The sequence below is a fragment of the Microbacterium sp. lyk4-40-TSB-66 genome, assembly GCF_030209475.1.
Lineage (GTDB): Bacteria > Actinomycetota > Actinomycetes > Actinomycetales > Microbacteriaceae > Microbacterium.
The window spans coordinates 113600-169806 of sequence record NZ_JARVRW010000002.1 but is presented as its reverse complement, the minus strand read 5'-3'; the positions used below and the strand labels follow the sequence as shown (position 1 = coordinate 169806).

Sequence of the window (56207 nt, the reverse complement as noted above, 5' to 3'; positions counted from 1 at the left end):
CAGCGTGTCGTCGGAGCGGGGGATCGTGATCGTCACGGTCGTCCCCTCTCCCGGCACGCTGGTGATGCGCAGGATGCCGCCGTGCTCGCCGACGGTGCGCTGCGCGGTCGCCAGGCCGCTTCCCCGACCGCCGTCCTCCTCGGCGCCGGATCGACCGCGACGGCCGTCCAGCAGGATCGCGGCCAGATCGTCGGAGGGGATGCCGCGGCCCCGATCGTGCACGCGGACGGCGGCGCCCTCGTCGGTCTCGTAGGCGTCGACGTCGATGACGTCGTCGGAGTACTTGGCGGCGTTCTCGAGCACGTGCGCGACCGCGTTTCGAAGTCCCCGTACGTCGGCGCAGACGGGCACGGCATCCATCCGTCCGAACACGACGCGGCCGTGGGTGTCGCCGGGGAGCACGACCGAGACCGCGTCGCGCACGACCACGGCGAAGGTCTCGCTCCGCCGGCCCTGCCGAGCGCGGGTGTCGGCGACGCCCCCGATCGTCTCGGCCACCGTGAGGATGCGATCGCCGGCCTCCGCCGCGAGCCGCAGGATTCGGTGGTCGGGCCCGAGCTCTTCGGCGAGTTGCGCGAGGTGTTCGCGCAGCTCCGTCGCGGGGGAGAGCAGATCGCCCGCGAGGGAACGCCGTGCGGCGGCGCGGTCGTCGGACGCCCGCTTCTCGCTCGTCAGGTCGCGCACGATCTTCACGAACCCCAGCACCTGGCCCTGGTCGTTGCGGATCGCCGAGATGGTCACACGCGCCCAGAACTCGCTGCCGTCGTTGCGGACCCGCCAGCCCGTGTCCTCGACGTGTCCGTCGCGCTGAGCCGCGGCGAGCAGCTGATCCGGGATGCCGCGGCGACGGGCGTCCTCGCGATAGAACTGCGAGAAATGGCATCCGATGATCTGTTCTTCGGTGTAGCCCTTGATGCGTTCGGCGCCCAGGTTCCACCCCCGCACGAAACCGCCGCTGTCGAGTTTGACGATGGCGAACAGGTCGACCTGTTCATCCCAGTCGCGCGGGATCGAGCGACGGATGCTCGTCAGGGTGTGCGGGCCGCGGTCGTCGGGTCCTGCCGGCGGCTCGCCGCCGGGGATGACGCTCATGCGCGCGCGCCGGGGACGGGGAGCGCACGGGCGTAAGGCATGAGGAGATCATGCCCGAGAGGGCACCGCGTGCGACAGCGATTGACACCGTGGCACCGGTGCGCGTGCGCCCCGTTACGACGAGACGGTCACCAGCGTGCGCTGCCAGCCGCTCGATCCGTCGGGCGCGATGGGAGCCTGATCCTGGATCTGCAGGTTGCCCTGCTTGTCGGTGGCGCGCACCGCGATGTAGTGCGATCCGGGGTCGGCGTTCCAGTCCAGCTTCCACTGCACCCACGACTGGTCGTTGATCGGGGTGGACAGCTGCGTCTCCTGCCAGTCGCCGTCGTCGATGCTGACCTCGACCTTCGCGACACCCACGGGCTGCGCCCATGCCATGCCGGCGATGACGATCGCACCGGAAGCGACCGGCGCACCGATCTTGGGGGTGTCGACGCGCGAGGACATCTTGATGGGGGCCTCGGCCGAGTAGCCGCGCGGGGTCCAGTACGCCTCGTCGCGATCGAAGCGCGTCACGGTGAGCTTGGTGACCCACTTCGTCGCCGACACGTAGCCGTAAAGGCCCGGGACGACCATGCGCACGGGGAACCCGTGGTCGAACGGCAGGGGGTCGCCGTTCATGGCGACCGCGAAGATGGCGTCCAGGTTGTCGTCGGTCAGCGCCGACAGGGGAGTGGATGCCGTGTAGCCGTCGACACTCTCCGACAGCACCATGTCGGCGTCGGCCTGAACGCCCGCCATGCGCAGTACGTCGCGGATCGGGACACCGGTCCAGATGGCGTTGCCGACCAGGCCGCCGCCGACCTCGTTCGAGACGCAGGTGAGGGTCACGCCGTACTCGTCGAGGCCCATCCCCACCAGCTGGTCGAAGCTCAGCTCGATCGGGTTGTCGACCATCCCGTCGATCGACAGGCTCCACGTGGTCGGGTCGACGTTGGGAACGCTCAGAGCGGTGTCGACGCGGTAGAAGTCGTCGTTGGGCGTGATGATCGGCGTGAGGCCGTCGATCTGCCAGCTCGCCCCGTCGGGCACCGTGACGGTCGTGCGCGCCGCGGGGAGTCGCAACGCGTCGCGCGCCGCAGCGACCGAGGAGGTGGTGGCGTTGAGGATGCGGGAACCGACGCCGACGATGACGGCGCCGGCGGTCGTGATGCCCGTGAAGAGGAGGAACTGACGGCGGTTCGTGCCGGCGACCCGCGCGTCGTCCTCGCGGACCGCGGCGACCCACCGCTTCAGGCGCGCGACGGCGAAGACGAGGACGAAGATCCCGGCGATCGTGCCGAGGACCGGGGGCAGCCACGCGAGGGCTCCGGCCCCCGTGCGGGTGATGATGGCGGCGGTGGCGAGGACTCCGCCGATGCCGATGAGCACCGCGCCGACCGGACGGAACCGGTACTGTGCGATGCCGGCGACGGCCGCGGCGACGGCCGCACCCACGCCGACGCCCGCCAGGAGTGCGATCTTGTCGGTCTCCCCGAACAGCGTGATCGCGAGCTCCTTCAACGGACGCGGCACGATGTCGACGATGAACGAGCCGACCGCCAGCACCGGGCTGGCCGAGCGTGCGACGAGCGCGGCGAACAGCTCCGCGACGGCGAGGAGGACGGCGGCCGACGCGATGCCGGCGAAAGCCGCCCAGATCCAGGCGTGGGGGCGGCGCACTCGAGCCGTTCGGTCGGTGCGCGCCGCGGTGTCGGTGGTCATTTCATCCTCGTTCCCGGGTGCCACGCATGCGCGACCCCGCCTCATCTCTTGTTCGGAGCGGAGGGGTGATCGGATGCCGCGGTCGCACGGTGCCCGGCGCCCGGTGCCGGCCGCCGGACGCCCGACCCCGGCCCCCGCGCCCGCCCCACGCCACTGCCGCGCGCCGACGCCCCACCCGCGCGCCCCGGCGCCGCACCTCGCCGTCGGCGCGCGGGCCTCAGCGCGGTGGGCCGGTGTGCGGGGTCCGCGCCGCGCGGGCGGGGGCGAGGGCGAAGGCCACGACCCCCGACACGATGAGCACGAGCGCGACTCCGAGTCCGGCCGTGAGCGGTTCGCCGAGGAGGGGGATGGCGACGACGGCGGTGAGGACGGGGCTGAGGGCGCCGGCCGCCGCCGTGATGCTGCTCCCGAGGTTCTTCACCGCAACGACGTAGCACGCGGTCGACAGCAGCCCGGTGCCCACGCCCTGCACGAGGGCGTACGCGCCCCACGCGGGCACGTCGACGGTGCCGCTGAACAGCTGCGAGGGCAGCGCCCCCGCCGCGGCCAGCACGAGTGCCAAGAGGAGTGAGGTGAAGGAGACGAGGGCGATGACCCCGAGCGGGTCGAGGCGCGTACGCGAAAGACCGATCGTGTACGCCGCCCAGACGAACCCCGCCGCCATCAGTACGGCGATCCCGCCCGGACCCGCGGGCCCGCCGGTGAGGGTGGCGCTGGCGGCGACGCCCGCGACGATGGCTCCGAGGGCGACCAGACGGCGGCGGGAGATCGGCGCGCGGAAGGCGAGCAAGAGCAGCACCGTGACGAAGAGGGGCACGGTACCGGGTACCAGCAACCCGGTCAGCGCCGCGGAGGTCAGGTGCGCCCCCCAGGCGAAGAGCAGGAAGTGGGGGAGTCCCGCGAGCAGCACGAGCGCGATCACGCCCGCACGCTCGCCGCGCAGACGCCGGAGCGTCCGGGGGATCCAGGGAGCGAGGGCGATCGCGGGCACACCGAAGCGCACGATCGCGGCATCCCCCATGCTCATCCCCGCCGTCTCGAGCGCGCGCGTCGACAGCGCGAAGGACGACCACAGGCAGACGACGGCGGCGAGGGCGAGGACGCCGATGATCGAACGTCGCGACACCGCAGTGGGGCGCGGAAGGGCGAACGTCGTCACCCTGCGAGCGTAGAAAGATCGGCGCGGCACACGATTGCGGATATTGCGGCGAGACCTGCTCGATTGGCAGAATCTGCTACATGAACGCTCTCGACGCTATCGACCGACTCATCCTCGCCGAGCTGCAGAGCGACGGTCGGCTCACGAATCAGGAGCTGGCCGATCGCGTCGGGCTCTCGCCCTCGCCGTGTCTGCGCCGCGTCCGACGCCTCGAGGACGCGGGTGTGATCTCGGGCTACCGCGCGGTGGTGTCGCCGAAGGCGGTAGACCTCGAGATCACCGCCTTCGTGCGGCTGCGCCTGGCCTCGCACGAGGGCTCGACCGTCGACGCGGTGGAGGAGCGGTTGCGCGCCATCCCCTGGATTGTCGAGGCGCATCTGCTCGCCGGCGATTGGGACTACCTGGTCCGCGTCGTGACCCCCGGCTTCGACGAGTACGAGCGTCTGCTGCGCGAGCACCTCCGAGCGATTCCCTCGCTGTCGTCGATCGACACCACGTTCGCCTTCGGGGTGACCAAACCCCTGTCGCCGCTGCCGATCCACCGCGACGTGGCGGTCCGCGCGCCCTGACATCGCCCCGCCGCCGGACGGGGCTCCCGGCGCGCGGTTCCTCTCCGGACCGCCCCGAAGCCCGTGGCCGGGTCGACCCTTACTCCGGGAGGAAGGCGACCGGCAGGTCGGAGAGGGGGAGGGACGACCGGGCGATCGCCGCTTCGACCGCCGCGTGGTGCTGCTCGGGCGCGGCCACCTGCACCTTGTCGACGCCGTCCATCTGCGTGTCACCCGAGGCAGCGCCGAAGTACGAGACCTCGTAATCCGCGATCAGGAGGGTGAGGAGTTCTTCGTAGGCCGGTCCTTCACCGGGGCCGACGGTCACGCCGAGTCGACTCCCCGCCACCTCCACCTGTCCCCGTGGGGCGAGACCCGCCGCGTCTCGCACGGCCTCGGCGTGCGCGACGAGCGGGACGAGGCCCTCGAAGACGTCCTCCATCGTGTTCAACGTGAACATCCCGCTGTCCATCAGCGCCGCCTGCACCGGGAGTCCCGGGGCGACGCGGTCGATCTCCGCGACGACGGGAACCGGATCGAAGCCGATCTCGAGGCACCCGGGCGCGGGGTCGGAGAAGAGCGAAACGCGTGTCTCGGATGCGGTGTCGACCTCGATCGCCCACGACACGGCACCCGGGTACGTGCTCTCGCACGCACGATCCAGCAGGTCGGGGAGCGCGTCGGCACGGACCGTCACCGAGATGTATGACGCCGGGTCCGAGAACGTGGGTGCCTCCACCCACCTCTCGCTGTACACGATCTCGACGCCCTCGACCGATGCGATCTCGGATCGCGCGGCGTCGAACTCGGCGCTCGGGCGACCGAATCGCGTCTCGTCGACCATCAGGCCGTAGAAGAGCACTCCCGCCCCGACCAGAACGACGACACCGACCACCGCCGCCCCGATGCCGATCCGTGCCCCCGACGACTTCGGCATCCGCGGTCCCCCTCGCGCTCCGGTGGCCTCAGGCTAGGAGACCGCGGTGAACGCGAGGGGAACACCCGTCGGTCAGCGCCGCGCGCGACGCTGCTTGGCGATCTTGGCCACCACCCGGCGACGCACCTTCTGCACCTTCGGGTCGTTCCACACCCGGTAGGCGACGGTGCCCGCGGCGACCGCGCGTCCGATCGCCGTGCGTGCCAGCACCGCCCCGGCGAGTCCCACTGCTCCGGTTCCGATCCAACGTCCGACACCCATGGCGCCTCCTTCTGTCGCGTCTGGAGACTCCAGCAGACAGGATCGGACGACGGATGCCGGCACGCTTGCGCCTCACCGCCGGGTGTGCTGCGACGCCGGCTCAGGCGATGCGCTCGCCCACCCCGGCCGCGAACGGCTCGAGGGCTGCCACGACGTCGTCGGACAGGGGCGTCGAGCTCGCCGAGACCGCGTCGTCGATCTGGCTCGTGCGCGAGGCGCCGATGATCGCGGTGGTGACGACCGGGTCGCGCAGCACCCAGGCGACGGCGAGCTGGGGGATCGAGAGCCCCGCCTCACGGGCGACGCCGTCGATGCCGCGGATGCGTTCGAGGTAGTCGTCGGTGAGCGCCGAGGCGTCGAGGAACCGGCTGTCGGCGGCGCGGGAGTCGGCGGGCACGGTCCCGTCGAGGTACTTCGCGGTGAGCAGACCCTGCGCGAGCGGAGAGAACACGGCGCTGCCCACGGCGAGCTCGCGCAGCGTCGGGAACAGGTCCGCTTCCGGTGTGCGGTCGAACAGCGAGTAGCGCGGTTGGTGGATGAACAGGCGCACGCCCTCGGCGGCCAGCAGCTCGTGCGCACGACGGGTGAGGTCGGCGGGGTAGTTGGAGATGCCGGCGTAGAGGGCCTTGCCGCTGCGCACGATGTCGGCGAGGGCGTGCACGGTCTCTTCGATCGGCGTGTCGGGATCGACGCGGTGCGAGTAGAACACGTCGACATGATCGGTGCGCATGCGCGTCAGGCTCTGCTCGAGCGAGCGCACGAGGTACTTGCGCGACCCGCCGTCGCCGTAGGGGCCGGGCCACATGTCGTACCCGGCCTTGGTCGAGAGGAACAGCTCGTCGCGATAGCGGCGCAGGTCGCTGTCGAGGACGGTTCCGAAGGTCGACTCCGCCGCCCCGTAGGGCGGACCGTAGTTGTTGGCGAGGTCGATGTGCACGACGCCCCGGTCGAACGCGTGGCGCAGGATCTCGCGCTGCGTGTCGAGCGCACGCGCGCTGCCGAAGTTCTGCCACAGACCGAGGGAGATGCGGGGGAGCGGGATACCGCTGGAGCCTGCGCGCAGGAACGGCACGTCGTCGTATCGGGTGGCGGCGGCATCGAACGGCGAGGTCAGGCGGGGGTCATCGGCGTCGATGGGCATGGTGCTCCTCGAAGGGCGTAGGCGGGATGCCTCGACTCTGCCATGCCCGCCCTGTTCCGCGCGCGCCCGAGCGTGCCGTGGACCAGGACGCCGCGGCATCCCGTCGACCGCGGACGCGGAGCGGGACGGCATCCTGGTCCGTGGACGCGGAGCGCGAACCCGGCCCGGATGCCGTGGCATCCCGCACCCGCTCCGATCGAGGCGGGGGTCAGGACGCGCCGGCCAGCTCCTCGCGCAGCAGCTGCGCCCCCGCGGAGAGCGCGCTGATCTTGTCGAACGCGACCTGTCGGGGCAACGGCGCCATGCCGCAGTTGGAGCTGGGGATGAGGTTCTCGGCGTCGACGAATCGCAGCGCGCGGCGCAGGGTCTCGGCGACCTCTTCGGGCGTCTCGATGCGCTCGCTGGCGACATCGAGGGCGCCGAGCATGATCTTCTTGCCGCGGATGAGCTCGATCAGGTCGATCGGAACGTTCGAGCGGTGGCTCTCGAGCGAGACGATGTCGAGGGTGGAGCGCTGCAGCAGCGGGAACGACTCCTCGTACTGGCGCCACTCCGACCCGAGCGTGGCCTTCCAGTCGGTGTTCGCCTTGATCCCGTAGCCGTAGCAGATGTGCACGGCCGTCTGGGCGTTCAGGCCCTCCGCCGCGCGCTCGAGGGCGGCGACCCCCCAGTCCTTCATCTCGTCGAAGAAGACGTTGAAGGCGGGCTCGTCGAACTGGATGATGTCGACCCCGGCGGCCTCGAGCTCTCGCGCCTCCTGGTTGAGAATCGTGGCGAACTCCCACGCGAGCTTCTCGCGGCTGCGGTAGTGGCGGTCGGCGAGCGTGTCGATCATCGTCATCGGGCCGGGCAGCGCCCACTTGATGGGCCGATCGGTCTGCGCGCGCAGGAACGCGGCGTCCTCCACGAAGACGGGACCCCGACGACTGACGGCACCGACGACGGTCGGCACGCTCGCGTCGTAGCGGTCGCGGATGCGGACCGTCTCGCGGTGTTCGAAATCGACGCCCTCGAGGTGCTCGATGAAGGTCGTGACGAAGTGCTGACGGGTCTGCTCGCCGTCGCTGATGATGTCGAGGCCGCGGCGCTCCTGCTCCTGGACCGCGGAACGCAGGGCGTCGTGCTTGCCCTCGACGAGGACGTCGCCCTCGAGCTCCCAGGGCGACCACAGCACCTCGGGCTTCGCGAGCCACGCGGGCTTGGGGAGGCTTCCGACGGTCGAGGTGGGCAGGAGCGTCGACACGGCGGTCGATCCCTCGCGGGTCATCGGGCGGCCAGCGCGTAGTCGGCGGCCCACTGGTCGAGGATCGCGCGGTGCGGCTCCACGAAGTGCTCCTCGGCGTAACGGCCCTGGATGACGGCGAGCTGGCTGCGCTCGACGCGGTCGTACGTGACCTCGGTCGGCTCGAAGTCCGCCGCCTCCAGGCTGGGGCGGTAGACCTCGCCCGCGGGGACGCGGGCGTTGTAGATCTCGGGACGGTAGATCTTCTGGAACGTCTCCATGGTGCTGACCGTGCCGATCAGCTGCAGGTCGGTGTAGTCGGCCAGCAGGTCGCCCCGGAAGTAGAACGCCAGCGGCGCGACGCTGCCGCGCGGCATGAAGTAGCGCACCTGGAGCCCCATCTTGCCGAAGTACTCGTCGGTGAGCGACGAGGTGGCATCCTGCGCGTACTCCACCCCCAGCACGGGGTGGACGACGCCGGTGCGGTGGTAGGTGCGGCTCGTCGAGACGCTGATGCAGATGACGGGCGGGAGCGGGAAGCGCTCGCGGTAGGCCGGGGAGTCGAGGAAGTGCGAGAACAGCTTGCCGTGCAGGTCGCCGAAGTCGTCGGGCACCGAGAATCCGCCCGCGGCGGCCTGAGCGGCGGGCAGCACGATGCTGAAGTCGTAGTCGCGCAGGTAGGACGAGAAGTTGTTGCCGACGATGCCCTGGTGGCGCTCGCCGGTGCGCGTGTCGAGGATGTGCACGTCGAGCACCTCGATGACGGGGAACTCCTCGTCGGCGCCGTCGGCGAACTGCAGCTGCACCGACACGATGTCGAGCTCGACGCGGTACCGATCGGCGTCCGCACCGTCGTCGGACGCGAGGTCGTTGCAGCGACGGTCGATCATCGACAGCGCGGTGCGCAGGTTCTGCCGACGCCCCTCCCCGCGGGCGAGGTTGGCGAAGTTCGTCGTGACGCGCGATCCCTCGGCGGGGGCGTAGTCCTCGTCGAAACGGGTGGTGGTGATGCGGAACGTGATGTCGTTCGACATGGGGATGCCAATCCGGGGAGCGGGGAGACCCGGGGGTCTCGGAGAAGTCGGTTCCCTCATCGTGCAGCCGAAGAGGGGGCATCGGGTAATTCTGCGACGCTATGCCCTGCTATAGCCTCGACCTATGCCCAAGCGGACGAGCGGCATCACGCTGCAACAGCTCCAGTACTTCATCGAGGTGGCCGCGGAGGGATCGATCAGCGCTGCGGCCGATCTGCTGTTCGTCGCCCAGCCGACGATGTCGGCGGCGATGCGCGACCTCGAGACGCGCGTGGGCCGCGATCTGCTGACCCGCTCCGCCCGCGGGGTGACGCTCACCGTCGACGGCGTCGAGTTCCTCGGCTACGCCCGGCAGGTGGTGGAGCAGGCGGAACTGCTCGAACAGCGGTACCTCGGCCGCCCTCCGTCGCGGCGCCTCCTCGGAGTGTCGGCGCAGCACTACTCCTTCGTCGTCGACGCGTTCGTCCGCATGGTGAGGGCGACGGATGCCGCGGAGTACGAATTCTCGCTCCGGGAGACCCGGACCTTCGACATCATCGAAGACGTCCGGACGCTGCGCAGCGAGCTCGGCATCCTTTTCCGCAACGACTTCAACCGCAACGTGCTCGACAAGCTGCTGCGCGATTCGGGGCTCGTCTTCCACCCGCTCTTCGTCGCCGCACCTCACATCTTCGTCTCGCGGCGTAACCCCCTGGCGTCACGTTCGCGGGCGACGCTCGCCGACCTCGCGGGTCTGCCCCGTCTCACGTTCGACCAGGGGGCGAACAACTCCTTCTACTTCGCCGAGGAGATCCTCTCGACCCTGTCCAGTCCTCAGGAGATCCGGGTGTCCGACCGCGCGACGATCTTCAACCTCATGATCGGCCTCGACGGATACACCATCTCGACGGGCATCATCAGCGACGACCTCGATCCCGAGATCGTGGCGGTGCCTCTCGAGGTCGACGAACGCATCGAGATCGGCTGGATCGGTCGTAGCGCCATTCCGCTCACCGACCAGGCGCGGCGCTATCTCGCGGAAGTGCGTGCGGTCGTGGCGGGATTCGGGGTGGAGCTGCTCGATTAGAGGCGGGTCATCGACGCTCGGACATACTGGAATGCGTGACTCCGACAGACCGTGCCACTCGCCGTCCCCACGTGGGCGTCACCGTTCTCGCCCTCATCCTGGGTGTGGTGAGCCTCGCTGCCGGCTGCGCCGTCGTGTCGCCGTCGGCGCAGACCCCCGCCCCCGAACAAGAGTGGGAAGCGCTCTCAGACGAGGCTGTCATCGCTGAAGACCTTGTGCTCGTCGTCTTCGCCCTGAAAGAAGAATTCGGCCCCGAGAACCTCCTCGATACGATGCTGCCCGTCGAGGAGCACGCCTCGACGGCCCTCGATGTCGCGGGGCTCGGCTACCTGGACGGCAACGACGTCGGTGGTCAGGAGTACTCCTTGTACTTCTACGGAGTCGATCGCGAGGCGATGTGGAAGCGGTTGGAACCGATCATGGCGACCGCGCCCTACCCTCTCGCTCGCGTCGAACTCTGGCCGCCCGGCGAAGATGCCACCCCGCGGGTGCTCTCGTTCGACGAAGAGTAGGCGAACCGACCCGGCGAACCGGAAGACTACCGCCGAGGCGCGCTCAGCGCTCACGAGGTTTCCTTGGGACCCGCTGTCTTCGCTGCAGCACCATTCGAGGCGGTCGAGGCCGGCCGCGATGGAAACACAACGGCCGCCGGCGCCGAAGCGCCGACGGCCCTCACGTCGTTCGTGTCGTCGCTCAGGACTCGCGCGTGCGGCGGGGCACGATGCGCATGATCGCGGTACCGGCCGCGATCAGGGCGAATGCCGCGAGGCCGAGCCACACCGAGTTGAACCCGGTCATGGCCAGCGCTCCCGCGCCGACGCCGGCGCCGGTGGACGATGCGATGTTGTTGTACATGGTGTTTCTCCGTTTCACCAGTCGCGTCGACGTCGTGTCAACGCGTCCAGGTATGCCTTGGTGTGGACGATTTGCAGGAAGAGATCGATGACGAGCTCGTACATCAGGCCGGCGAGGACCATGTGCCGCCATCCGCGGTCGCGGACGGTGACGATGCGCTCGACGATGAAGATCACGGTGACGCCCAGCCAGAACGGCTGGACCGCGAATGTGCCCCACCCGATCGCGTAGACGATGGTGGCGAGGTAGATGTAGGTGATGACGCAGCCGATCATCGTGAGCAGCTGACGCCCCCAGTAGGGCGCGGTCACCCGCGTGAGGCCGTACTGCACGCAGTTCTCGACCGCGCCGCGCTTCCACCGCAGACGCTGGTTCCACAGCTCGCGCCACGTCGGCATGACTTCCGTGACGAGGGTGCACCCCGCGGGGCTGAGCACGTCGTATCCGAGGTGGCGGATCGCGAAGGTCAGCTCGTTGTCCTCGGTGAGCACCGTGGTGTCGTAGACGCCGCCCCGACCGTCGCCCGCGGGAAGCTCGCCCGCGAGGCGCGCCTCTCCGATCCGGCGTAGCAGCCCGACCTGCAGCACGGCGGCGGTGCCGGTGACCACGAGGCACTTACCGCGCAGGCGCCGCACATCGCGGGCGTAGCGCGCGTACTCGTTGCGCTGGAGGTGTCCGACGAAGCCGCCGCCCTCGCTGCCGCGGAAGACCCCACCGACGGCGCCGATGCGCCCGCGCAGGTTCTTACGGGCGATCTCGAGGAAGTCGGGGTCCAACGCGGAGTCGGCGTCCTGCACGAGGACCACGTCGTCTTCCCTCAGGTGGGGGAGCGTTTCGGCCAGGAACTGATTGAGCGCCCCGGCCTTCTTGTGGGTGTTGCCGGTGGTGATGAAGACCTCGGCGCCGTGCGCCCGGGCGATCTCGACGGTGCGGTCGGTGCAGTTGTCGGCGATCACGACGATGTGATCGGGCGGCGACGTCTGGTTCTGCAGGCCCTGGATCGCGGCGGCGATACCGGCTTCCTCGTTGTGCGCGGGAAGGGCGGCGACGAGGCTCCCGGTGCGGGCCCCCGCCCGACGACGGCGCGTGGGGGTGACGGCCGGTGCCTCAACCTCGGTCGCCGACGGCATTCCCAGCGGGGTGGCGGCGAAGACCGAGACCTCGGCGGACCGCTCGCTCGTCGGGGTGGCGGCGAAGACCGAGGCCGCGGCGGGCAGCTCCCTCATCGCGGAGACGGAGCGGCGCAGGGTCGGCGTCGTCCCACTCTGAAGGTCGCTGAGCGAGGGGGAGATGTGGTGGCGAGGACTACGTGCACGCCGAGTCGGGAGGTTCTCGGGCGGAGCCTCCCATGATGCCCGGCGCGGCAGGGATGAAGCGTGCCTGCGGGCGCGCCGTGTGGTGGTCGTCATCGGGATCCTCTCCGTCGCCGACGCACGCACGGGTGCGCCGGGAGTGGGCTCGCCGATGTAAAACTCGCAGCCCCCGCTGCCGCTCACGCGGACTGCCCGGGCCATGGGAGCCCCGGACAGCGATGAATCTATGCGCACGAATACGAGGTGGCGTCAGCCCGGGCGCAAGGGGACCTCAAGATCGGCTCAAGAAGAGGAAAGGGCAATATTGAGCATTTCTTGCGTCTTTTGTCAGCTTCTGCTCAGATTCATTCCAGGTCGATTCATTTGACGGCCGAGCTGACGGTTGTCTCCGTCATCGTCAGGTGTTCGAGAGGCAGGACCCGTCATGCTCGGTCGTTTCCTTCCGGCGCCGCGTCACGCGGCCGCCGTCCTCGCCCTTCTCGCCCTCGTCGCTCTCGCCGGCTCGCCGGGCATCGCCGTCGCGGCGGATGAGGCTCCGGACGCCGCGCCGTCGGCGGTCGTCGCATCCGCCCCCGCCGATGCTCCGGGGTGGTCGACGCTGTTCCGCGACGACTTCGACGGGCCCGCCGGTACAGCCGTGGGTCCCCAGTGGGAGCACGAGGTCGGGACGTGGGGGACCGGCGCCATCGATCGCACCACCGCGTCCACCGCGAATGTCTTCCTCGACGGGACCGGCGCCCTCGGCATCCGTGCCCTCCGCGATGCGTCAGGCGCATGGACCTCGGGGCGGATCATCACCGCCGACAAGTCGTTCTCGGCACCCGCGGGCGGACGACTGCTCCTGACGGCATCCGTTCGTCTGCCCGCCGTCGCCGATCCCACCGGGTACTGGGCGGCCTTCTGGGCTCTCGGTCGCGATGCGAACGCGCAGATCGACTGGCCGCGCACAGGGGAGCTCGACATGCTCGAGGCGGTGAACGGCACACCGCAGCTTCTGCAGACCCTGCACTGCGACCTTCCCGACGGGGGCGCCTGCGACGAGCCCTTCGGTATCACCAGCGGCCCTCTGGAGTGCGCCTCCTGTCTGGCCGGGTTCCATACGTACTCGACACTGATCGATCGCACGGAGCCCGGCGCCGAACGACTGGAGTTCTTCGTCGACGGCCTGAGCACGCATGTCGTGGAGGAGGCGGAGATCGGCGAGAGCGCGTGGGATGCCGCCATCCCGAACGACTACTTCCTCATCCTCAATCTCGCCATCGGCGGGGGGTTGCCGAACGGCGTCTGCGGATGCGACAGCGCGTCGGCGCCGAAGACCTCGGGGGGCACGATGTCGGTCGAACACGTTGCGGTGTACCGGTCGGGCCCTCCGGCGCCGTCGATCCCGACGATCGCGGGCGTCGCCGCGGCGGGTTCGACCCTGGTCGCCGACTCCGGGCGTGAAGTCCCGGTGACGTATCAGTGGAGGGCCGATGGCGTCGCGGTCGCCGGCGCCACGGGCGCCTCGTTCACCGTTCCGGGAACGGCGGTCGGCAAGCGCATCTCGGTCACTGTCTCGGCTCTCGACGGATCGGATGCCGCGACCTCGCTGCCGACGGCCCCCGTCACCGCGGGCACGCTCGGTGCGGTCACCCCCACCATCAGCGGCACCGCGAGGATCGGGTCGACGCTGACCGCGTCGCCGGGTACGTGGACGCCCAGCCCGGTCACGCTCACCTACCGATGGAAGGCGAATGGCGTCGACATCGCGGGGGCGACGGGTAAGACGATGAAGGTCGCGACGGCGCAGCTCGGAAAACGGATCACCGTGACCGTCACCGGGAACAAGGTCGGCTTCTTCTCGTCGCAGCGCACGTCTGCGGCGACGGCGATCGTGGTTCGTTGAGGATCGCGCCGCGACCGAGGACCACCGTCGCACCGGCCGTGCATTGTTCGCACGAATTTCTTCTCGGGCGCGAGTCGTTCTATGCCACTATGACGCTAGGTGCCCGATTGGCCTGCCGAAGGTAATGGCGCATCCGGCGCGGACATTCACCAGCCCTCTGTGAAAGGCACTATCATCGCCACTTCTGGAATTCGCGGCACATTCTTCGATTTCATCGATGACCCGTGGAAGCACGTGGGCAGAGAGGAGGAATCGGCTCGATTCCTCCAGGACGGACTCCTCGTCGTCGAAGACGGGCTGATCGTCGCTTTCGGGCCTTTCGACGAGGTGTCCCCCCTGCACCCCGATCTCGACGTCACCGAGATCCGCGGACGCATCATCACCCCTGGTTTCATCGACGGTCACGTGCACGTCCCGCAGACGCGGGCACTGGGGGCCTTCGGAGAGCAGCTGCTGCCGTGGCTCATCGACACCGTCTTCCCCGAGGAGGCCCGCTACAGCGACCGCGAGTACGCGCGCGCCGGGTCGGACCGCTTCCTCGAGAACATGCTCGCGGGCGGCACCACGACGGTGCAGGCGTTCACCACGACCTCCACCGTCGCCGTCGAGGAGTTCTTCGAAGCCGCCGCGCGCCGCGACATGCTGGTGATCAGCGGTGTCACGGGCATCGATCAATTCGCGCCGGAAGGGTCGACCAGCACGCCCGAGGAGTTCTACGACGACAGCAAGGCGATGATCGCGAAGTACCACGGCAAGGGTCGTAATCGCTACGCCATCACCCCGCGCTTCGCGCTCGGAGCGAGCGATGAACTGCTCAAAGCCTGTCAGCGGTTGAAGAAAGAACACCCCGACCTCTGGGTGAACACGCACATTTCTGAGAATCCGCTCGAGATCTCCAATCTTCTCCTCGCGCACCCGGACTGCACCGACTATCTCGGCGTCTACGAGAAGTACGAGCTCGTCGGCCCGAAGTTCTCCGGCGGGCATGCGGTCTGGCTGTCCGACAATGAATTCGGGCGTCTGTCCGACAGTGGCGGTGCGGTGGTCTTCTGCCCGTGCTCGAACCTCTTCCTGGGCAGCGGGATCTTCCGCCTCGCCAAGGCGACCGATCCCGACAAGCGCGTCAAGATGTCGTTCGGCACCGACATGGGCGGTGGCAACCGGTTCAGCATGATCCACGTCCTCGATGAGGCGTACAAGGTCGGCATGCTCGGCAACACGCTGCTCGACGGCACCACGAACCGCATCACCCAGGATCTTGCGGCGGCCGAGCGCAGCAAGCTCTCGCCCTACCGCGCCTTCTGGTCGGTCACCCTGGGCGGCGCGGAGGGCCTGTACATCGACGACCAGGTGGGCAACTTCGAGGTCGGGAAGTCCGCGGACTTCGTCGCACTCGATTGGAACGCGGGTCCCTCGGCGATGCCGTGGCACCAGTCCCTCTTCTTCGGCGAGGCGGGTCCGACCACGATGGCGGAGGCCGCGCACGCGCTGTTCTCGGTGATGATGGTCGGCGACGACCGCAACGTCGACGAGACCTGGGTGTCCGGCGTGCGTCTGTACAAGAAGGCCTGACGGTGCAACGCCTCGTCGTCGCGGACGAACGGCCGACCCCGGGGGAGAAGTCGAGCGCCGACGACACGGCGGTCACGCTCGTCACCCACCGGAAGGTCGCGGCCCGCGACGTCGAGGCGTTCGAGGGGTGGCTGGAGCGATCGGGTCGAGCCCTCACGGGCACGCCGGGGTATCTGGGCAGCACCGTCATCTCGCCGAGCGAGTCGAGGGACGACTGGACGCTCGTGCAGCGTTTCACCGATGCCGCCGCGGCGCGCGCGTGGCTCGACGGGTCCGCACGCCGGGAGCTGTACGCGCAGATCGCCGACGTCGAGGTCATCGACGAGGAGGTCACGCTGTTCCGCGAGAACCCGTCGCCCGGTGACGAGGTCTCGGTGCTCATCGCGTCCACGGTTCCTCCCGCGCTGGAGGCGGATTATCTGGCGTGGCAGAAGCGCATCTCCGACGTCGAGGCGCAGTTCCGGGGCTTTCGGGGCCACCGGATCCAGCGTCCCGTTCCCGGTGTTCAGGACGAGTGGGTCGTCATCCTCACCTTCGACACGGCCGAGAACCTCGCCGCCTGGATCGACTCGCCGGAGCGCGAGCGCCTCCTGAAAGAGGGGGAGCGGTTCAACGCGGATCTGTCCGTCGCCTCGTCGAGCTTCGGCTTCGACTTCTGGACCCCCCAGGGTGAGACGGCACGCGAGTCGGTGATGAAGAACAACCTGCTCGTTCTCGCGGCGCTGTACCCGATCGTCTTCGGGTGGAGCTATTTCGTCAGCACGCCGCTCTTCGACGGCCCGCACGCGATCCCGTTCTGGCTGTCGCTGTTCGTCGGCAACTTCGTCAGTACCCAGCTGCTCGGATGGTTCGTGATGCCCCGCGTGTTCAAGATGTTCGCGTGGTGGCTGAAGCCGAAGCCGGGTTGGCGCGCGCAGGCGCTCGGTTTCGGCATCCTGATCGTCGTCTACGGGGCGTCGATGGCCCTTTATGCGTGGCTGTTGTCGCTGGCCGGCTAGCGGCGGGTCTCGCGCGGATCCCGAAGACGCCTGGCCGAGAGGAAGAAGTGGGTGGGCCCGGAGGGGCTCGAACCCTCGACCCGCGGATTGAGAGACGGCCGGCAACCGCACCCGGGCTGCGCCGAACGGGTCCGCGCTGGTGGACTATGACCGCGTCTGAGACGTCGCCACATTCCGCCGCAACTACTTAGCCCGCCCTCGTCCGCGCGCAGCTGCCCGCGATCCGCGTCCACGACCTGCACCACACGGCCGCCAGCTTGTGGCTGGCCGCAGGGTTCCCGCCGTACTAGGTGAGCCGCTGTCTCGGTCATGCCTCGGTTGTCACCACGGATTCGATTTACTCGCATCTGTACCCGACGGAGTACGCGCGGCGCACCCCAGGTTCGAGACCTTCGCTGGGACTGCGCAAGCGTAGCTCCCCGCTAAAGTGGCACGAACAAGGGTGTGCCGGGGGAGGCTCAATGCTGGACATGTCGACATGGGAGGTCGAAAAGCTGGATGTCACCAAGGACCTTCGGCTTGATCCGAAAAACGTCCGGTTGGGTCTGACTCTGCACACGGATCCGCCGCAAGCCGACATCATCCAGGATCTATTTCAGCACGAAGGTGCGCTGGACATCGCGAAGTCGATCATGACTGTGGGGTATCTGACCCACGAGAGGCCAGTTGTGCTCCGGGAGAACGATCAGTGGGTCGTCGTGGAGGGGAATCGGAGAACTGCCGCTCTGAAGGCTCTGTTGAATCCGTATCTCGTTCCTGCCGCTCAGCCGCGCCTCGCTGAGCTTGTGGAAGCGACTGAGTTACCCACTAGCTACAAGACAATCGAGTGCCTTGTCGCCCCAGACCGGGACTCGGCGAATCAGCTGATCGCAACGCTCCATACATCGAACCCGCGCAAGCCGTGGGGTCCGCTCCGCCAGGCCGAGTTCTTCGCCGCGCAGGTAGCAGCGGGTAAGTCGGTGGAACTGCTCATCCAGGAGTACCCGGGAATTCCGGTGGCGGACTTCATCAAGACCGCCGACATGCATCGTCTTCTTCAGAACGCGAACTATCAGGACGAAGAGCTCGCACGGTACGCACGTCGAAGAAATTTCCCGATCTCCACCTTCGAGAGGCTCTATGAGAACCCGGAGTTCTTGAAGTTTGCGCGCATCTCTGTCGACGACAAGACTGGGCGTGTCTCGCTTAACGCGAAGCAAGACGATTTCGACCGCGTCGCAGAGAAGATTGTCCGAGACATCAAGCGCAAGCGCATTAACACGCGAGTGTTGAACGCTCCGGCCGACGATACCTATAAGCAGTACCTTACCGAGCTCTCCAGCATCAAGGTTACGGCTGGCAAGGCCACAGAAGTCGCTGAAATGCCCGAGGTTGCTTTGCCCGAGCCAAAGCCTCGCAAGCCGACCACGCTCGACGTGTCGGGCCTACACGCTCCAGCGAAGTTCCCGGCAATCGGGTCCATCTTGGACGAGCTATCGAGTCTACGTTACCGAGAATTTCCCAACGCAACTTTCGACCTAATCCGGACGTTCCTGGAGAAATCCGTCAAGGCCTACGCGGATGGTAAGGGTGAGAGCATCCCGAAGAAGGGGCAATACGTTTACCTCGACTCCGCACTCGAGTGGTTGCAGGCGGACGTCACCGCGGCGGACAAGAAGAGCCTCGTCCAGGTAATCAAGAAGCTCCGCCAGAACGAACGGTTGAACGTTTATGCCTACGGAGTGACCGCCGACTACCTGAATGCGGCGAACCACAACCACCAGATCTTCATCGAGAAGGAGGACGTTCTGAAACTTTGGGAGTCCATCATCAACTTGCTCCGGTACGTGCTGAGAGAGCCAATGACGTGAGGGCCCACACGCTGCGAAGACCACAGTTCTCCCCGCTGCGCTACCCGGGTGGGAAGTCAGCGCTGTACGCCCTCGTCAATAGCTCAGTCCGCGCGAACGGCGCTTCAGGTGGTACCTACGTCGAGCCCTACGCGGGTGGGGCGGGACTTGCCCTTGGCCTGTTGCTCACCGAGATTGTCGAGTCTGTCGTCATCAATGACCTAGACCCGGCCATTTACGCCTTCTGGCGATCTGTGACATCGAGGTCCGACGAATTCATGGAACGAGTCCGCACCGTCGCACTCACGATGGACGAGTGGCATAAGCAGCGTCAGGTCTACACGCAACCGTCATCGCACAGCGATTTCGACCTCGGCTTCGCCACGTTCTTCCTCAACCGGACGAATCGGTCGGGTGTCCTCAACGCAGGGGTGATTGGCGGAAGGGACCAATCGGGACCTTACAAAATTGATGCACGGTTCAACAGGGACACGCTCCTGGAACGGTGTCGACTCGTGGCGCTGTACTCGGACCGCATCGAGGTGAGAAATGAAGACGGCCTGTCGATCATCAACGAGTTCGCCGGGCAGGAAAAGACGTTTGTGTACGCCGATCCGCCCTACTTTGAGAAGGGCAGCCAGCTGTACCTGAACGCCTTCGCGGCCCAGGATCACGCTGATCTGGCGACCGTGCTCAACGAGCGAGCCACGACGTCATGGATGCTTACTTACGACGCGGCACCCGAAATTGCCGACCTATACTCCGCGCGCCGCCAGTACGACATAGGTGTCTATTACTCTGTGCGCGGGGCGCGAAAGGCGAGTGAGCTGCTCATCACATCTGATTCCTTCGTGCTGCCGGACGGATTTGCCGCAGCCCGTGTCCCCGGGCTTCCAGAATGACTATTCCACCTGGGCTCCTTGGCTTCCGAGGGGATCCAAAATGGCGAGACATGTCCGACTACGTCGTCCACTTCACGGAGACGGCCGGTAGCCTGCTGAGCATCCTGAGTGAGGGTCGGGTACGAGAAAGCGGCCCCTATGGTTGGGCGTTCCGCGATGCAACGGCTCGTTCAATGCATATGAGCGCGTGCATGAGCGAAATCCCGATCGATAACGTCGACCGGCTCGTACGCCAGCACGGTCAATTCGGGATCGCCTTTCGGCGCGAGTTTGTCTCCGGTGCCGGTGGGCATCGCATCTGGTATTTGGATGACACAAATGGACTCCAGCGGCACCTCTATCAGGCATTTCGTCCGCTCTACTCCTCGGACCCTGATCGGCTCGCCGACCTGTGGCGGTTATCTCCCTTCATCGACCGAGTGACGCCCGGCCGAGACTTCACGTGGGAGCGGGAGTGGAGGGTCCCAGGCGGCCTCGCGTTCGCGCCTGCCGACGTGGAGTTCCTGATGGTCCCAAAACGCGGCGGCTCGTCTGTACTGCAAAATCCGGCATCTGGTCTTCCTCTTCTTAGCGCGGAAGCGACTGAATTTTGGAGCGACGCATTCTCCGCGCTGGGCGGACCCGAGGACAAATGGGTCGACGAGTTCCTCACCGACTTCACCGATCCCGTCAACCACCTCACGTGGGACGGCGAAGATCAGGACTACTACTGGATGTGGGAGAAGTGGTCAACCGAGTCGGCCGTAGACCTACTGTTCGGGGGCCGTTTGAGATACGAGGCTCTCCAATCGCTTGCGGAGCGTCTAAACGGAATCGCCCCCGATTGGATCAGAGTTTCTGACATGGCGGCCGACCCGGAATGATCGGAGGGTCGGGTTTCCACCGGATTTGATGTGAGGCGGGGCAGGCCGAAGCCGCGCGATCCCAGTGCCTGACTGGTGGGCCCGGAGGGGCTCGAACCCTCGACCCGCGGATTAAAAGTCCGATGCTCTGCCAACTGAGCTACAGGCCCTGATGCCTCCAGCCTACCGGGAGCGACCGGGCCCTCGTACTCATCGGCGTGTGCGCGCGACGATCCAGAAGAGGTAGGCGCCCCCGACGACGCCGGTGAGCAGACCCACCGGGATCTGCAGCGGCGCGAGTGCGCGCTGGGCCACCACGTCGGCGATGACGAGGACCACCGCGCCGGTCAGCGCCGAGCCGAACAGGGGGATGCCGCTGGTGCCCAGCGTCCGCCGGGCGAGTTGGGGTGCCGCGAGGGCGATGAACCCGATGGGGCCCGACACCGCCGTGGCCGTTCCCGTCAGCAACGCCGCCACGACGACCAGGAGCAGGCGCACGCGGCCGGTACGCACGCCCAGGGATCGCGCGGTGTCGTCGCCGAGCTCGAGAGCACGGAAGTCCCGGTGCACGAGGGCGAGGACCACACTCAGGATGCCGAGGGCGCCGAGGAGCAGGGCGACATCGTCCATCGATGTGGCGGCGAGGCTGCCGTGCAACCACTGGTCGGCGTTGCGCGCGATCTCGACGGGCGCGCGCGTGAGGAGGTACTCGTTGACCGCGGCGAGCAACGTGGACAGCGCGATGCCCGCAAGGATCGTGCGCTCGCGCGAGACCCCGACGCTGCGAGCGAGGAGCATGACGACGACGACCGTGAGCAGCCCGCCCATCCACGCGCCGGCCGCGGGCGAGGCGGTCGGGGCGATGACGATGAGACCGATCAGCGCACCGGTGGCGGATCCGGCGGTGAACCCCACGATGTCGGGGCTGGCGAGCGGGTTGCGGGCCAGGGTCTGGAAGACGGCGCCGGCGAGCCCCAGTGCCGCCCCGATCGCCAGAGCCGCGGTGACCCGGGGAACCCGAAGGCCCATCACCACGACACTCGTGCGGCCATCGGCGCCTCCGATGAGGGCGGATGCCACGTCGCTGAGCGACGCCTGGAACGACCCGGTGGTCAGCCCGACGATCGCGGCGACGACCGCGACCGTGACGGTGGCCGCGGTGACGATCGCATATCGGCGGTTCCGGAGGGTGATGACCGGACGCGTCACGACGGTCTCCTCACGACGAGCCAGAGCAGCAGGGGAGCGCCGACGAAGGCGGCGACGATGCCCGCCTCGACCTCGCCCGGAAGGGCGATCACGCGACCGATCACGTCGCTGGCGAGGGTGAGCGCGGCACCGGTCACGGCGGCCAGGGGGAGCGAGGTGCGCACGCCGCGGCCGACGGCACCGCGGACGAAGTGGGCGACGAGCAGTCCGATGAAGGCCAGAGGGCCGGCGGCGGACGTCGCCGCAGCGCACAGCAGGGTGACGGCCGTGCCGGCCACGACGATGACGAGCGCCGGAGACACCCCGAGCGAACGTGACAGGTCGGCGCCGAGCTGCAACTGATCGAGCCCGCGGGCGACCACGGCGGCGAGGACGACTCCCGCGATCGCGAAGGGGAGCAGCTGGGCGGCGACGTCGGGATCCCGTCGCTCGAACGAACCGACCGCCCAGAACCGGAACGACTCGAAGGTGTCTTCGTCGGCGAGCGTGATGATGCGCACGATCGCGCCGAGGCAGGCGCTCAGCGCCATGCCCGCGAGGACGAGGCCGACCGTGTTGCCGCGACGCCCCGGCCGCGCGGCGGCGTTCACCAGGAGCGCCGCTCCCGCGGCTCCCACGAAGGCGAACCAGACGTACCCGGCGGCGGTACCCACGCCGAAGAAGGCGATGGCGACGACGACGCCCACCGCCGCCCCCGCGTTGACCCCCAGCAGCCCCGGGTCGGCGAGGGGGTTGCGGGTGACGGCCTGCATCAGCACTCCGGCGACCCCCAGGCAGCACCCGGCCAGCAGCGCGGTGAGTGTGCGGGGGATGCGGAGGTCGAAGACGATGACGCCGACGGCATCCCGCCGATCCGAGAACAGCGCGGACACGACGTCCGTCGGAGCGAGGGCGCGCGACCCCACCGCGAGGCTGGCGACGATGAGGCCAACCAGGACGACGAGTGTGATGAGGGTCAGCCCGGTCGCTCGCCGCTGAGCCGTGCGGCGGCGGTGGAACAGCTGTGCCGCGGTCGCCGGTCGAGCGGCGGCGGACAGATCGAGCACGAAGGTAAGGATAACCTAAGCCCGTGACCGATCTTCGTTCCCCGTCCTTCCCCGCCCGTTTCCGTCCGTCCGTCGTCGCCCTCGAAGCCGCCGCCCTCCTCGCGCTCACCGGGTGCGCCGGCGCCGCAGCCCCGGCATCCACCGTCGATTCCGAAGCCGGCGCCGCGGGGGAGTGGGTCGTGTCGCGCGACCTGGAGCCCGGTATGGGCTCGCCCGAGCCCGATGGCGTCTTCCCCCGTGCCGTGACGCACTTCGAGGGCGTGACCGAGGTCACCGCCCGGCCGACCCGCATCGCCGTCGTGTCCACGGGTCAGCTCGACGCGCTCCTCACGCTCGGCGCGGTGCCCGCAGCAGCCACTCGCGCCGAGAACAGCGGACTGGTGCCGCAGTACCTGGTCGACACCTTCCCGCAGGATGCCGCGGCGCTCGCCGCCATGACCGACATCGGCCAGCGCACCGAGCCCGATCTGGAGGCGATCGCGCAGGCCGCCCCCGACCTCATCCTCATCAACGCCACGCGGGGCGCGGAGCTCTACGATGCCCTGTCCGCTGTCGCCCCGACCGTGGTGACCAAGGGCAACGGGGTGAACTGGAAGAGCGACTTCCTGCTCATCGCCGATGCGCTCGGCGACGAGGGGGCCGCTCGCGGCATCCTCGACGCGCTTCAGACCGACAGCGCGGCGTTCGCGCGGACGCACCCGGTGGGGGAGCCGACGGTGTCGTTCCTGCAGTCGACGGGCGATCGCACGCGCATCATGGGCGTGCCCTCCTTCGCCGGTGGTCTCGCGGAAGATCTCGGGCTGGGGCGCCCCGTTTCCCAGCGGTTCGACGAGACGTCGCAGGAGGTCAGCGCGGAGCAGATCGACCTCGCCGACGCCGACCACGTGTTCTACGCCGGCACCGGTCAGGGGATCGCGTTCATCGAGGAGGCCCCATTGTGGCCCACACTCGACGCCGTCGCGGGTGGACGTACTGTCGCCGTCGACTTCGACCCGTGGTTCCTGAACGCCGGTCCCACCGCCGCACGCATCGTCCAGGACGAGATGGTGCGCGCCGTCGACGCCGACTGACGCACGAAAAGAGCGAGAGCCGGACCCCCTCGCCTGGGGTCCGGCTCTCGCCGTCGGTTCCGATCGATCATCGATCGGTCGATGCGTGATCGCTCACGCGTCGAGGACTTACGCCGGGGGCATCAGCACCGTGTCGATGAGGTACACCGTGGCGTTGGCCGTCTGGACGCCACCGCAGATGACGTTCGAGGTGCCGTTGACCGTGATCGAGTCGCCGGAGCCGGCGACGGTGACGTCCTGGCCCTCGACGGTGGTGTGCGTGCCGTCGATCTCGTCGGGCGCGATCTGACCGGGGACCACGTGGTAAGTGAGGATCTTGGTCAGCAGGTCGGTGTCGGTCTTCAGCGTCTCGATGGTCGCGGAGTCGATCTTCGCGAACGCGTCGTCGACGGGGGCGAAGACGGTGAACTCGCTACCGTTCAGCGTGTCGACCAGGTTCACGTTGGGGTTCAGCTGGCCGCTGACCGCCGCGGTGAGCGTGGTGAGGAGCGGGTTGTTCGATGCGGCGACGGCGACCGGGTCAGCGGCCATGCCGGCGACCGAACCAGCGCCCGAAGGGACGGTCTCGGCGTAACCGGCGCAGCCGGGGCCGACGAGGTTGGCGGCCGGGTCCATGGCGGATGCCGAGGCCGACATCGAGGGCGACGCCTCCATCGAGGGGGCGGTGCTCTCCTCGGTGGTCGTGCCACCCGAGGTGGTTCCACCCGAACATGCGGTGAGAGCGAAGGCCGAGCCCAGAACGAGGGCGAGACCGGCGACGACAGGCTTCTTGTTGGTGAGCATGACATTCCTCCGAAATCGTTCGGATCGCGTCTGCGACCCGTCAGGGACACCCCGGTGCGGGGGGTGGTTCGCCGTGGAGCGGCTTACACAGGGTCTTCGGGACCCCCCGGGGAACGGATTGCGAAAGGATTGGCATCGGCGCGTTCTGCGGCATCCGAATGCGAGAAAAACCCAGGTCGGGGGGCTATAAATATTCTTCGGAATATTTCTCGGTCCCTTGGAATCCGCGGCGTGACGCGTATGTGACGGCGCTGTGGGACGCCTATGTAACGGTTCGTGCAGACCTTTCGCGTGCTCGCGCGCGCGTACAGGAATCGTCCCGACCGTACGGAATGATGGATGCCATGGTGATCGACGGTTTCGACCTGCCCGATGAGGGGCTCGAGAAGGTCGATCACATCGGCATCCTGCTCCTGCGTGTTGCGGACGGCGACCGTGCTGCCTTCGCCGAGGTGTACGACTCCCTCGCGGCCCGCGCGTTCGGTCTGATCCGACGCGTCCTGGTCGACCGGTCGCAGAGCGAGGAAGTCCTGCAGGAGGTCTTCCTCGAGATCTGGCAATCCGCTGCGAAGTTCACTCCGAATAGAGGCCAGGGAAGATCGTGGATTCTCACGATCGCGCATCGACGAGCGGTGGACCGCGTGCGGTCATCGCAGTCGAGCGTCGATCGGGACGTACGAGCGGGCTTCCGGGATATGGATGTCGCTTACGACAACGTGTCCGAGAAGGTAGAACTGAAAATGGAAGGGCGGCGCGTCGTCGATGCACTGGCGACGCTTCCCGATGCTCAGAAGGAAGCACTCACGCTGGCCTATTTCGGTGGGTACAGCCAAAGTGAGATCGCGACCCTCGTCGGGGCACCGCTCGGAACGGTCAAGACCAGGATGCGCGACGGACTGTCGCGCTTGAGGATGGAGATGGGGGTGGACAAGTGAACGAGAGGGATTTCGCCGACCTCGCCGTCGGACATGCGCTGAATGCGCTATCCGAGGCAGATGAACGCGCGTACCAGGAGGCTCTCGCGGGCAATCCACAGTGGGACCATCACGTGCGCGGAGCGGTCGACACGGTCGCCGCCCTGAGCGCCTCCGTCGAACCGGTCGAGCCGCCCGCATCCGTGCGAGCGTCGTTGTTCGCCCGCATCTCCGAGCTCCCTCAGGAGTCAGCGGGTCCGGGTGAGGTCTCGACCTCCGCCGAAGAAGAAGATTTCGCCGCCGTGGGCATCGCCCCGGCGGCTCCCGTGCGTGAGCCCGTCGCTCTTCGTGCGTCGTCCCGTGCGGGTTGGGGGACGAAGCGCTGGTTCGCCCTCGCCGCGTCGTTCGCGGCCGTGCTGGTGCTCGGCTTCGGAGCGGTGACCGTGAGTCAATACTTCGCGCCCCCCGCAGCGGTCGTCGCCCTGGAGCAGATCCAGGACGCCCCCGATGCGCAGTCGGCCTCGGCGACGATGTCCGATGGAACCGTCGCCACGGCGCACTGGTCGCCGTCGACGGGACAGAGCGTGCTGGTCGCCGACGGCATGCCGGAGCTGGCCGACGGAACGACGTACGAGCTGTGGTTCGTCCGCGGTCAGACTCCCATCGCGGCGGGGATCTTCCAGCCGGACGCCGATGGCAAGGCCACCGCTGTTCTGCAGGGTGAGATGCACGCCGGTGACGTGATCGCGGTGACGGTCGAACCGGCGGGCGGGTCGCCCGATGGGACGCCGAGCACCGATCCGGTCGTCGCGGTCGCCACGGCCTGACCCGACCGTCCGCGGCGGGCCGGCTCGGTTGGGGGTCCCGGCCCGGCCGCGGCGGGCGAGCGCCTAGCCTGGATGGATGAGCGATTCCTCTCGCGAGTTCCACAAGCCGGTACGGCGCCCCGCCGAACTGTTCGACCGTCTCTTCGCAGCGGACGACCCCGCCGAGGTGTCGCGCGTTGCCCACAGCACGGCTCACGCGCTCCTGTCCCGTGTGCGCGCCGACCCCTCGGTCGACGTCGTCGAGCGCCTCGTAGCCTTCACCGACGATCACGGCATCGACGACATCGCCGAGCTCTGGTCGCGCTCGCCCGCCCGCTCTCTTCCGGGCGCGCTTTGGCGGCTGTATCTGCTGCAGCTCATGATCCACGACGACGCCGCGACCGCGGCTCTGCTCTACGAGCGCGGGCGGGTGGAGATGGCGACGGTGGATGCCGTCGTGGCGGGCGCTCCTGCCCCCGCGGGCCCCGAGGAGCTGGTGCGCCTCATCGACACGATCATGCGCGGGTTGTTCGAGGGCGACTTCGCCGTGGCGCTGGACCGTGCGGCCGCGTTCTGCCGTGTACAGGCGGCGGGGTCGACGCACCTCGCGGACGATTACGAGAACACCGAGTCGGAGCGCGCGAGCGCGCTGACCACGCGGGCTCTGCGCCTGGCGACGTACGCCGAAGACCTGTCGGCGTGCGCGGCGCTGTGGCGTCGCGACGCTCTGACGTGAGAGCGGAAGAGGAGGTGCCGGACCGCAGAACGCCTCTCGGCGCATGGCCGCTCAGAGCGGCAGAAGATGGAGCCCGGGGTTACTGCGGCCCGGCTAGGAAAGTGTAACAAGCGCGGGCCCGACTCATTCCCACGGGTGCCCCCGTTGACAAGGGCCGGGCGTGTCGGACCCGCCGCGTAGGCTCGCTGCATGGCTTGGCGCTCCGCTCTCCGCATCGACCCTGTGGCATCCGTCGAGCGGAGGGAGTCCTTCGCCGACACCTTCCGCGTGATCGATCCGTCCGCTCCCGCTCTGCCCGTGGGCGAGCTCAGCGCCCAACGCGGTGACGGCGTCTTCGAGTCGCTCGGCGTCGTCGACGGTCACCCGCAAGAGGTCGAGCCCCACCTCGAGCGTCTCGCCCGTTCGGCCGAGCTGTGCGATCTGCCTGTGCCGAACCTCCCGCAGTGGCGGGAGGCGATCGTGACGGTGGCCGGCGTGGCGGGCCCGGGCGAGAACGTGATGAAGCTCCTGCTCAGCCGCGGGGTCGAGGGAACCGACGCACCGACCGCGTGGATCACGCTGGCCGATGCGCCCGACAACGCTGCGGCGCGCACCGACGGCGTCCGTGTGGCGACCCTCGACCGCGGCTATGCGCTCGACGTGCCCGCCCGCGCACCGTGGCTTCTGCTGGGGGCCAAGACCCTCTCGTACGCGACGAACATGGCGGCCATCCGCGAGGCGAAGCGCCGGGGGGCCGATGACGCCGTTTTCGTCAGCAGTGACGGATTCGTGCTCGAAGCGCCCACGGCATCCGTCGTCCTGCGCGTCGGCGAGCGCTTCATCACGCCTGCGCCGAGCGTCGGCATCCTGCACGGGACCACCCAGCTGAGCCTGTTCGCCCACCTCGAACACCGGGGCTTCGCCACGGAGTACGCCACCGTCTCGGTCGCCGAGCTGGCGGGGGCGGATGCCGCGTGGCTGCTGTCGAGCGTTCGTCTCGCGGCCCCGATCGCAGAGGTGGACGGGAAGGCGCTTCCGGTCGACCGTGCCCTCACCCACGAGTTCAACGCCTACCTGCTGAGTCCTCGGGACTGACCGCGCGTCCGCGGCGCTCCCGGCAGGGGCGCGCCGGGGTCCTGCACCCGGAAACGACGAAAGCCCCGCCGGGGCGGGGCTTTCGCGTGGGGTCGGAGTGTTATCCGAAGCGGCCCGAGACGTAATCCTCGGTCGCCTGCACCGAGGGCGTGGTGAAGATCGTGGAGGTGTCGTTGTACTCGATGAGCTTGCCGGGCTTGCCGGTGCCGGCGATGTTGAAGAACGCCGTCTTGTCGCTGACGCGCGAGGCCTGCTGCATGTTGTGCGTGACGATGACCACGGTGTACTCGCTCTTCAGCTCGCCGATCAGCTCCTCGATCGCGTAGGTCGAGATGGGGTCGAGCGCCGAGCAGGGCTCGTCCATCAGGATCACGTCGGGGGAGACGGCGATCGCGCGGGCGATGCACAGACGCTGCTGCTGGCCGCCCGAGAGACCCGAACCGGGCTTGTCGAGGCGGTCCTTGACCTCGTTCCACAGGTTGGCGCCCTTGAGCGACTTCTCCACCAGCGCGTCGGCGTCGGACTTGGCGATGCGTCGGTTGTTGAGTTTGACGCCGGCCAGCACGTTCTCGCGGATCGACATGGTCGGGAACGGGTTCGGACGCTGGAACACCATTCCCACCTGGCGGCGCACCAGCACGGGGTCGACGCCCGAGCCGTAGAGGTCGTCGCCGTCGAGCAGGACGGAGCCTTCGACGCGCGCGCCGGGGATGACCTCGTGCATGCGGTTCAGGGTGCGGAGGAAGGTCGACTTGCCGCAGCCCGACGGGCCGATGAAGGCGGTGACGGTGCGGGGCTCGATGTCGAGGGACACGCCCTCGACAGCGAGGAAGTCGCCGTAGTAGACGTTCAGGTCGTTTACTTCGATGCTTTTTGACACGATTCCTCGGGTTGTTTCTGGTCGGATCGACGTGCCGCGGTCAGCGGCCGAGCTTGGGGGAGAAGAACTTCGCCACGGCGCGCGCGACGAGGTTGAGCACCATGACGATGACGATGAGCACGAGGGCCGCACCCCAGGCGCGGTCGATGAAGGCCGACGCGGGGATGCCCTGGTTCATGTACTGGGAGTAGGCGAACACCGGCAGCGTCATCATGCGGCCGTTGAACAGGTCGTAGTTCACCGAGGTGGCCACACCCGCCGTGAGCAGCAGGGGCGCCGTCTCGCCGATGACGCGCGAGATCGAGAGCATGACACCGGTGGTGATACCCGCCACGGCGGTCGGAAGGACGACCTTGCTGATGGTGAGCCACTTGGGCACGCCCAGCGCGTAGGACGCTTCGCGGAGCTCGTTGGGGACCAGTCGCAGCATCTCCTCGGTGGAGCGCACGACGACCGGGATCATCAACACCGCGAGGGCGATGGCGCCCATGATTCCCATGCGGATGCCGGGGCCGAAGAACAGGGCGAACAGCGCGTACGCGAACAGACCCGCGACGATGGACGGGATACCCGTCATGACGTCGACGAGGAAGGTGATCGCGTGAGCGAGACGCTTGCCGGCGCCGTACTCGATGAGGTAGATGGCGGTGAAGATGCCGATCGGGATCGAGATCACGGCCGCGGCCAACGTGATCAGCACGGTGCCGATGATCGCGTGCAGGGCGCCTCCGCCTTCGCCGACGACGTTGCGCATCGACGAGCTGAAGAACTCGGCGCTGATGCCGCTCACACCGTTGGTGACGACGGTGACTCCCACCGAGACCAGGGGAACCATCGCGATGCCGAAGGCGATGACGACGACGCCCGTCACGAGGCGGTCGACGCCCTTGCGGCGTCCCTCGATGATCGTGGAGGTGGTGGTGATCAGGATCAGGTACAGGACGGCGGCGACGACCGCCCATCCCGCGATGTTGAACGGACTGCCCGAGGCGAGCGAGACGATGCCGAGGAGCAGGGCCGAGAGGCCCGCGCTGCCGGCGAGCGTGACCCACGGAGCCCACGAGGGCAGACGACCGCTGGTGAGGCTGTTGGTCGATCGCGTGGGCGTCGCGGTGGCCGGGGTGCGCGGCGCGGTGGACGTGGCGGTCATGTCAGTTCGCTCCCGAGAATTCCTTGCGGCGGCTGACGATGTAGCGCGCCAGTGCGTTGACCGCGAAGGTGACGATGAAGAGCACGAGACCCGTTGCGATGAGCACGTTGACGTTGAAGCCGTAGGCCTCGGGGAACGTCAGCGCGATGTTGGCGGGGATGGTGCTGGGGTTCTCGGACGTGAACAACTGGAGTGTGACGACTCCGGATGCCGAGAGGACGAGCGCGACGGCCATGGTCTCGCCGAGCGCGCGGCCGAGGCCGAGCATCGACGCCGACACGATGCCGCTGCGGCCGAACGGGAAGACGGCCATGCGGATCATCTCCCAGCGCGTGGCGCCGAGGGCGAGTGCGGCCTCCTCGTGCAGGACGGGTGTCTGCAGGAAGATCTCGCGGCAGATGGCGGTGATGATGGGCGTGATCATCACCGCGAGCACGACGGCCGCGGTGAGGATCGTTCGACCGGTGGCCGACACGGTTCCGGAGAACAGCGGGAACCAACCGGCGTTCGTGTTCAGCCAGGCGTAGACGGGCTGGATGGCCGGGGCGAGCACCAGGATGCCCCACAGGCCGAAGACGACGGAGGGGACGGCGGCCAGCAGGTCGACGATGTAGCCGAGGCCCTGGGCGAGGCGACGGGGCGCGTAGTGCGAGATGAAGAGCGCGACGCCCACCGAAAGAGGCACGGCCATGATGAGGGCGAGGATCGACGCCCAGATCGTGCCGAACGCGAGGGGGCCCACGTACGACCAGAAGTTGCCGCTCAGGATCGAGGCGTTCTCGCTGGTGGCGGTGAAGCCGGGGATCGACTGGGCGACGAGGAAGATGGTCACCGCGGCGAGGGTGACGAGGATCATGGAGCCGGCGAAGAGGGCGGTACCCGAGAAGACGCGGTCTCCTGGGCGTTGCTTCGGCTTCTGTGGCGCCGGAGCCGTGGTGGTGGTCATGTCGTCGTCCTGTCTCGGGTCAGAAACGGGCGAGAACCCGGCCCGGAGCGTTCGTGTGCTCCGGGCCGGGTCTCAAGGGGTGTTACTGCGTGACGATCAGGTCGATCGCGGAGTTGACGCGCTCGCGGAGCGAGTCGCTGATGGGGGCGCTGCCCGCGGCGTCGGCGGCCGCGGTCTGGCCCTCTTCGCTGGCGACGTACTGGAGGAACGACTTCACGATCGAGGCCGTGTCGGTGTCGCTGTACTGCTCGCACGCGATCATGTAGCTGATCAGGACGATGGGGTAGACGCCGGCTTCCTGCGAGGTGCGCTCGAGCTCGATGGCGAGGTCGCCGTCGGCACGGCCCTCGACGAACGGCGACTCGTCGACGATTTTGGCGGCGGCTTCGGGCGAGTACGAGACGAACTCCTCGCCGACCTTGATCGCGACGGTCTTGAGGCCCTCTTCGGCGGCGCGCGACGCATCGGCGTAGCCGATGGTGCCGTTGGCGCTGGAGACGGCCGAGACGACGCCGGAGGTGCCGTTGGCGGCCTCGCCGGAGCTGAGCGGCCACTCGCCGTCGGCCTCCGACGTCCAGACGCTGGGGGCGGCCTGGAAGAGGTAGTCGGTGAAGTTCTGGGTGGTGCCGGAGTCGTCCTGACGGTGGACCGGGGTCACGGCGAGGTCGGGGAGGTTGACGCCGGGGTTGGTGGCGGCGACCGCGGGGTCGTTCCACTTGGTGATGGTACCGGCGAACAGGCCCGCGACGGTGGCGGCGTCGAGGTTGAGCGAGTCCACGCCCTCGAGGTTGAAGATGACCGCGATGGGCGAGATGTAGGTCGGGAGCTCGACGATGCCCGAGCCGTCGGCGCACGCGCCGAAGCCGCCCGCGGCGACTTCTTCGTCGTTGAACGCGCGGTCCGAACCGATGAACGGGAAGGCGCCCGCCTGGAAGGACTCGCGACCGGCACCCGAGCCGGAGGGGTCGTAGGTGATGGTGACGCCGGAGTTGGCAGTCTGGAAGCCGGCGGTCCAGGCCTGGACCGCGACCTCCTGCGACGACGCGCCACCGCTGGCGACCTCGCCCGAGAGGGCCGTGCCGGCGTCGCTGCCACCGGTTCCGGCGGTGCCGCCGCCTTCGTTCGCGGCGCAGCCGGCGAGGGCGAGGGCGGCGACGGCGGTGAGCGCGCCGAGCTGGGCGAAGCGAGTGATCTTCACGATGAAAGTCCTTCGGGATATCGGGAGCTGTGTGGTGAGACCTGTGGGGGACTCGCCGGTGACGCTAAACAGCGATCCTTAAGAGAGTGCGCCCCTCGGGTGAACGGGCGGTGAACCAGCCCGGCCATTCCGGGGTGTTTCCCTCGGCGCTGTACTGTTCACCTCCGTGACGACCCCCGCCTCCGCCGCCCAGGCTCTCCTCGATCGCACCGGCGCAGCACCCGCTCCGCGCACCCTGATCGACCTCCTCGCCGACGTCGCCGCGCGGCATCCGGAAGCGTCCGCCATCGACGACGGCTCGGGCGCCCTCAGCTACCGCGAGCTGCTGGCGCGGGTGTGGCGGACGGCGGCGGCCCTGCACGAGGCCGGCGTCCGTCGCGGCGACCGGGTCGGCGTGCGCATGCCCTCGGGCTCGAAGGAGCTGTACGTCTCGATCCTCGCGGTGATGGCGGCCGGTGCCGCCTACGTGCCCGTGGATGCCGACGATCCCGACGACCGTGCCCGCCTCGTGTTCGGCGAGGCGGGCGTTCGCGGCATCGTCGCGGGGGAGGGGGAGTTCGTCGCGCAGGATGCCGACCTCGTGCGGCTCTACGACGGCGACGCTCCGCACCCCAGCACCAACGCGGTGCCCATCGTGGCCCCGCCCACCGTCGACGACGACGCGTGGATCATCTTCACCTCCGGCTCCACCGGCGTTCCGAAGGGCGTCGCGGTCTCGCACCGTTCGGCCACGGCGTTCGTGGAGGCCGAGGCGCGCATCTTCCTGCAGCAGGAGCCGCTCGGCCCCGGCGACCGCGTGCTCGCGGGCCTCTCGGTGGCGTTCGACGCCTCGTGCGAGGAGATGTGGTTGGCGTGGGGGCACGGGGCGTGTCTCGTGCCGGCGCCGCGGTCGCTCGTCCGCTCCGGCGAGGATCTCGCACCCTGGCTGCTGCGCCAGGGCATCACGGTGGTGTCGACCGTGCCGACGCTGGCGGCGATGTGGCCGGCCGACTCCATCGAGAACGTGCGGCTGCTCATCTTCGGCGGTGAGGCGTGCCCGCCCGAGCTCGCCGCGCGGCTCGTCGCCGAGGGGCGCGAGGTGTGGAACACGTACGGCCCCACCGAAGCGACGGTCGTGGCCTGCGCCGCCCCGCTCGACGGCTCCCTGCCCGTGCGCATTGGCCTGCCGCTCGACGGGTGGGCGCTCGCCGTCGTGGATGCCGAGGGACTCCCCGTCGACGAGGGGCAGGTGGGCGAGCTGATCATCGGCGGCGTCGGCCTCGCGCGGTACCTGGACCCGGCGAAGGACGCCGACAAGTACGCTCCCATGCCGACCCTCGGCTGGGACCGCGCCTACCGCTCCGGCGACCTCGTGCGCTTCGAGTCCGAGGGACTCGTGTTCCAGGGGCGCGCCGACGATCAGGTCAAGGTCGGCGGTCGGCGTATCGAGCTCGGCGAGGTCGAGTCGGCGTTGCAGGATCTCGCGGGAGTCAGCGCGGCCACCGTCGCCGTCCGCACGACCGAGGCCGGTGTGCCGGTGCTCGTGGGCTACCTCGTCATGGACGAGGGCGTGGAGCTCGACCGCGGGGCCGCCCGCGCGGCGCTCGCCGAGCGGCTTCCCGCGGCGACCATCCCCCTCCTCGGCGTGGTCGACGACCTGCCCGTCCGCACCTCGGGCAAGGTCGACCGCGCAGCGCTCCCGTGGCCGCTGCCGGGCGTCGACGCCCCCACCGCCACCGACTTCTCCGCCGATGAGAGCTGGCTCGCCGAGCAGTGGCAGGCGGTGCTCGGTCTTCCCGTGACCGAGCGCAAGACGGACTTCTTCGATCTCGGCGGCGGTTCGCTCGCCGCCGCACAGCTCGTCTCGCGCATCCGCACCCGGGTGCCGGAGTTCTCGGTGGCCGACATCTACGACGTGCCGCGTCTGGGTGCGATGGCCAAGGCACTCGGTCCGCAGCTCGCCGACGAGGCGCCCGCGGAGTTCCACCGCGCGGCGCCCACACCGCGCTCGACGCAGTGGGCGCAGACGCTCCTCGGAGCACCCCTGTTCATCCTCTCGGGGGTGCGCTGGCTGCTCTACCTGCTGACCGCCTCCGCGATCCTGCGGCTCGTCCCGGGCTTCGACGTGCTGCCGAGCGTGCCCTGGCCCGTGCTGGTCGTCGGCCTGCTGGTGTTCGCGACCCCGTTCGGGCGCATGGCGATCGCCGTGGCGTCCGCTCGTCTCCTGCTGGCGGACGTGCGACCGGGCGACTATCCGCGCGGCGGGTGGGTGCACATCCGGCTCTGGCTGGCCGAGCAGATCGCCGATCAGGTGGATGCCGTGGGCCTCGCCGGAGCCCCCTGGGTGTCGTACTACGCGCGGGCGCTGGGCGCACGCATCGGCCGGAACGTCGACCTGCACGCCCTGCCGCCCGTCACGGGCATGCTCGAGGTCGGCGACGGTGCGTCGATCGAGCCGGAGGTCGATCTGACGGGGTACTGGATCGACGGCGACCTCGTACGCATCGGGCAGGTGCGGATCGGGGCGGATGCCACGGTGGGTGCGCGTTCGACCCTCGCCCCCGGTACGCGCATCGGCCGTCGCGCCGAGATCGCCCCCGGCTCGGCGGTGTTCGGGCGCGTCAAGGCCGATCAGTCGTGGGCGGGGTCGCCCGCCGTCCGCGTGGGCGGCACGGCGAAGGGGTGGCCGAGCGAGCGTCCGCCGGCCCCGACGCGCTGGTTGTGGGCCTACGCCGTCTCGGCGGTCGTCCTCGCCCTGCTGCCGCTCGCCGCCTTCACCGTGGGGGGACTCGTCATCGCGTCCGGCATGCGCGGGTCAGGCGGCCTCGGCCAGGCGACCGCCGCGGCGTTCGCGTGGCTCGTGCCCGCCGTCGCCCTCACGGGCCTCGTCTTCGCGGCATCCGTCGTCCTCCTCGTCCGTCTGCTCTCGATCGGTCTGACCGAGGGCACCCACCCGGTGCGCAGCCGGGTGGCCTGGCAGGCGTGGACCATCGAGCGACTCCTGGATGCCGCCCGCACGATCCTCTTCCCGCTCTACTCGTCGCTGTTCACCCCCGTCTGGCTGCGGATGCTGGGCGCGCGCGTCGGCCGCGACGTCGAGGCATCCACCGTCCTGCTCATCCCCTCGATGGCGCGGATCGAGGACGGGGCGTTCCTCGCCGACGACACGATGGTCGCCTCCTACGAGTTGCGGGCCGGCTGGCTCCGCCTCGGACAGGTGCGCATCGGCAAGCGCGCGTTCCTCGGCAACTCCGGCATGGCCGCCCCCGGGCACCGCGTCCCGCGCGACGGGCTGGTCGCGGTGCTGTCGGCCGCTCCGCCGAAGGCGAAGGCCGGATCGTCGTGGCTCGGGTCGCCGGCGGTGCGCCTGCGACGACAGTCGGCCGGGGGCGACGATTCCCGCACGTACAACCCGGGACCGGGTCTGCGCCTGGCCCGCACCCTCTGGGAACTCTGCCGCTTCGTGCCGGTCGTGGTGACCTGCGGCATCGGCCTGGGCGTACTGTTCACCCTCGCGGTGCTGTGGGAGAGCGCGGGACCGCTCTGGACGCTGCTGCTGTCGGGCGTCGTCATGCTGGCCGCCGGAGCGGTCGCCGCCGGGGTGTCGACCGCCGCGAAGTGGGCGATCGTCGGCGTCATCCGCGCGGGGGAGCAGCCGCTGTGGTCGAGCTTCGTGTGGCGCACCGAGGTGTCGGACACGTTCACCGAGATGGTCGCGGCGCCCTGGTTCGCCCGCGCGGCGTCGGGGACGCCGGCGCTCGCCGTGTGGCTGCGGACCCTCGGCGCGAAGATCGGACGGGGCGTGTGGTGCGACAGCTACTGGCTGCCCGAACCCGACCTGGTCACGTTGGGCGACGCGTCAACCGTCAACCGCGGATGCGTCGTCCAGACGCATCTGTTCCATGATCGAATCATGAGCATGGACACCGTCGAGCTGGAGCCCGGGGCGACCCTGGGTCCCCACAGCGTGGTGCTGCCGGCATCCACACTCGGGGCGCACGCGACCGTAGGACCCGCCTCGCTCGTCATGCGCGGCGAGACCGTTCCGGTCGGCTCGCGCTGGAGCGGCAACCCCATCGGACCCTGGCGTGCGGTGAAGGTGCGCGCCTACCAGTCGACGACGTGAGCACGACCGACCCCTACGCCCCGCAGAGCGGTGACGCGTCGTACGACGTGCGGTCCTACGACCTCGCGCTGGGCTATCGCGTGCGCACCAACCGACTCGAGGGGACGGCGACGATCGTGGCCGTCGCCCGTGCGCCGCTGACCTCGTTCGCGCTCGATCTCGTGGGGCTGCGCACCTCGCGCGTGCGCGTCGACGGCGCGGTGGCCCGCTTCGCCGCCGGTCCGCGCGTGCTGCGCGTGACGACCCCGCAGCCGCTCGCCGCGGGCGCCGTGTTCGAGATCGAGGTGGTGTACGCCGGTGCTCCGGGTCCGCGGCGCTCGCGCTGGGGCGCGGTCGGGTGGGAGGAGCTGACCGACGGCGCGCTCGTCGCGGGCCAGCCGATCGGTGCGCCGACGTGGTTCCCGTGCAACGACCGTCCCGACGACCGCGCGCGCATGCGCATGGAGATCACCGTCGACGACGGCTACACGGTGGCGGCGACGGGGGTCGCGGGTCCCACGACCCGCCGTGGGGGTCGCGTCACGTCGATCTTCACCTCCGACGTGCCCACGGCGACCTATCTCGCAGCCGTCCACGTGGGCCGCTACCGCACGCGACCGCTCGCCGGTGGGGGAGTGGGCGCCCTTCCGCCGATCAGTGTCACCGCGCCCCCGTCACTGGGCGCGGCCGTCGACCGGGCGTTCGCGGCGGTGCCCGAGATGCTGCGCGTCTTCGACCGGCTCTTCGGCCCGTATCCGCAGGACGCCTGCTCGCTGGTCGTCACGGCCGACGAGCTCGAGATCCCGCTCGAGGCACAGGGTCTCGCCGTCTTCGGCATGAATCACCTCGTCCCCGCCGCTCAGCGTCTGGTGGCGCATGAACTGGCGCACCAGTGGTTCGGCAACAGCGTCGGCATCGCGCGCTGGCGCGACATCTGGCTCAACGAGGGTTTCGCGTGCTACGCGGAATGGCTGTGGTCGGATGCCTCGGGCGGAACCCCCGTCGAGACCTGCGTCGCCGAGCACTACGCGCGCCTCGCCGCAAAGCCGCGCGACCTGCTGCTGGCCGACCCCGGCCCGGACGACATGTTCGACGACCGCGTCTACAAACGCGGCGCACTGACCCTGCACGCCCTGCGCCGTACGGTCGGCGACCAGGCGTTCTTCGACCTCGTGCGGGGGTGGACGTCGCAGCACCGTCATGCCCTCGTCACGACCGAGGATTTCCGCGCCGCGGTCGAGCGCGCGGGCGGACCCGAGGCCGTCGCGGTGCTGTCGCGCTGGATCGACGACGAGGCCCTGCCGCCGCTGCCCTGAGGGCCTGTGAGGTCATGTGCTCCAGCCGCGCACGCGGTGGACCATGAACGACTTCGGATGTGGTCCGGTCACGTCGACGGGCGCGCCCACTTCGACCCCTGCGGGAGCGCCACGAGATCAGCCGACCGCGACGGCCACCACGACACCCGCGGGACCGTCGAGGTCCCACCCTCGCCACTCCGCGGCGGCATCCCGGGAGTCCGGGGACTCGACGACCCTCGCCCGCCACCCGTCCGCGCTCTCGTGGACGGCGACCCGCGCCGGGTCGACGGCCAGTCCGCGCCCGTCCGCCTTCAACACCGCCTCCACACGCGCCCAGGCCCGCGCATCCGCGGCACCGGGCAGCACACTGTCGAGTCCCGCGGCATCCGCCGGCACCGCATCGATGCCGATGCGCCCGGGTGCGTCGGTCACGGCGACGACGGCCCACCCGGGGACGTATGACACCGACACCGCGGTATCCACGCCTTCCACGCTGATTCGCCCGTGGTCACCTCCGCACAATGCGCACCGCGAGACGAACCGGGCGGCCGGGAGCAGCTCCGCGAGGAGTGCGCGGGAGCTCTCCCGCCGCGGCGCGTCGAGGGGAACCTCCCGCCATGCGACGCGGATGCACGGCGGCAGGGTCACGCTCGCGGTTCGTGCGTCTCGATCGCCACGATGCCCGCGCCCGGATGCTCGACCGGAACGTGGGCGACCGAGAACGCACCCGGCTCGAGGGTGGACGCGCTGCCGAGGTAGGAGCCGCTCATCGTCCCTGTCGCGAGGGCGAGCTCGTTCAGAAGGGCCGGCAGCACGGGACCGTGACTCGTCAGGACCACGGGTTTGCGCGCGCGCACCCGCTGGCCGATGACGGAGCGGGCATCGGCGCGGCCCTGCTCCCAGGCATCCTGGCTGATGTCGGTCGTCAGCTGCACCCGTTGACCGATTGCCTGGGCGATCGGGGTGGCGGTGCGCACGCAGCGTTCGGCGGGGCTCGACAGCACCCGACGCACTCCGAACGCCAGCAGGGGTCCGACGATGGCCTCGGCCTGTTTGCGCCCGCGCGCGTTGAGCGGGCGATCCGTGTCGTCGCCGTCCCACTCGTCGCGTGAGCGCGCCTTGCCGTGGCGCAGCACGACGATCGGGAACGTCGGCAGCGCCTGTTCGTCGACGATGCGGGCGAATTCGTCGAGGATCTCGATGTCGACGGGGTAGCTCAGGTGCTTTCGCGCCTTCTTCATGCTCATCCACTCGATCGCCGCGACCTCTTTGTTGGGCACGAACGACGACGTGCGCACCGCCGCGTCAGTGGCCTCGGCCGCCCAATAGTGCACGATCTTCGTACGCGAGTTGGGCATGCGGTAGCGGGAGACGCCCACCGGGACCCCGAGTGCCACCCGGATGCCGGTCTCTTCGCGGATCTCGCGGACCGCCGTCTCGGCGAGCGTCTCGCCGGGATCGACCTTGCCCTTGGGCAGGGTGAGATCGCGGTACTTGGTGCGGTGGATGAGCAGGATGCGCAGCTTGCCCTCGACGCGGCGCCACACGACGCCGCCGGCTGCGTAGACGGCGGTTTCCGTCATCGGGCCGTCCGGGTGCGGCGCTTTCGCTGGACGCGCGACATCGTGTGCTCCTGCAGGTCGATGAGGGCGGTGCCGTCGGCGGCGACGCTGTGACGCGTCCACTCGCCCTCCGACCCGAGGTGCCAGGAGCTCGTGCCGTCGTCCATCGCGAGGTCGAACAGCGCGGTGAGCTCGCTCAGCTGGATCTCGTCGACGACCCGCACGAGCGCTTCGACGCGGCGATCGAGGTTGCGGTGCATCATGTCGGCGCTGCCGATGTAGATCTGCCGGTCGCCGTCGTTCTCGAACGAGAAGATGCGCGAGTGCTCGAGGTAGCGGCCGAGGATCGAGCGCACCGTGATGGTCTCGCTCATGCCGGGCACTCCGGGCTTGATCGAGCAGATGCCACGCACCCACACCTCGACCGGGACTCCGGCCTGGCTGGCGCGGTACAACGCGTCGATGATCTCCTCATCGACCATCGAGTTGACCTTGATGCGCACGCCCGACGGCTTCCCCTCGAGGGCGTTGCGGCGCTCCTTGTCGATGTGGCGCAGCAGCCCCTTGCGCAGGTGCAGCGGCGCGACCAGCAGGCGCTTGAACTTCTTCTCGATGGCGTAGCCGCTGAGCTCGTTGAACAGGCGGGTGAGGTCGCGACCCACCTGATCGTCGACGGTGAAGAGCCCGAAGTCCTCGTAGATGCGGCTCGTCTTGGGGTTGTAGTTGCCCGTGCCGACGTGGCTGTAGTGACGCAGTCGCCCCTCTTCTTCGCGGATGACGAGGGCGAGCTTGCAGTGCGTCTTCAGCCCCACGAGGCCGTAGACGACGTGGACGCCGGCCTTCTCGAGCTTGCGGGCCCAGACGATGTTGTTCGCCTCGTCGAATCGCGCCTTGACCTCGACGAGCGCCAGAACCTGCTTGCCCGCCTCTGCGGCGTCGATGAGGGCCTGCACGATGGGGCTGTCGCCCGACGTGCGGTAGAGGGTCTGTTTGATGGCGAGCACGTGCGGGTCGCGCGCGGCCTGCTCGAGGAACGCCTGCACGCTGGTCGCGAACGACTCGTACGGGTGGTGCACGAGCACGTCCGCCTTGCGGATCGCGCCGAACAGGTCGGCGCGGCCGTTCTGCTCCGCCGGCGCGAAGGGCAACGCGGTCCGGGGCACGTGCGGGGGGTAGCGCAGGTCGGGGCGGTCGATGCGCGAGAGGTCGAAGAGTCCCCGCAGGTCGAGTGCTCCGGGCAGCCGGTACACCTCCTGCTCGGTGATGTCGAGCTCGCTCAGCAGCAGCGAACGGGTGACGTCATCCATGTCCTCGGTGATCTCGAGGCGGATGGGAGGACCGAAGCGGCGTCGCAGCAGTTCGGCCTCGAGTGCCTGGATGAGGTTCTCGGTCTCGTCTTCTTCGATCGTCATGTCTTCGTTGCGCGTGAGGCGGAAGGCGTGGTGATCGAGCACCTCCATCCCGGGGAAGAGATCTTCGAGGTGGTTGGAGATCAGCTCTTCGAGGGGCAGGTACCGCACGCCCGAGCCCTCGCCCCAGATCTCGACGAAGCGCGGCAGCATCGGCGGCACCTTGAGGCGCGCGAACTCCTGGCGACCGGTGCGGGCGTTGCGGATGCGGATGGCGAGGTTGAGCGAGAGCCCCGAGATGTAGGGGAAGGGGTGGGCCGGATCGACGGCGAGCGGCATCAACACCGGGAAGACGTTGCGCTGGAAGTACTCCGTCAGCCGAGCCGCTGTCTCTTCGTCGAGCGAATCCCACGACACGACCTCGATGCCGGCCTCGGCGAGAGCGGGCCGCACCTTCTCGGTCCACGCCGCCGCGTGACGCAGCTGCAGGCGGTGGGCCTCGGCCGAGATGTCGGCGAGCACGTCGAGAGGTGCGCGACCGACGTTGGTGGGCACAGCGAGACCGGTGACGATGCGGCGCTTGAGCCCCGCAACGCGAACCATGAAGAACTCGTCGAGGTTGCTGGCGAAGATGGCGAGGAAGTTCGCGCGCTCGAGCACCGGGACGGCGGGGTCCTCCGCCAGCTCGAGGACGCGCTGGTTGAACGCCAACCAGCTCACCTCGCGGTCGAGGTACCGGTGATCGGGCAACTGGTCGTCTTCGGCTTCGACGGCCTCGTCGAAGTCGTCGTCGTCGGCGTCGCCCAGCCCGGTGTCCAGCACGTCGTGTTCCATCATTCCCACATCATTGCAGGGGTCGGTGACACGGGAGTGAACGGGCGGTACGCGCCGGGTCAGACGGGGGCGGATGCCGCGACGGGAGCGTCGTCCTCGTACACGTTGAAGCGGTAGCCGACGTTGCGCACGGTGCCGATGAGCTGCTCGAGATCGCCGAGCTTCGCGCGCAGACGTCGCACGTGCACGTCGACGGTGCGGGTGCCGCCGAAATAGTCGTAGCCCCACACCTCGCTCAGCAGCTGCTCGCGCGTGAAGACCCGCGAGGGATGCGTGGCGAAGAAGTGCAGGAGCTGGAATTCCTTGTAGGTGAGGTCGAGCGGCTTGCCGTGGACCTTCGCCGAGTACGAGGACTCGTCGATGGTGATGCCCGAGGTCTGGATGCGCGTCGACACCTGATCGGCCGTCTGCCGTCCCATGGCCAGGCGGATACGGGCGTCGATCTCGGCGGGACCCGCACCCACGAGCACGACGTCGTCGATGCCCCAGTCGGTGGAGACCGCCGTGAGACCCCCCTCGGTGATGATGAGCACCAACGGCGCCTCGATGCCGGTGGTCGACATGATCTTGCACAGCGACTTCGCGCCGACGAGGTCGAATCGCGCGTCGACGAAGATGACGTCGGCGCTGGGGGCGTTGACCAGTTGTGCGGCCTCGGCCGGGATCTGCCGCACGCGGTGGCTCAGCAATTCGAGCGCGGGCAGGGCAGCGCCGCCGCCCGGGGCGGAGCTGAGTACCAGAAGCTGTGCCAAGAGGACCTCCCGTGCGGCGTGTCGCGCACCCGATCATCTTAGGGCGACGACGCCGCGGCCTCATCACCGGCGCTGCGCGTGCGCGCGGCGGGGGTCCTGAGTGATGATGGGGGCATGTCGACTCCCGACCTCGCCCCGCGCCGCACCTATGCCGGTGTCGTCGCGGTCTGGGTGCTGGCGGTGGTCGCGGGCGTGCTCATCGGCATCTTCGCCCCCGAGCAGTGGCGCGCGCAGTGGATCGCGGTGGCCCTCGGCGGGTGCGTGATCGTGTCGTTCGCCGTGCAGCTCTGGTACGGCCGGTCGCAGGCGTTCATCCAGCGGATGGCGTTGAGCTCGCTGGGCGCGCTCGTCGTGCTCGGAGTGATCACGATCGGTTTCGGTCTGGCATCCCTGGTCTCGGGCTAGAGTTGGGGCATGGACCTCCTCGCGCTCGAACTGTTCTTCGTGGGACTTCTCGGCCTCGCCTCGCTGGCGATCGCCTTCGTGTCCGGAACGGTCATCTGGAACCTCTATCGCGGCCAGCGCTGAGCGCGCCGTGATCGAGATCCCGACCGACCTCCCGGCCGACCTCGTTCCCCTCTCGTGGCTCGTCGGCGTCTGGGAAGGCACCGGCGTCATCGCCTATGAGGCCGATGACCGTGCCTTCTCGGGGGAATTCGCGCACCGCGTGAGCTTCAGCCACGACGGCGGCGCCTTCCTGAACTACTCCGCCGATGCCTGGCTCCTCGACGGCGAAGAACGTCGCCCCCTGGTGTCCGAGATCGGCTACTGGCGCCTGGCGCGACCGGTCGGTGATGCCGATGCCGGCCCCGGGCTCCTTCCGGCCACGCAGCCGCCCGTGTCCCGCACGGCCGACGACGTCGAGGCCCTGCGAAACGCCGACGGCGGCTTCGACATCGAGGTGAGCCTGGCGCACGCCGACGGCATCCTGGAGCTCTACGTCGGTCAGGTGAAGGGTCCGCGCATCGATCTGGCGACGGATGCCGTCGTGCGCACCGCCGGAGCGAAGCCGTACGCCGCCGCGACGCGCCTGTACGGACTGGTCGACAACCACCTGCTGTGGGCGTGGGACATCGCCGCCCTGGGTCGCGAACTCGGTTCGCACGCCTCGGCGCGTCTCGCGCGGGCGGAGTGATCATGGTCTCCCTCATCGACGTCCCCGGCGCCGTGGTCGATGACCGCGGTCTGCGCCACGTGGGCTCGCCCGTCGCCGAGCAGCGACGACTGGCGTCCGGATCCGCGCTCGCACCCCTCGGGGACCGACGCGTGATCTCGGTCGGCGGAGAGGATCGCCGCAGCTGGCTCGACTCCCTCTCGTCGCAGGCCCTGACGCATCTGGCACCCGGAGTGTCCACCGAGCTGCTGATCCTCGATCCCCAGGGCCGTGTGGAGCACGCGGCCTCGGTGGTCGACGACGGCGAGACGACGTGGCTCCTCGTCGACGCGACCGACGCCGGGGCCCTCGCGACCTGGCTGACCCGCATGCGCTTCCGCCTCCGGGTCGAGGTGCGGGACCGCTCCGACGATCTCGTCGTCGTGGGCGGAACGCGCGCGGCCGTCGAGGCACTGCGCGCCGTCGCCCCCGTCTGGGTCGACCCCTGGCCGGCGGTCTCACCCGGCGGCTGGGCGTACGCCCGCGTCGAACCGCACCCCGGTGCCGAGCGCGACTGGGCCGAGGCGATCGTGGATGCCGAGGAGTTCGCCGGCGTGCTCGACGGCGCGGTCCGCGGCGAGATCGCGTTGGCGGGTCTGGATGCCGTCGACGCCCTGCGGGTCGCCGCGTGGCGTCCGCGCGTCGGGGTCGACGCCGACGAACGCCTGCTCCCGCACGAGATGGACTGGTTGCGCACCGCGGTGCACCTGTCGAAAGGGTGCTACCGCGGCCAGGAGACGGTGGCCAAGGTCCATAACCTCGGGCACCCGCCCCGCCGGGTGGTGGCCCTGCAGCTCGACGGCAGCGACAACGTCCTGCCCGCCCGCGGCGACGCCGTGCGCGCGGGTGACACCGTGATCGGCGCGATCACCTCCGTCGCCGTGCACCACGAGGAGGGGCCGATCGCCCTCGCCCTCGTCAAGCGCACCGCACCCGAGGGCGTGCCGCTCGTCGTCGACACCGCAGACGGTCCGCTCGCCGCCGCGGCCGAGACGGTCGTCCCGGCCGACGCGGGGGCCACCGCGTCGATTCCGCGGATGCCCCGCCTCGGACGCCGCCGCGCGGCTGAATGACCGCCGACGACTCCTCGACGACCGTCGGGGTCGTCGTTCCCCGTTCACGTCTGCGCTCCACGCTCCGACGTCGCGTCGCGCGCGTGCGGGAGTCGCTCCCGGCGATCTCGCAGATCGTCGTCGCCGCCACCGCGGCGTACGCGTTCGCGCACTTCGTGCTCGGGCACCCGGTACCGCTGCTCGCGGCGACCGTGACGGTCTCGAGTCTGGGTCTCGTGCGCGATGCACGCCCGTGGCGCGTCGCCGAGACCGTCATGGGCATGCTGGTCGGCATCCTCATCGCCGAGATCGTGCTGGTCACCGCGGGCGCCGGCTGGTGGCAGATCGCCGTCGCCATGACGACGACGCTGCTGGTCGCGCGGTTCCTCTCGCCTCAGCCGGGTTTCGCCTTGGCGGCGGTGGTGCAGTCGCTGATCGCCCTTGTCGTGGTCACCGGCGCGCCGTTCCTGCGCCTGGTCGACGGCGCGATCGGCGGGGTCGCGGCGCTCATCGTCACGGCCCTGATCCCGCGGACGCTGCGGCGCACCGAATTGCGCGACGCCGACGAGCTGTTCGACGCACTCGAGGTCGCGATGGCGACGATCGTGCGGGCGCTGCGCCGGGGCGACCGCGTCCGGGCCGAGCGCGGCCTCGAGCGTGCCCGGTCGCTGCAGACGTATGTCGACGCGTGGACCGGGTCGCTGGAGTCGGGACGCGAGGTGGCGCGCATCTCGCCGTTCCTCCGACGCCAGCGCACCGAGCTGCAGCGCCATGAGCGGGTGCGGCAGTCCCTCGACCTGGCCACGCGCAACCTGCGTGTCGTGGCCCGCCGCGCGGCCTACCTGTGCGCGGACGGTGAGACGCGACCGATACCGGCGGACCTGCTGGCGGAGCTCGCGAGTGGCGCGTCGCTGGTGCGCGACAGCCTCGACGACATCTCGCTCGAGCCGGCCGCGCGCTCGGCGGTGGTCGGCGTCATCCGTCGCCTCGATCCGGCAGCGCTCCTCCCGGACGGCGGAGTGGGCGAACTCAATCTCGTCGCCGCCATGCGACCGCTCGCCGTCGATCTGCTGACCGCGGCCGGAATGCCCTCCGCCGAGGCACGCGAGTTGCTCCCTCGGATCTGAGGTGGCGCCCCGGCCCGACCGCCCCGCTCACCGCGGCGCGACGGCCTCCCACGCGACACCGACCTCGCCCAGCCGCCAGCGCTCGCGGCGCACGAGCGGCCAGCCGGCATCCTGCATCCCCGTCATCGCGGTGCGCCAACGGTGCGCGGCACCGAACGGCGCCACCGCCGCGGCGCGCGTCCACTCCCGGTCGAGGGATGCCAGGAACGCGTGCACCCTCTCGCCCTCGACATTGCGATGGATCAGGGCTTTGGGCAAGCGCTCGGCGGCGATGGCGGGGCTGTCGAGTCCGGCGAGTCGCAGCGAGATCGTCAGGCTCCGGGGCACGGCATCGGCCCCCACCTCCGCCCACGTGACGATGCGACCGATCTCGTCGCACGTGCCCTCGACCAGGATGCCGCCCGGCTGCAGGCGCGCGCACATGCGCGCCCAGGCGCCGACGACGTCCGGCTCGTCGTACTGCCGCAGCACGTTCATGGCGCGGATGATCGCGGGGCGTCGTCCGGGGGCCGTGGGCACCTCGAATCCGCCGCGGGCGAAGGACACCCCCGCGACTCCGGCGGCCTGCTCGCGCGCACGGGCCACGCGGTCGGCATCGATCTCGAGCCCGAGCACCGTGGCATCCGGCCGCTCACGGACGAGGCGGGCGTGCAGTTCGAGGGGCGTGACCGCGCTCGCGCCGAAGCCCAGGTCGACGACCAGCGGGTCGTCGCTGCGGCGCAGCGCCGGATGACGGGCGATCCAGCGATCGACGCGCCGCAGGCGGTTGACCCCGGTCGTGCCGCGGGTGGGACGGCCGACGGGGGAGGAGGTCACGTCCGACATGATGCCAGCCGCAGCTCCTGGTCGACGCCTCCGCGTCGATAGCATGGAGTCATGCCTCACACGCTGATCCTCCTCCGCCACGGGCAGAGCGAGTGGAACAAGACCAACCAGTTCACCGGCTGGGTCGACGTGCGACTCACCGACCAGGGCAAGGCCGAGGCGAAGCGCGGAGGCGAGCTGCTCGCCGAGTCCGGCGTGCTGCCCGACGTGCTGCACACCTCGGTGCTCAGCCGTGCCATCCAGACGGCGAACATCGCCCTCGACGCGGCCGACCGCCTCTGGATCCCCGTGAAGCGCTCGTGGCGCCTCAACGAGCGCCACTACGGCGCTCTGCAGGGCAAGGACAAGGCGCAGACCCTCGAGGAGTTCGGCAACGACCAGTTCATGCTGTGGCGTCGCTCGTTCGACGTGCCGCCGCCCGCCCTGCCCGCCGACGACCCGTACAGCCAGGTCGGCGACCCCCGCTACGACGGCATCGACGGCGAGGTGCCCGACACCGAGTCGCTGAAGATCGTCATCGACCGCATGCTGCCGTACTGGCACAGCGACATCGTGCCCGACCTCCAGGCCGGCAAGACGGTGCTCGTCACCGCGCACGGCAACTCGCTGCGCGGTCTGGTGAAGCACCTCGAGGGCATCAGCGACGCCGACATCGCCGAGTTGAACATCCCCACGGGCATCCCGCTCGTCTACCGGCTCAACGACGACCTCACCCCGGTCGGACCGGGGGAGTACCTCGATCCCGAGGCCGCCGCGGCCGGCGCCGCCGCCGTGGCCGCTCAGGGCAACAAGCACTGACACCGCATGACGAAGGGGGTGGATGCCGATCGGCATCCACCCCCTTCGTCGTGCGTGCTCAGATGGCCGGGGTGGGCTCGTAGGAAACGTCTTCGTCGGCACCGGCCCAGTCGCCGGTCGCGAGGTAGGTGACCTTCTTGGCGACGGAGACCGCGTGGTCGGCGAAACGCTCGTGGTAACGGCTCGCCAGGGTCGCATCGACCGTGGCGGTCGCCTCGCCCTTCCAGGAGTCACCCAGGACCTTCTCGAAGACGCTGAGGTGCAGTTCGTCGATGTCGTCGTCGGCGTCGCGGATCGCCTCGGCCACGCGCAGGTCCTGCGTGCGCAGCAGCTCGGCGAGCTTGCGCGCGACCTCGACGTCGAGCTCGCCCATGCGGGTGAACGTCGACTTGAGGCCCTTGGGGATCGCGCGCTCGGGGAAGCGCGACCGGGCGAGCTGGGCGATGTGCTCGGCCATGTCGCCCATGCGCTCGAGCGACGCGCTCACCCGCAGGGCGGTGACGACGATGCGCAGGTCACGCGCGACCGGCTGCTGGCGGGCGAGGATCTCGATGGCCAGCTCGTCGAGGGCGACGGCCTTCTCGTCGATGATCGCGTCTGCTTCGATGACTTCTTCGGCGAGGGCGACGTCACTCGTGCCGAACGCGCGCGTGGCACGGTCGATCGCGATGGTCACGAGGTCGGCGATCTCGACCAGGCGGTTCTGAACGTCCTCGAGGGACTGGTGGAATACTTCGCGCATGGCGGGTACCTTCCTCGTCGGCGGCACGGCACATAGGTGTCCCGCAACCCTCCGGGATTCTGTCCAGGGAAGGTTAACGAGTGGTGCTGTGACAGTGAATAGTAGCGTCCGCGTGAGCGCGCGCGGGGGTGAACGGCGGGTGAAGCCGCATCCTCGCGTTTACGCTGGGGGCATGCAACAACCGCAGCTCGTGCTGCTCTCGATCTTCGCAGGCGTGTTGATCGGAGCCGCGATGGTCGGCCTCATCGTCGCCGCGCTGCGGGCCCGGGACCGTTCTCGGGCCGAGACGTCGATCGATGTCCCGGAGGGCGTCGACGCGATGCTCGAGGCGATGGACGACCCCGCGTTCGTGTGCGACATGTCCTCGACGGTGCTGGCGCTCTCGCCCGCCGCCGAGGTGTTCGGTGTGCACACGGGGGAGCTCGTCTCCAGCGACGAGTTGAAGCGGGTGGCACGGGTCGCCCGCGACACGGGCGCCGCCGTCGCCGAGAATCTCCGGCTGCGCCGCGGCGCCGCCCCCGCGGAGGCCCGGCTCGTGGCCGTGCGTGCCACGCCGATCTCGAACCGGCTCACGCTCGTCGTGCTGCGCGACATCACCGAACGCGAGCGGGTGGAGGAGATGCGCCGCGATTTCGTGGCCAACACCTCTCACGAGCTGAAGACGCCGGTCGGTGCCGTGAGCCTGCTCGCGGAGGCCATCGAGTCGGCGTCCGACGATCCCGACCAGGTGCGCCACTTCGCCGCGCGCATGCAGGCCGAGGTGGCGCGGCTGAGCGCGTTGGTCAACCGCATCCTGAGCCTGTCGCGGCTCCAGGCGTCCGAAGAGCTGCGCGACGTGCGCGACGTGTCGATCGACGAGGTCGTCACCGCCGCCGTGGAGGCTCACACGGTGCAGGCCGACTCCGCGCAGGTGGTCGTCGTGCGCGGCGGCACGAAGGGTCTGTGGGTGCGCGGCGAGCCCCAGATCCTCACCGAGGCCGTGGGCAACCTCATCGCCAACGCCATCGCCTATTCGCCCCAGGGTTCGAAGGTCGGAGTCGGCATCAAGCTCGACGTCGACGTCGTCGAGATCGCCGTCACCGATCGCGGCATCGGCATTCCCGAGAGCGACCAGCATCGGGTGTTCGAGCGGTTCTACCGCGCCGATCAGGCGCGTTCGCGCCGCACGGGCGGCACCGGACTCGGCCTCTCGATCGTCAAGCACGCGGTGCAGCGCCACGGCGGCGAGGTGCGGCTGTGGTCGCGGCCCGACCGCGGCTCGACCTTCACCATCCGCCTCCCGCTGTCCGAGACCCCGGATCTCGACATCGTCCGTCCGAAGCAGCGTCGCAAGGGCCGCAAGGCCATGGCCGCGGCTTCCGCCCCCGTGAAAGAAGAAACCACATGACTCGCGTTCTGATCGTCGAGGACGAGCCCGATCTGGCCGACCCGCTGGCCTACCTGCTGCGCCGCGAAGGCTACGAGGTCGAGATCGCCGAAGACGGGGCGCTCGCCCTCGCCGCCTTCCGCGAGCGGGGGGCCGACATCCTGCTGCTGGACCTCATGCTTCCCGGGATGCCGGGTACCGAGGTCTGTCGGCAGCTGAGACTGACGTCGCAGGTGCCCATCATCATGCTGACGGCCAAGGACTCCGAGGTCGACATCGTCGTGGGACTCGAGCTCGGTGCGGACGATTACGTCACCAAGCCGTACTCGACGCGCGAGCTGCTGGCGCGCATGCGCGCGGTGCTCCGCCGTCGCACACCCGACGACACCGACCTGGACGACCGCGTCCTGGCCGGTGGACGCGTGGTGCTCGACATCGACCGCCACACCGTGGCCGTCGACGGCGGCGAGATCAACATGCCGCTGAAGGAGTTCGAGCTGCTCGAGGTGCTGATGCGCAACGCGGGCCGCGTCCTGACGCGCGGTCAGCTCATCGACCGCGTGTGGGGGACCGACTACTTCGGCGACACCAAGACGCTCGACGTGCACATCAAACGGATCCGTTCGCGCATCGAGCAGAACCCGAGCGAGCCCAGCATGCTGGTCACCGTTCGCGGGCTGGGGTATCGCTTCGAGGCGTGAGTGCGGGAACGACGAAGGCGCCGACGCGATGCGTCGGCGCCTTCGTCGTTCTCAGGAGACGGTCGTCGTCAGGAAGAGGGCGTCGGTGTCGCGGTGGGCGTCGGCGTCGCCGTGTTCGTCGGGATCGGCGCGATCGTCACGGTCGCCTCGGGCGTCGGGGCGAGCGGCGCGAGGTACTCGAGGGCACCGTCGAGCACGGGCACCTGCATGAGCGATCCCTGTCCGTCTCCGGACTGGAAATACACCGGAACCGTGGAGCCGGGGACGGCGTCGATGTCGTCGAGGCGCAGCGGCTCGACGTCGTCCGTCGGATCGCCGAGGCTGAGCGTGCGGCCGGCGGGGACGTTGACGGCGGCGCGGACGGCGGAGGAGCCCTCGCCGACCTCGATGCGCAGCACCAGCTGATCGGTGGTGTCGTTGACGATGGCGGCAACCAAGTTGCCCGTCGTGCCGTCGTCGTTGGCGACGATGAGGGCGTTGCGCACAGACAGGGGGCCCGCGTCGGCGGGGACGTTCACGCCGTCCGAGGCCGAGTAGTCGATGGTGGTCGCCTGCGGAGCGATGAGGTTGCACCCCGTCGTGCCCAGCAGAACAGCGGCACCCAGGGCCACGGACGCGATCAGGCGCGTTTTCACGGATCCTCCAAGATCGACAGACGGCATCCCCTTCATCCTACGGGGTCCCCGGCGCGCGTCCGGCTCGCGCCGGGCGCCCCCCGCGCCGCCGCGCGTGCGTGAGGGCGCGCGGCGCCTGCGCGGGAGGGGAGGGGCGCAGGGTGGGCGGAACCTTAGCGCATGCACGCCTGTGGTATCCTGGATGTTGCCGAAAGGACATAACTCCATGCTTTTTGAGGTTGGCGAGACCGTCGTTTACCCGCACCATGGCGCGGCCACGATCATCGAGGTCAAAGAACGCGTCATCAAGGGCGAGACGAAGAAGTACTTGAAGCTGAACGTCACGCAGGGAGACCTCGTCATCGAGGTCCCGGCTGACAACGTCGACCTCGTCGGCGTTCGTGACGTGATCGGCCGAGAGGGTCTCGACCGCGTGTTCGAGGTGCTGCGCGCACCCTTCACCGAGGAGCCGACCAACTGGTCGCGCCGCTACAAGGCGAACCTCGAGAAGCTGGCGTCGGGTGACGTGATCAAGGTGAGCGAGGTCGTCCGCGACCTGTGGCGCCGCGACCAGGACCGCGGTCTGTCCGCCGGCGAGAAGCGCATGCTGGCGAAGGCCCGTCAGATCCTCGTCTCCGAGCTCGCTCTGGCCGAGAAGACCGACGAAGACCGCGCGAGCGTCGTGCTCGACGAGGTCCTCGCCTCCTGACGCCCGTCGCGTGCGACTCCTCCGGGTGTCGTCGCGCTAGCGTGAACGGGTGACCCACGCCCCCCACCCGCGTTTCGCGGTCGTCGTCGTGGCCGCCGGCTCCGGTACCCGTCTTCGCGGCGGCGGACCGAAGGCGTTCGTGGCCCTCGACGATCGGTCGATCCTTCACCATGCCCTTCGCGGCGTCTTCCAGGCGCGGCCGGTGCAGGTGGTGATCGTCGTACCCGCCGGTCTCGAGGCGACCGCTTCCGACATCGCGCGCGATGCCGCCGAAGGTGATCCGCTCCCCGTGGCCATCGTCGCGGGCGGGACCACCCGTCAGGAATCCGTCGCGGCCGGGCTCGCCGTCCTGCACGACGGCGTCGACACGGTTCTCATCCACGACGCGGCCCGAGCCCTCGCACCGGCCGCGGTGTTCGAGCGCGTGATCGCGCGCGTCGGGGCCGGCGCCCTCGCGGTCATCCCCGCCGTACCCGTCGTCGACACGATCAAACGGGTCGACGCGGACGGGCGTGTGGTCGCCGCCGTCGACCGGAGCGAGTTGGCGGCCGCACAGACCCCGCAGGCGTTCCGCGTCGGGATCCTGCGCGCCGCGCTGCGAGGCGTCGATGCCGACCACACCGACGATGCGGCCCTCGTGGCCGCGGCCGGACACGATGTCGTCGTCGTCGACGGCGACGCGGTGGCCTTCAAGATCACCACCACCTCCGACCTCGAGCGCGCACGCGCCCTGCTCACGACCGTCCCGTCGGCATCCCTCCCCTCCCCGTCCGTTCCGGTACCCCGGGTGGGGATCGGCACCGACGTGCACGGGTTCGGTGGCGACGGCACGCTGTGGCTCGCGGGCCTCGAATGGCCGGGGGAGCGAGCCCTGTCGGGTCACTCCGACGGCGATGCGGTGGCGCACGCCATCGTCGACGCGCTGCTGGCGGCGGCGGGACTCGGCGACATCGGCACGCACTTCGGCACCGACCGCCCCGAGTTCGCCGGTGCCCACGCCGAGGCGTTCCTCGCGCACACGGTGGAGCTGCTCAGAGAAGCGGGGTGGCGCGTCGGAAACGTCTCGGTGCAGGTGCAGGCCAACCGCCCCCGCTTCGCGGCGCGTCGCGTCGAGGCCGAGCGGACGCTGTCGGCGGCCCTGGGGGGAGCGGCGGTGTCGGTCAGCGCGACGACCACCGACGGACTCGGCTTCACCGGCCGCACCGAGGGGGTCGCGGCCTTCGCCACGGCTCTCGTCGTACCGCTCTAGAGTTCGCGGGTCATGAACGTCGACAGCGGATCCGGCTCGTAGGGCGCGAACGCCTCGCACTCGCGGAACCCCTCGCTCGCATACAGTCCCCGCGCGGCGGCGAAGTCATCGGTGCTGCCGGTCTCGAGCCACAGGCTCCGGATGCCGCGCTCCGCAGCATCTTCCATGATGTGCCGCAGCATCGCACGGCCGATCCCCTGACCGAGGAAGCGCTCGACGACACGCATCGACTTCAGCTCGGCGCGGTCGTGGCCGAGGTCCTTGCACGCGCCGATACCGGCCAATTCGTCGTCGACCCACGCCGACCAGACCGTGACGCCGTCGGCGCCCAGGCGGTCGGCGTCGAGGGCGTGCATGCTCTCGGTCGGGGTGTTCTCGAGCATCCCCGCCAGGTGGGCGGCGACCAGGGCGCGGGTCTCGGCGCCGGTGAGGTCGTCGGGACGGATGAGCAGGGGCATACCCGCACGTTATCCGCTGCGTGTTTCCCCCAGGTGTCGCGCACGGGGTGGCCGGTAGGCTTGTGCGGTGACTGTTCGGCTGTACGACTCGAAGGCGCAGGACCTGCGCGACTTCGTCCCTCTCGACCCCTCGAACGTCACCGTCTACGTGTGCGGCCCGACCGTGCAGTCCGGGCCCCACATCGGCCACGTGCGCGCAGCCCTCGCCTTCGACCTGCTGCGCCGGTGGCTCGCCCACCGCTTCGGCCGCGTGACGTTCGTGCGCAACGTCACCGACATCGACGACAAGGTGCTCGCGAACGCCACCGACGCCGAGCCCTGGTGGGCGCTCGCGTACCGCATGGAACTCGAGTTCTCACGGGCTTACGCCGCCGTCGGCATCCTGCCCCCCACCTACGAACCGCGCGCCACCGCATCGCTCCCCCAGATGCAGGAGCTCATCGGCGAGCTGATCGAGCGCGGCCACGCCTACTCCGCTGCCGGAGACGTCTACTTCGACGTGCGCTCGTGGCCCGCCTACGGCGAGCTCACCCGTCAGAGCCTGGATGCCATGGAGCCCGCGGCCGACGCCGACCCGCGCGGCAAGCGCGACCCGCGCGACTTCGCCCTCTGGAAGGGCGTCAAGCCGGGGGAGCCCTCCTCGGCCACCTGGACATCGCCCTGGGGAGACGGGCGTCCGGGGTGGCACATCGAGTGCTCGGCGATGTCGCGTCGCTACCTGGGTCCGGAGTTCGACATCCACGGCGGCGGGCTCGACCTGCGCTTCCCGCACCACGAGAACGAGATCGCACAGTCGACCGCCGCGGGCGACGCCTTCGCCCGCTACTGGGTCCACAACGGCCTCGTCACCGTCGACGGGCAGAAGATGTCGAAGTCGCTCGGCAACTTCACCCTCGCCGCCGACGTGCTCGCCGCACACGACCCGGTGGTCGTGCGCTACGCCCTGGCCGCGGCACATTACCGTTCCAGCCTCGACGTATCCGACCGCGGGTTCGCCGAGGCGGCCAGCGCGCTCGAGCGGATCACCACCTTCCGCCAGCGCGTGCTGCGGGCCGCGGGCGCGGACCCGCTCGTCATCGTGCCGGGCGAGGTCCCCGATGCCTTCGCTGCGGCCCTGGACGACGACCTCGGAGTCCCTCAGGCGCTGGCGGCCCTGCACGACACGGTGCGTGCGGGAAACGTCGCCATCGACGCGGGAGACATCGACGCGGCGGTCGCCGCTCATCGCTCCGTCGCCGCGATGCTCGGCATCCTGGGGCTCGACGCCTCCGAGCCCGCGGTCGCGGGCGCCTCGGCCGACGCGACCCTCGACGCCCTCCTGCAGGAGATGATCGCGCAGCGCACCCGCGCTCGCGCCGACAAGGACTGGGCGGCCGCCGATCGCATCCGCGATGCCGTCGCCGCCGCCGGAATCACGCTGGAGGACACTCCGGCCGGAACACATTGGAGTATCGATGCCTAAGCCTGGACGTCCCGGAGCACGCAACCCCGGCAAGAAGAAGGGCCCCCTGAAGGGCACCGGCGGGCACCCCCGCAAGGCGCTCGAGGGTCGTGGCCCCACCCCGAAGGCCGAAGACCGCGCCTGGCACCCCGCCGGCAAGCGCAAGGCCGCCGAAGAGCGCTACGCCGCCGCCGGCGGCAAGGGGCGGCCCGGTGTGCGCGCGGTCGGGAACCCGAACCGCAAGAGCCCGAAGGCGGCCGACGACACCGAGACGGTCACCGGCCGCAACTCGGTGCTCGAGGCGCTGCGCGCGAAGATCCCCGCCACGGCGATGTACATCGCCCAGCGCGTCGAGATGGACGACCGCGTCAAAGAGATGCTGTCGATGGCGACGAACCGCGGCATCCCGGTGCTCGAGGTCACCCGCCCCGAACTCGACCGCATGGCCGGATTCGACGGCGTGCACCAGGGCGTCGCGTTGAAGGTGCCCCCGTACTCGTACGCGCACCCGCAGGACCTGCTCGAGCAGATCATCGACCGCGGCGAGGTGCCGCTGCTGGTGGCTCTCGACGGCGTGACCGATCCCCGCAACCTCGGCGCGATCATCCGCTCGACGGGCGCCTTCGGCGGCCAGGGTCTCATCATTCCGCAGCGCCGCTCGGCGAGCGTCAACTCCGCCGCCTGGAAGACCAGTGCCGGCGCCGCCGCCCGGATCCCCGTGGCGCTCGCAGCGAACCTCACGGCGACGCTGAAGGAGTTCAAGAAGCAGGGCGTGTTCGTCCTGGGTCTCGACGGCGACGGCGACGTGTCGCTGCCTTCGCTCGAACTCGCCGACCGGCCGGTGGTCATCGTCGTGGGTTCCGAGGGCAAGGGCCTGTCGCGCCTGGTCACCGAGACGTGCGATCAGGTCGTCTCGATCCCCATCACGGCCGCCACCGAGTCGCTCAACGCCGGCATCGCGGCATCCGTCGCCCTTTATCAGGTGTCGACGCTGCGCACCGCCGGGTGACCGGCCGCAACCAGCTCTGAAAGCGGGGAGAACCTCCCGCGTCGCGTTGCCGAGCCGTCGGGAAAGCGGCACGCTGGACGACGAGGTCTGCTCCACGCACGACCGACGAAGGGAACGCCATGCCCCGCATCGCCGTCATCGGAGGCACCGGCTACGCCGGGAGCCACATCGTGACCGAGGCCGTCCGCCGCGGCCACACGGTCGTGTCGATCGCCCGATCCGTCCCCGCCGAGCGCATCGAGGGAGCCACGTACATCGAGGGCACCGTCCTCGACGTTCCCGGTCTCGTCGCCCAGCTCGAGGGCGTCGACGTCGTGGTCTCGGCCGTCGCCCCCCGCGGCGACATGGAGGGCAAGCTCCGCCCGGCCGTCGCCGAGCTCGTCACCGCACTGCCCGACAGCGTGCGCCTGGGCGTCGTCGGCGGGGCGGGCGGTTCGCTCGTGTCCGAGGGAGGACCGCGCCTGGTCGACACCGACGGCTTCGCCGAGGAGTACAAGCCCGAGGCCCGTGAGGCCATCGGCATCCTCGAAGACCTGCAGGCCGACGACACCGGCCGCGACTGGTTCTACGTGCACCCGGCCGGCGGCTTCGGCGCATGGGCACCGGGGGAGCGCACCGGGTCGTACCGCGACGGCGGCGACGTGCTCGTCGTCGACGACAACGGCGACTCCTTCATCGGTGGCGCCGACTTCGCCGTGGCCGTCGTCGACGAGATCGAGGACCCGAAGCACACGCGCGGACGCTTCACCGTCGGGTACTGACGCCCGCGTACGGCGGAGGCCGTGGCATCCCGGATCTGATTCCGGATGCCACAGCCTCCGCCGTTCAGACCAGGTCGCGCCAATCCACGAGGTCGGTGTCGGTCGTCGGCACCTCACCCGTGGCGGGGGCGTCGGCGTCGGACACGGTGGG

Annotated in this window: 54 protein-coding genes and 1 tRNA gene (2 of these 55 running past the window's edge); 28 read left to right on the top strand and 27 right to left on the bottom strand. The window is 69.6% G+C overall.

Translation table 11 applies throughout. From position 1 onward, the window contains the following. The 3 genes from QRO03_RS02915 to QRO03_RS02905 all read right to left on the bottom strand — a co-directional run. Positions 1–1092: the 5' portion of an ATP-binding protein gene (locus QRO03_RS02915; protein WP_285136022.1), read on the bottom strand. Its footprint begins 9 nt before the window's first position; only the first 1092 of its 1101 coding nucleotides appear in the window; its start codon is at positions 1090–1092; the stop codon falls past the left edge of the window. A 114-nt stretch (positions 1093–1206) separates the two neighbouring features. After that, a complete protein-coding gene (locus QRO03_RS02910) occupies positions 1207–2796 on the bottom strand; it encodes a molybdopterin-dependent oxidoreductase (protein WP_285136021.1) in 1590 nt (529 codons plus the stop codon). A gap of 217 nt (positions 2797–3013) precedes the next feature. Continuing rightward, positions 3014–3955: a DMT family transporter gene (locus tag QRO03_RS02905; protein WP_285136020.1), complete on the bottom strand. Its 942-nt coding sequence runs from the start codon at positions 3953–3955 to the stop codon at positions 3014–3016. Between the two features lie 80 nt (positions 3956–4035). Between QRO03_RS02905 and QRO03_RS02900 the strand changes: the two genes are divergently transcribed. Then, on the top strand, positions 4036–4524 hold the full coding sequence (locus tag QRO03_RS02900) for an Lrp/AsnC family transcriptional regulator (protein ID WP_285136019.1): 489 nt from the start codon (positions 4036–4038) through the stop codon (positions 4522–4524). Between the two features lie 79 nt (positions 4525–4603). On the opposite strand, the gene QRO03_RS02895 is transcribed toward QRO03_RS02900, so the two are convergent. The 5 genes from QRO03_RS02895 to QRO03_RS02875 all read right to left on the bottom strand — a co-directional run bounded on the left by QRO03_RS02895 (position 4604) and on the right by QRO03_RS02875 (position 9098). Then, positions 4604–5440, bottom strand: coding sequence for a hypothetical protein (locus QRO03_RS02895; protein ID WP_285136018.1), 837 nt, complete (start codon positions 5438–5440; stop codon positions 4604–4606). A 72-nt stretch (positions 5441–5512) separates the two neighbouring features. Further along, on the bottom strand, positions 5513–5701 hold the full coding sequence (locus QRO03_RS02890) for a hypothetical protein (protein WP_285136017.1): 189 nt from the start codon (positions 5699–5701) through the stop codon (positions 5513–5515). Between the two features lie 100 nt (positions 5702–5801). Beyond that, a complete protein-coding gene (locus QRO03_RS02885; protein WP_285136016.1) occupies positions 5802–6842 on the bottom strand; it encodes an aldo/keto reductase in 1041 nt (346 codons plus the stop codon). 208 nt (positions 6843–7050) lie between these two features. Further along, the gene (locus QRO03_RS02880) at positions 7051–8085 is read right to left on the bottom strand and encodes a methionine synthase (protein ID WP_285136015.1); all 1035 of its coding nucleotides are present in this window, start codon (positions 8083–8085) and stop codon (positions 7051–7053) included. Positions 8086–8105: 20 nt separating this feature from the next. Beyond that, entirely contained in the window at positions 8106–9098 is a 993-nt protein-coding gene (locus QRO03_RS02875) for a putative oxygenase MesX (protein ID WP_285136013.1), read from the bottom strand. Positions 9099–9222: 124 nt separating this feature from the next. On the opposite strand from QRO03_RS02875, the gene QRO03_RS02870 reads away from it, so the two are divergent. Next, complete coding sequence (locus QRO03_RS02870) at positions 9223–10164, top strand: LysR family transcriptional regulator (RefSeq protein ID WP_285136012.1); 942 nt, start codon at positions 9223–9225, stop codon at positions 10162–10164. Between the two features lie 35 nt (positions 10165–10199). Further along, positions 10200–10676 carry a hypothetical protein gene (locus QRO03_RS02865; protein WP_285136011.1) on the top strand — a complete coding sequence of 159 codons (477 nt, stop codon included), beginning with the start codon at positions 10200–10202 and terminating at the stop codon, positions 10674–10676. 181 nt (positions 10677–10857) lie between these two features. Here the strand turns inward: QRO03_RS02865 and QRO03_RS02860 are convergent, their stop codons facing one another. Together QRO03_RS02860 and QRO03_RS02855 are read right to left on the bottom strand one after the other, a co-directional pair. Beyond that, positions 10858–11019: a hypothetical protein gene (locus QRO03_RS02860; RefSeq protein ID WP_285136010.1), complete on the bottom strand. Its 162-nt coding sequence runs from the start codon at positions 11017–11019 to the stop codon at positions 10858–10860. 14 nt (positions 11020–11033) lie between these two features. Next, positions 11034–12245: a glycosyltransferase family 2 protein gene (locus tag QRO03_RS02855; protein WP_285136009.1), complete on the bottom strand. Its 1212-nt coding sequence runs from the start codon at positions 12243–12245 to the stop codon at positions 11034–11036. Between the two features lie 511 nt (positions 12246–12756). Between QRO03_RS02855 and QRO03_RS02850 the strand changes: the two genes are divergently transcribed. From QRO03_RS02850 to QRO03_RS02825, 6 genes are all read left to right on the top strand, one after another. Beyond that, positions 12757–14217, top strand: coding sequence for a hypothetical protein (locus QRO03_RS02850; RefSeq protein WP_285136008.1), 1461 nt, complete (start codon positions 12757–12759; stop codon positions 14215–14217). Positions 14218–14316: 99 nt separating this feature from the next. After that, on the top strand, positions 14317–15789 hold the full coding sequence (gene guaD, locus QRO03_RS02845) for a guanine deaminase (RefSeq protein WP_350224116.1): 1473 nt from the start codon (positions 14317–14319) through the stop codon (positions 15787–15789). Between the two features lie 2 nt (positions 15790–15791). Next, positions 15792–16787 carry an antibiotic biosynthesis monooxygenase gene (locus QRO03_RS02840; protein WP_285136006.1) on the top strand — a complete coding sequence of 332 codons (996 nt, stop codon included), beginning with the start codon at positions 15792–15794 and terminating at the stop codon, positions 16785–16787. A 461-nt stretch (positions 16788–17248) separates the two neighbouring features. After that, complete coding sequence (locus QRO03_RS02835) at positions 17249–18637, top strand: hypothetical protein (protein WP_285136005.1); 1389 nt, start codon at positions 17249–17251, stop codon at positions 18635–18637. Continuing rightward, on the top strand, positions 18634–19518 hold the full coding sequence (locus QRO03_RS02830; RefSeq protein WP_285136004.1) for a DNA adenine methylase: 885 nt from the start codon (positions 18634–18636) through the stop codon (positions 19516–19518). Before QRO03_RS02835 ends, QRO03_RS02830 begins: the two co-directional genes overlap by 4 nt. 50 nt (positions 19519–19568) lie before the next feature. Next, entirely contained in the window at positions 19569–20381 is an 813-nt protein-coding gene (locus QRO03_RS02825) for a hypothetical protein (protein WP_285136003.1), read from the top strand. A 73-nt stretch (positions 20382–20454) separates the two neighbouring features. Here QRO03_RS02825 and QRO03_RS02820 read toward each other — a convergent pair. From QRO03_RS02820 to QRO03_RS02810, 3 genes are all read right to left on the bottom strand, one after another. Then, positions 20455–20530: transfer RNA gene (locus QRO03_RS02820), tRNA-Lys, on the bottom strand. Between the two features lie 40 nt (positions 20531–20570). Continuing rightward, entirely contained in the window at positions 20571–21569 is a 999-nt protein-coding gene (locus QRO03_RS02815) for a FecCD family ABC transporter permease (protein WP_285136002.1), read from the bottom strand. Continuing rightward, positions 21566–22615: a FecCD family ABC transporter permease gene (locus QRO03_RS02810; protein WP_285136001.1), complete on the bottom strand. Its 1050-nt coding sequence runs from the start codon at positions 22613–22615 to the stop codon at positions 21566–21568. The genes QRO03_RS02815 and QRO03_RS02810 overlap by 4 nt, the downstream gene beginning before the upstream one ends. A gap of 23 nt (positions 22616–22638) precedes the next feature. Between QRO03_RS02810 and QRO03_RS02805 the strand changes: the two genes are divergently transcribed. Next, on the top strand, positions 22639–23685 hold the full coding sequence (locus QRO03_RS02805) for an iron-siderophore ABC transporter substrate-binding protein (RefSeq protein WP_285136000.1): 1047 nt from the start codon (positions 22639–22641) through the stop codon (positions 23683–23685). Between the two features lie 108 nt (positions 23686–23793). Here QRO03_RS02805 and QRO03_RS02800 read toward each other — a convergent pair whose 3' ends face one another. Further along, the gene (locus QRO03_RS02800; RefSeq protein WP_285135999.1) at positions 23794–24468 is read right to left on the bottom strand and encodes a fasciclin domain-containing protein; all 675 of its coding nucleotides are present in this window, start codon (positions 24466–24468) and stop codon (positions 23794–23796) included. 332 nt (positions 24469–24800) lie between these two features. Here QRO03_RS02800 and sigK point away from each other — a divergent pair, with 332 nt between their 5' ends. The 4 genes from sigK to QRO03_RS02780 all read left to right on the top strand — a co-directional run bounded on the left by sigK (position 24801) and on the right by QRO03_RS02780 (position 27998). Further along, entirely contained in the window at positions 24801–25403 is a 603-nt protein-coding gene (gene sigK / locus QRO03_RS02795; RefSeq protein ID WP_285135998.1) for an ECF RNA polymerase sigma factor SigK, read from the top strand. Beyond that, positions 25400–26209, top strand: a complete 810-nt coding sequence (locus tag QRO03_RS02790; protein ID WP_285135997.1) for an anti-sigma factor — start codon at positions 25400–25402, stop codon at positions 26207–26209. Before sigK ends, QRO03_RS02790 begins: the two co-directional genes overlap by 4 nt. 76 nt (positions 26210–26285) lie before the next feature. Further along, positions 26286–26924 carry a DNA-directed RNA polymerase subunit beta gene (locus QRO03_RS02785; RefSeq protein ID WP_285135996.1) on the top strand — a complete coding sequence of 213 codons (639 nt, stop codon included), beginning with the start codon at positions 26286–26288 and terminating at the stop codon, positions 26922–26924. A gap of 189 nt (positions 26925–27113) precedes the next feature. After that, on the top strand, positions 27114–27998 hold the full coding sequence (locus QRO03_RS02780; RefSeq protein ID WP_285135995.1) for an aminodeoxychorismate lyase: 885 nt from the start codon (positions 27114–27116) through the stop codon (positions 27996–27998). A gap of 100 nt (positions 27999–28098) precedes the next feature. Here QRO03_RS02780 and pstB read toward each other — a convergent pair whose 3' ends face one another. From pstB to pstS, 4 genes are all read right to left on the bottom strand, one after another. Next, positions 28099–28878, bottom strand: a complete 780-nt coding sequence (gene pstB, locus QRO03_RS02775) for a phosphate ABC transporter ATP-binding protein PstB (protein WP_055956505.1) — start codon at positions 28876–28878, stop codon at positions 28099–28101. 40 nt (positions 28879–28918) lie between these two features. After that, a complete protein-coding gene (pstA, locus tag QRO03_RS02770; protein ID WP_285135994.1) occupies positions 28919–30028 on the bottom strand; it encodes a phosphate ABC transporter permease PstA in 1110 nt (369 codons plus the stop codon). A gap of 1 nt (position 30029) precedes the next feature. Beyond that, positions 30030–30974: a phosphate ABC transporter permease subunit PstC gene (gene pstC, locus QRO03_RS02765; protein ID WP_285135993.1), complete on the bottom strand. Its 945-nt coding sequence runs from the start codon at positions 30972–30974 to the stop codon at positions 30030–30032. Positions 30975–31056: 82 nt separating this feature from the next. Beyond that, positions 31057–32172: a phosphate ABC transporter substrate-binding protein PstS gene (gene pstS / locus QRO03_RS02760; protein ID WP_285135992.1), complete on the bottom strand. Its 1116-nt coding sequence runs from the start codon at positions 32170–32172 to the stop codon at positions 31057–31059. Between the two features lie 166 nt (positions 32173–32338). On the opposite strand from pstS, the gene QRO03_RS02755 reads away from it, so the two are divergent. Both QRO03_RS02755 and QRO03_RS02750 read left to right on the top strand, forming a co-directional pair. Then, positions 32339–36277, top strand: a complete 3939-nt coding sequence (locus QRO03_RS02755) for a Pls/PosA family non-ribosomal peptide synthetase (RefSeq protein ID WP_285135991.1) — start codon at positions 32339–32341, stop codon at positions 36275–36277. After that, a complete protein-coding gene (locus QRO03_RS02750; RefSeq protein WP_285135990.1) occupies positions 36274–37572 on the top strand; it encodes a M1 family metallopeptidase in 1299 nt (432 codons plus the stop codon). Before QRO03_RS02755 ends, QRO03_RS02750 begins: the two co-directional genes overlap by 4 nt. Positions 37573–37689: 117 nt before the next feature. On the opposite strand, the gene QRO03_RS02745 is transcribed toward QRO03_RS02750, so the two are convergent. The 4 genes from QRO03_RS02745 to QRO03_RS02730 all read right to left on the bottom strand — a co-directional run bounded on the left by QRO03_RS02745 (position 37690) and on the right by QRO03_RS02730 (position 42051). Next, positions 37690–38037 carry a 4'-phosphopantetheinyl transferase family protein gene (locus tag QRO03_RS02745; RefSeq protein WP_285135989.1) on the bottom strand — a complete coding sequence of 116 codons (348 nt, stop codon included), beginning with the start codon at positions 38035–38037 and terminating at the stop codon, positions 37690–37692. Between the two features lie 161 nt (positions 38038–38198). Beyond that, positions 38199–39137 (bottom strand): NUDIX hydrolase, encoded by a 939-nt coding sequence (locus tag QRO03_RS02740; RefSeq protein WP_285135988.1) that lies wholly within the window; start codon positions 39135–39137, stop codon positions 38199–38201. After that, positions 39134–41302, bottom strand: a complete 2169-nt coding sequence (locus tag QRO03_RS02735) for an RNA degradosome polyphosphate kinase (RefSeq protein ID WP_285135987.1) — start codon at positions 41300–41302, stop codon at positions 39134–39136. The genes QRO03_RS02740 and QRO03_RS02735 overlap by 4 nt, the downstream gene beginning before the upstream one ends. A gap of 56 nt (positions 41303–41358) precedes the next feature. Further along, positions 41359–42051 carry a response regulator transcription factor gene (locus QRO03_RS02730; RefSeq protein ID WP_055956528.1) on the bottom strand — a complete coding sequence of 231 codons (693 nt, stop codon included), beginning with the start codon at positions 42049–42051 and terminating at the stop codon, positions 41359–41361. 114 nt (positions 42052–42165) lie between these two features. On the opposite strand from QRO03_RS02730, the gene QRO03_RS02725 reads away from it, so the two are divergent. The 4 genes from QRO03_RS02725 (at position 42166) to QRO03_RS02710 (ending at position 45383) form a co-directional block, all read left to right on the top strand. Then, positions 42166–42456: a hypothetical protein gene (locus QRO03_RS02725; RefSeq protein WP_285135986.1), complete on the top strand. Its 291-nt coding sequence runs from the start codon at positions 42166–42168 to the stop codon at positions 42454–42456. Positions 42457–42586: 130 nt separating this feature from the next. Continuing rightward, positions 42587–43186 (top strand): heme-binding beta-barrel domain-containing protein, encoded by a 600-nt coding sequence (locus QRO03_RS02720; protein WP_285135985.1) that lies wholly within the window; start codon positions 42587–42589, stop codon positions 43184–43186. A 2-nt stretch (positions 43187–43188) separates the two neighbouring features. Beyond that, positions 43189–44277, top strand: coding sequence for a CAF17-like 4Fe-4S cluster assembly/insertion protein YgfZ (gene ygfZ / locus QRO03_RS02715; protein WP_285135984.1), 1089 nt, complete (start codon positions 43189–43191; stop codon positions 44275–44277). After that, entirely contained in the window at positions 44274–45383 is a 1110-nt protein-coding gene (locus QRO03_RS02710; protein WP_285135983.1) for an FUSC family protein, read from the top strand. The genes ygfZ and QRO03_RS02710 overlap by 4 nt, the downstream gene beginning before the upstream one ends. 27 nt (positions 45384–45410) lie before the next feature. On the opposite strand, the gene QRO03_RS02705 is transcribed toward QRO03_RS02710, so the two are convergent. Next, positions 45411–46208 (bottom strand): class I SAM-dependent methyltransferase, encoded by a 798-nt coding sequence (locus tag QRO03_RS02705; protein WP_285135982.1) that lies wholly within the window; start codon positions 46206–46208, stop codon positions 45411–45413. 51 nt (positions 46209–46259) lie between these two features. Here QRO03_RS02705 and QRO03_RS02700 point away from each other — a divergent pair, with 51 nt between their 5' ends. Further along, positions 46260–47006: a phosphoglyceromutase gene (locus tag QRO03_RS02700; RefSeq protein WP_285135981.1), complete on the top strand. Its 747-nt coding sequence runs from the start codon at positions 46260–46262 to the stop codon at positions 47004–47006. A gap of 58 nt (positions 47007–47064) precedes the next feature. On the opposite strand, the gene phoU is transcribed toward QRO03_RS02700, so the two are convergent. Next, positions 47065–47748 (bottom strand): phosphate signaling complex protein PhoU, encoded by a 684-nt coding sequence (phoU, locus tag QRO03_RS02695; RefSeq protein WP_285135980.1) that lies wholly within the window; start codon positions 47746–47748, stop codon positions 47065–47067. Positions 47749–47920: 172 nt separating this feature from the next. On the opposite strand from phoU, the gene QRO03_RS02690 reads away from it, so the two are divergent. Continuing rightward, a complete protein-coding gene (locus QRO03_RS02690) occupies positions 47921–49135 on the top strand; it encodes a sensor histidine kinase (protein ID WP_285135979.1) in 1215 nt (404 codons plus the stop codon). Further along, complete coding sequence (locus tag QRO03_RS02685) at positions 49132–49815, top strand: response regulator (RefSeq protein ID WP_058233018.1); 684 nt, start codon at positions 49132–49134, stop codon at positions 49813–49815. Before QRO03_RS02690 ends, QRO03_RS02685 begins: the two co-directional genes overlap by 4 nt. A gap of 68 nt (positions 49816–49883) precedes the next feature. On the opposite strand, the gene QRO03_RS02680 is transcribed toward QRO03_RS02685, so the two are convergent. Then, positions 49884–50450 carry a DNA modification methylase gene (locus QRO03_RS02680; protein WP_285135978.1) on the bottom strand — a complete coding sequence of 189 codons (567 nt, stop codon included), beginning with the start codon at positions 50448–50450 and terminating at the stop codon, positions 49884–49886. A 205-nt stretch (positions 50451–50655) separates the two neighbouring features. On the opposite strand from QRO03_RS02680, the gene QRO03_RS02675 reads away from it, so the two are divergent. Together QRO03_RS02675 and ispD are read left to right on the top strand one after the other, a co-directional pair. Beyond that, entirely contained in the window at positions 50656–51138 is a 483-nt protein-coding gene (locus tag QRO03_RS02675; protein ID WP_058233016.1) for a CarD family transcriptional regulator, read from the top strand. 49 nt (positions 51139–51187) lie between these two features. Continuing rightward, positions 51188–52387, top strand: a complete 1200-nt coding sequence (gene ispD / locus QRO03_RS02670; protein ID WP_285135976.1) for a 2-C-methyl-D-erythritol 4-phosphate cytidylyltransferase — start codon at positions 51188–51190, stop codon at positions 52385–52387. On the opposite strand, the gene QRO03_RS02665 is transcribed toward ispD, so the two are convergent. After that, the gene (locus QRO03_RS02665) at positions 52384–52845 is read right to left on the bottom strand and encodes a GNAT family N-acetyltransferase (RefSeq protein ID WP_285135975.1); all 462 of its coding nucleotides are present in this window, start codon (positions 52843–52845) and stop codon (positions 52384–52386) included. The two genes, ispD and QRO03_RS02665, sit on opposite strands and share 4 nt — an antisense overlap. A 67-nt stretch (positions 52846–52912) precedes the next feature. Here QRO03_RS02665 and cysS point away from each other — a divergent pair, with 67 nt between their 5' ends. The 3 genes from cysS (at position 52913) to QRO03_RS02650 (ending at position 56056) form a co-directional block, all read left to right on the top strand. Then, positions 52913–54307, top strand: coding sequence for a cysteine--tRNA ligase (gene cysS / locus QRO03_RS02660; RefSeq protein WP_285135974.1), 1395 nt, complete (start codon positions 52913–52915; stop codon positions 54305–54307). Further along, a complete protein-coding gene (rlmB, locus tag QRO03_RS02655) occupies positions 54300–55295 on the top strand; it encodes a 23S rRNA (guanosine(2251)-2'-O)-methyltransferase RlmB (RefSeq protein ID WP_285135973.1) in 996 nt (331 codons plus the stop codon). Before cysS ends, rlmB begins: the two co-directional genes overlap by 8 nt. Before the next feature lie 119 nt (positions 55296–55414). Next, positions 55415–56056 carry an NAD(P)-dependent oxidoreductase gene (locus QRO03_RS02650; protein ID WP_285135972.1) on the top strand — a complete coding sequence of 214 codons (642 nt, stop codon included), beginning with the start codon at positions 55415–55417 and terminating at the stop codon, positions 56054–56056. A 64-nt stretch (positions 56057–56120) separates the two neighbouring features. On the opposite strand, the gene QRO03_RS02645 is transcribed toward QRO03_RS02650, so the two are convergent. Continuing rightward, a protein-coding gene (locus QRO03_RS02645; RefSeq protein ID WP_285135971.1) for a DUF4032 domain-containing protein crosses the window boundary here: on the bottom strand, positions 56121–56207 show its 3' portion. It continues 1236 nt past the right edge of the window; the window shows 87 of its 1323 coding nt (coding positions 1237–1323); its start codon lies beyond the right edge, outside the window; it ends in the stop codon at positions 56121–56123.

Bases quoted from the DNA above. Each gene is read 5' to 3' on its own strand.
- QRO03_RS02900 (WP_285136019.1), top strand. From the start codon at position 4,036: ATGAACGCTCTCGACGCTATCGACCGACTCATCCTCGCCGAGCTGCAG.
- QRO03_RS02895 (WP_285136018.1), bottom strand. From the start codon at position 5,440: ATGCCGAAGTCGTCGGGGGCACGGATCGGCATCGGGGCGGCGGTGGTC.
- QRO03_RS02885 (WP_285136016.1), bottom strand. From the start codon at position 6,842: ATGCCCATCGACGCCGATGACCCCCGCCTGACCTCGCCGTTCGATGCC.
- QRO03_RS02690 (WP_285135979.1), top strand. From the start codon at position 47,921: ATGCAACAACCGCAGCTCGTGCTGCTCTCGATCTTCGCAGGCGTGTTG.
- QRO03_RS02650 (WP_285135972.1), top strand. From the start codon at position 55,415: ATGCCCCGCATCGCCGTCATCGGAGGCACCGGCTACGCCGGGAGCCAC.
- QRO03_RS02860 (WP_285136010.1), bottom strand. From the start codon at position 11,019: ATGTACAACAACATCGCATCGTCCACCGGCGCCGGCGTCGGCGCGGGA.
- pstC (WP_285135993.1), bottom strand. From the start codon at position 30,974: ATGACCACCACCACGGCTCCGGCGCCACAGAAGCCGAAGCAACGCCCA.
- phoU (WP_285135980.1), bottom strand. From the start codon at position 47,748: ATGCGCGAAGTATTCCACCAGTCCCTCGAGGACGTTCAGAACCGCCTG.
- QRO03_RS02700 (WP_285135981.1), top strand. From the start codon at position 46,260: ATGCCTCACACGCTGATCCTCCTCCGCCACGGGCAGAGCGAGTGGAAC.
- QRO03_RS02665 (WP_285135975.1), bottom strand. From the start codon at position 52,845: ATGCCCCTGCTCATCCGTCCCGACGACCTCACCGGCGCCGAGACCCGC.
- QRO03_RS02710 (WP_285135983.1), top strand. From the start codon at position 44,274: ATGACCGCCGACGACTCCTCGACGACCGTCGGGGTCGTCGTTCCCCGT.
- QRO03_RS02785 (WP_285135996.1), top strand. From the start codon at position 26,286: ATGAGCGATTCCTCTCGCGAGTTCCACAAGCCGGTACGGCGCCCCGCC.
- ygfZ (WP_285135984.1), top strand. From the start codon at position 43,189: ATGGTCTCCCTCATCGACGTCCCCGGCGCCGTGGTCGATGACCGCGGT.
- QRO03_RS02705 (WP_285135982.1), bottom strand. From the start codon at position 46,208: ATGTCGGACGTGACCTCCTCCCCCGTCGGCCGTCCCACCCGCGGCACG.
- pstA (WP_285135994.1), bottom strand. From the start codon at position 30,028: ATGACCGCCACGTCCACCGCGCCGCGCACCCCGGCCACCGCGACGCCC.
- QRO03_RS02890 (WP_285136017.1), bottom strand. From the start codon at position 5,701: ATGGGTGTCGGACGTTGGATCGGAACCGGAGCAGTGGGACTCGCCGGG.
- QRO03_RS02685 (WP_058233018.1), top strand. From the start codon at position 49,132: ATGACTCGCGTTCTGATCGTCGAGGACGAGCCCGATCTGGCCGACCCG.
- QRO03_RS02835 (WP_285136005.1), top strand. From the start codon at position 17,249: ATGCTGGACATGTCGACATGGGAGGTCGAAAAGCTGGATGTCACCAAG.
- sigK (WP_285135998.1), top strand. From the start codon at position 24,801: ATGATGGATGCCATGGTGATCGACGGTTTCGACCTGCCCGATGAGGGG.
- QRO03_RS02735 (WP_285135987.1), bottom strand. From the start codon at position 41,302: ATGATGGAACACGACGTGCTGGACACCGGGCTGGGCGACGCCGACGAC.
- QRO03_RS02870 (WP_285136012.1), top strand. From the start codon at position 9,223: ATGCCCAAGCGGACGAGCGGCATCACGCTGCAACAGCTCCAGTACTTC.
- QRO03_RS02740 (WP_285135988.1), bottom strand. From the start codon at position 39,137: ATGACGGAAACCGCCGTCTACGCAGCCGGCGGCGTCGTGTGGCGCCGC.
- QRO03_RS02675 (WP_058233016.1), top strand. From the start codon at position 50,656: ATGCTTTTTGAGGTTGGCGAGACCGTCGTTTACCCGCACCATGGCGCG.
- rlmB (WP_285135973.1), top strand. From the start codon at position 54,300: ATGCCTAAGCCTGGACGTCCCGGAGCACGCAACCCCGGCAAGAAGAAG.
- QRO03_RS02850 (WP_285136008.1), top strand. From the start codon at position 12,757: ATGCTCGGTCGTTTCCTTCCGGCGCCGCGTCACGCGGCCGCCGTCCTC.
- QRO03_RS02910 (WP_285136021.1), bottom strand. From the start codon at position 2,796: ATGACCACCGACACCGCGGCGCGCACCGACCGAACGGCTCGAGTGCGC.
- QRO03_RS02825 (WP_285136003.1), top strand. From the start codon at position 19,569: ATGTCCGACTACGTCGTCCACTTCACGGAGACGGCCGGTAGCCTGCTG.
- QRO03_RS02800 (WP_285135999.1), bottom strand. From the start codon at position 24,468: ATGCTCACCAACAAGAAGCCTGTCGTCGCCGGTCTCGCCCTCGTTCTG.
- QRO03_RS02780 (WP_285135995.1), top strand. From the start codon at position 27,114: ATGGCTTGGCGCTCCGCTCTCCGCATCGACCCTGTGGCATCCGTCGAG.
- QRO03_RS02875 (WP_285136013.1), bottom strand. From the start codon at position 9,098: ATGTCGAACGACATCACGTTCCGCATCACCACCACCCGTTTCGACGAG.
- QRO03_RS02855 (WP_285136009.1), bottom strand. From the start codon at position 12,245: ATGAGGGAGCTGCCCGCCGCGGCCTCGGTCTTCGCCGCCACCCCGACG.
- QRO03_RS02725 (WP_285135986.1), top strand. From the start codon at position 42,166: ATGTCGACTCCCGACCTCGCCCCGCGCCGCACCTATGCCGGTGTCGTC.